The following is a 54,962-nucleotide window of genomic DNA, read 5'->3' as shown; positions in this document are numbered from 1 at the left end:
CAAAGGAACAAATTCGGTTTCGTCGCCGGGCACCAGGCCGAAACGGCCCTGCCGCCAGTCTTCTTTCGCCTGTTCGATCCGTTCTTTCGAGGACGAAACGAAATTCCACCAGATATGGCGCGGTTTTTCGAGCGCCGCTCCACCAAAAAGCATGAGACGGCATCCATGTTCCCCCGCGCCCGAAATTGTGATCGTGTCATGCGGGGCAAGAACCAGCAATTGCTCGGCCTTGAAGACATCCCCGGCAATCTCGATTTCGCCTTCGAGCACGTAGATCGCGCGTTCTTCATGTTCGGCGGGAAAGGAAAACCGGGCGCCGGGCCTCAAGGCGAGATCGACGAACAGCGTATCGGTAAATGTATGCACATCGGCCTTCAGGCCGGAAAAATCGCCCAGTACAACGCGGCCGCTGACGCCGTTTTCCGAAATGGTGGGCAGGGCGTTCTTTTCGGTGTGGCCGAAGGTCGGGTCGATCTCTTCGTCGTTTTCGGGCAGGGCAAGCCAGGTCTGGACGCCGGAAAGGGCGTGCGGGCGCAGCCTCAGGTCTTCCGGCGTGCGCTCCGAATGGACGATGCCGCGCCCCGCAGTCATCAGATTGACATCGCCGGGGCGGATGACGGTGTGGTTGCCGAGCGTGTCGCGATGACCGATCTCGCCGGAGGTCAGATAGGTGACCGTCGACAGCCCGATATGCGGATGCGGCTTGACGTCGAGAGCCTCGCCATTGCCGCCGAAACGGGCAGGCCCCATGCGATCAAAGAAGATAAACGGCCCCACGAGCCGTCGCTTGATGGTCGGCAGTGCGCGGCGGACTTCGAACCCGCCGATATCGCTGGTGCGCGGAAGAATGAGCTGCGACACGGCCTTGCAGGATTGCGCATCACCGAATTCAGGATCAGGTCCCGGAAAGAACGACATTGCTGCACACCCCCTGCGCTTTCCGCGCTGTCATGAGTTCGTCAGGCCTGGTCGAGCGGTTCTGTCGCCGCGGGCTGGCCATCCCGGTCGAGACGGATCTTTTCAACACGCGCCTCGGCGGCATTCAGCAGTTTTTCGCAGTGTTTTTTCAATTCTTCGCCGCGGGCGTAAATGGCAATCGATTCATCGAGCGCCACATCGCCGCGCTCAAGACGCGCAACGATCCGCTCGAGTTCTTCCACGGCCCGTTCGAACGTCAGCTCGGAGACGGCGGTGGGCTTTGCTGGATCGGTCATAGTCTTGCCTCTTGAAATTTCGATAGTCGCCCGCACTTATCGTGGCGATGCCGTTCAGGCAAGGTAATGCAAGGCGTGGCGAATGCAAGGCGCTGTCGTGTCGACAATCGGGCGGCCGGCAGGCGAGGCGGCCATTGCCCCAAGCTTTCAAACAGCCCGTCATGGCATTTGATGTGGAAAGGTTCTATAGAACGCAGACGTGGACCGCATTGTCGCAGATATGCGCAATGCCGGTTTGCCGGGTTTTGCGTAAAGGGTTGCGTGACCGCAAGCGGTGAACGTGGCCGGGAAGGTGTGGCCGATGGATGACAGGCATCCGGAGCGAATTGAACTGCGTGTTCCCTACCGGGATATCGATATGCATGGGCGCATGCACACCGCCGCCTATATCGAGCATGCGGAAGAGGCGCTGGCGCGTTTCTGGCGCTATCGCCCGGCGGTGGACGGCGAGCCGGCCTATGTCGTGCGCAAGGTCGGCTGCACCTATTACCGGGGCCTGAGAAATGGCGAACTGGCGCAGTTGACCGTGCGCGCGGCAAAGATCGGCGGCAAGTCGATCGGGTTCAACGTCGCCGTACAGGCGGGAAACGAGATTGCCGCAGAGGTCGAACTCTTGTGGACTGCCGTGCATCAGGAAAGCGGCGAGCCCGCGCCCCTGCCGGAGGCGACGCGGGACTGGCTTTATTCGTTTCTGGACTGAGGCGTTCAGAGCGACCTTTTCGGCAGCAATGGATATCCCAGCATCACCGCTCGACCGGCAAGGGCTGCAAGCCCGGCCTTGATCAGGTCGCCGGGCACAAAAGCCAGCGTTCCGGCCACCGCTTTCGAGACACCGGTGCCTGCGCCGTAGGCCAGCCAGGCAATCCCGAGGAAATAGACCACCACAATGCCGCCCATGGCAGCCGCGATGAAAAAGCCGAAGGTCTGTTTCACCGGGCTTTGCGTATCGGCGTAGATTTCGGCTAGCGCGCCTGCGATATAGGCGCCCGGCAGCCAGCCGACCAGGAAGCCGGCCGTGGGGCCGACAAACACGCCAAGGCCGCCGCGTCCACCGGAAAGCACCGGCAGGCCGATGACGATCAGCACGAACAGCAGCAACACAGCCGCTGCGCCGCGTTTGCGGCCGAGGATGATGCCGGCCAGCATGACGCCGAGTGTCTGTGCCGTGACCGGCACGGGAATGAAGGCGATCGGGATCGGCGGGAGAATGCCGAGCGCCGCGATGATGGCCGCAAAGAGCGATACCAGAACCAGGTCGCGTGAGGTCATTTCGTCTTCCTTTTCTGTGGCCGTCCGCGAATGCCGCGGGCGTCGATTGCATCGGCGATACTGTCCGCATCCCGCAGGGTCAAGATGATCAGCGGAACGATTGCGCCCAATGGCCTGAAGGCAATGCCGCGCGCCCGGTGCGCATCGCGAATGGCGCTGTAGCGCGAAAGGATATCCGGAACGAAGCGGATCACAAGTCCGATTGCAAGGCCGATGTCTGCAGCTCTGATGAGCCCGGCGCGTTCAAGCGGCATGGCCCAGCGCGTGATGGTGTCGATGAAGGCGGGAACCGGCGTTGCCGCCGTGATGGCTGCGGCCAGAAACATCAGTGCCGAAAGCCTGAGAACGGAGGTGGCGGCGACCTGCCAGGGATTGAAGATCAGATTGAAGCCTCCAACCAGGAGAATTGCCGCGCCGATCGGCACAAGACGCGCCAGCGCCTGACGCGGCTGCATCGGCAACATGAAATAAAGGCCTGCGGCAAGGGCCATCATGAGGCCAAGGACAGTCAGACTGCCGATCAGGAAGATGGCGATGCTGAATGCAATCAGGCCGGCGAGCTTTATCCCCGGCGCCATGCGGTGGAGGAATGAGTTGCCTTCGACGTAAAGCGACTGCATCAGCGGTTCATCGCCTCATATTGCTCGATAACGGTCCCGGCGGGGCCATCGCCGATGAGACGGCCTTCGTGAAACAACAATACCCGTTCGAAGGACGAAAGTGTCGCCAGATCGTGCGAGATCGCGATGACGTCCTCTTGCAATGCGTCGATGGTTTCGGCAACGCGGCGGCGGTTCCTGAGATCGAGCTGGTTGGTCGGCTCATCGAGAATGACCAGCGAGGGGCGGGGGGCTAGCACGGCGGCAAGGGCGGCGAGCTGCAGTTCCCCGCCCGAAAGCTCATGGGCGCGCCGTCTGGCGAGGTGAGCGATGCCGAGCCGCGCAAGGGTGCTTTCGGCACGTGCGGCAATGTCTGCCTTTGCCACGCCGCGCGCCTTCAGGCCTAGTTCGATATCATCCTGCAGGATCGGCAGAATGATCTGGTTTTGCGGTGATTGGAATACATAGCCGGCATCGGCATTGACGGCAGCCAGCTCTTTCACCGTGTCGCGACCGTTGACGGTGACGGTTCCGGTGCCTGGTTTCGTCAGCCCGTTGATCAGCCGCGCAAAGGTGGTCTTGCCGGAACCGTTGAGCCCGATAATGCCGATCCGGTGTCCGGTCAGTGTCAATGTCAGCGGATGAAGCGCCGTGCGGCCCTCAAAGGCCACGCCGGCTTCACGGAATTCGATCTTCAAAATGCGCTCCCGATCAAGACCGCATCCTTATAGTCATCGAAATCACATTTCGATAGGGGGAGTTAGGAGCTCCCGAAAGGCAAGGTCCTCGCCATGCTGCGCTGGCCGGCGCATTTTGCTGTGTCCTGTCGTTCCATTACGGGGCACGGCTAGCCGTTGTGGCCTGTTTCTGTTCGTATCCGTGGTCTACTGACTGAAAACTTACGGCACAACGACCATGGGGCTGTTGGGTGAGGACGCGCCTGGGCCGCCGTTCGATAAAATCGCAAACGCCCGCGCGTAGATATGATCACCTGCTGTGGCAAAGGATGTCGAGATCTGCCAACTGCCATCGCTGTTTACTGTGGTCAGCATCGGGTTCAACGTGTTGTTGCCCGTAGACTGATCGAAGACTTTTATTCCGACCGTTTCTCCGTCGGGAAGATTGCTGGTATCCTCCGTACCCTTGATGCAAAATCCGTTCGTTCCGAAAAACGTGACGGGTGTAATGCTCACGATGACGGGTGGGTTCGGGATAATCATATTTGTCATTGTCATGTCTCCTGTTTGGCTTGTCACCGTCGTCCGTACTTTCAGCAATCATTGGTTGTTTTGGTCGGGTGGAGTTATGGAAATGCTCTCGCTGATCGATACGACACTGGTGGCGGCGTGTGGGTTTGTGACGGCCTTGTTTTTCAATTCCGCTGCGGCACAACGACGGTGAGGCTGGGGTGCGAGGTGGCCCCTGGGCTGCCGTCTGGTCTGACCGTCAATGCCATGGCGTAGATCAGGTCGCCTGAATCGGCTGCAATAAGGATCTGCCAGCTACCGTCGCTGTTTGTCGTCGTCGGCCCTCCAACCACTGCACCGCCCGTACTCTGGTCGAAGATGTCGATTTTGACCGAATATCCGCTCGGAATATTGCTGATATCTTCTGTTCCCTTGACGAGAAAACCGGGAGTTCCGACGAAGGTCGTCGGTGTAATGCTCGTGATGACAGGTGAATTCGGAATAACGACTTGGCTTGTCATTGCTGTATCTCCTGTTTGGTTTGATGCAGTCTTTTGTATCAATTGCAATTTAAGGTTGCAATATATCTTGTTACGCTTTATTTGCGCGTCTTGTGCAAATTGACTGCCGTTGAGAACCGGCTTTCAGGGCGCATGATCTGTGTGGGCGGAAGCGCGGTTGAAATCGAACTGGACCCTGGCTGGTACTTAAATGCGTACTTGTTCTTATTTTGTCCGAATCGGACTACAGTCCGTCCATGACAAGATTCATCGAAAACGGGCAGGCGCGCCGTATCTTTCTTGCCCGGCAGGGGCTTGCGGGCTCACCGGCGCAGGCGATGGACAAGGCTGGCCTTCTGGCCCTGATCGAGAAGATCGGCTTTGTTCAGGTCGATTCGATCCGCACCGTCGAGCGGGCGCACGATCTCATTCTGTTTTCCCGCAACCAGACCTTTCGCCGCCATCACCTGACGGCACTTCTGGAAACGGACCGCGGCCTGTTCGAGCACTGGACCCATGACGCCTCGCTCATTCCCACGCGCTTCTATCCCTACTGGAAGCACCGCTTTGCCCGCGAGCGGGAACGCCTCGTCGAACGCTGGCGCAAATGGCAGGGGGAGGGCTTCGAAGCGGTTTTCGAAGAGACCTATGCCGCGGTCAGGGACAATGGCCCGCTTTTCTCCCGTGATCTCAAGGACGATGATCACGTCTCCGGCGGCTGGTGGAACTGGCATCCGGCCAAGACTGCGCTTGAATATCACTGGCGCACCGGTCGCATCGCCATCTGCCATCGGGTCAACTTCCAGAAGGCCTATGATCTTTCCGAGCGGGTGATCCCGGACGAACACCGCCTTGGCGAAGTCGATCATGACGCTTTCGTCGATTGGGCCTGCCGGGCCGCCCTCAAGCGGCTGGGCTTTGCGACCTCGGGCGAGATTGCCGCCTTCTTCGATATCGTCACGCCGCAGGAGGCAAGGACCTGGGTGGAGAATAACCGTGACCTGCTGGCGGAGGTTGCCCTCGAGACCGTGGATGCGGGAAAACCGCGCCAGGCCTTCGCGCTTGCCGAAGAGGTCGACACGCTCGCCGATGTGCCGGAGCCGCCATCACGCCTGCGGGTGTTGAGCCCGTTCGATCCGCTGTTGCGCGACCGGGCGCGGGCCGAACGGCTGTTCGGCTTTTCCTACCGGATCGAGGTGTTCGTGCCTGAGCCGAAACGGCAATATGGCTATTATGTCTTCCCGCTTCTGGAGGGCGCACGACTGATCGGCCGCATCGACATGAAAGCGGATCGCAAGCGTGGCACGCTTGATGTGCGCAAACTGTGGCTTGAGCCCGGCATGCGGCCGTCGAACGGGCGGCTGGAAAAGCTCGATGCCGAGTTGTCGCGGCTTGCCCGCTTCACCGGCGTGGAGCGGGTGGAATACCTGTCGGGGTGGCGCGACGTCTGACGCTTTGCGGTGCTGCCGGATGCTCCGGCAAATCTCAGTCCAGCCGGCCCGTCTGTCCGCGGTCGCGCAGATAGTGGTCGGCAATCGTGCAGGCCATCATGGCTTCGCCGATCGGCACGGCGCGGATACCGACGCAGGGGTCGTGACGGCCCTTGGTTCTCAATTCCACTTCCTGTCCGTCCTGGTCGATTGTCTGGCGCCGGGTGAGGATCGATGACGTCGGCTTGATGGCAAAGCGGGCGACAATCGGCTCGCCGGTCGAAATCCCGCCGAGAATGCCGCCGGCATGGTTTGACAGAAAGCGCGGGGTGCCGTCCTTGCCGATGCGCATTTCGTCGGCGTTTTCCTCACCGGTCAGTTCGGCAGCGCCGAAACCTTCGCCGATTTCTACGCCCTTGACCGCGTTGATCGACATCAGCCCGGAGGCGATATCCTGATCGAGTTTGGCATAGATCGGAGCGCCGAGACCGGCAGGCACGCCTTCGGCAATCACTTCCACCACCGCACCGACGGAGGAGCCGGCCTTGCGGATGTCGTCGAGGTAACGCTCCCAGATCGGCACCATTTCGGCATCGGGGCAGAACAACGGGTTGTTGTCGATTTCCGACCAGTCCCAGTTCTCCCGGTTGATCCTGTGCTTGCCGACCTGCACCAGCGCACCGCGGAAGGTGACATTCGGCAACAGCTTGCGGGCAATCGCGCCGGCGGCCACACGGGTTGCCGTTTCGCGCGCGGACGAGCGGCCGCCGCCGCGATAGTCGCGCAGACCGTATTTGACGTCATAGGTATAATCGGCATGGCCCGGGCGGTATTGCCGCGCGATCTCGCCGTAATCCTTGGAGCGCTGATCGGTATTCTCGATCATCAGCGAAATCGGCGTGCCGGTGGTGATGTAGCTGTCGCGCTCGCTTTGCGGCAGAACGCCGGAGAGCACCTTCACGGCATCCGCCTCGCGGCGCTGGGTGACGAAACGCGACTGGCCGGGCTTGCGGCGGTCGAGATATTTCTGGATCTCGGAGAGTTCGAATTCAATGCCGGGAGGGCAACCGTCAATCACGCAGCCGATGGCGGGCCCGTGGCTCTCGCCCCAGGTGGTGACGCGGAAAAGATGTCCGAATGTATTATGCGACATGAAATACCTCTGCCGTCGTTTCGCGGCTTCGCTCTATCGCAATTGAGGGCAGAGGGAAAGCCTACTCCATCCAGCCGATGGTTTTCGCCTCCGCATCGATGCGCAAAACGGCATCCTGCGGGATCGGAAGCTCGGCGGCTTCTTCGGTAGAAACACCGCCGACAAGGCGGAAAAGAGACCGGATCACGCCGCCATGGCAGACGCAGACGGTCGGGCCGACCACATCCTTCAGCCAGGCGCCGACGCGCCAGGATAGGATTTCATAGCTTTCCGCATCGTTGCCGGGCGGTACGAAAGCCCACTTGTCGTTTTCACGCTCATGCAGAAGTTCCGGGCTGAACCCGCCGACCTCTTTCAGCGTGCGTCCTTCCCAGTCGCCGAAGGAAAGCTCCTTAAGCCGGTCATCGGTGCGGTAGAGTTCGGGTGTCAGTCCCATGGCGGCGCGTGCCCGCTCCATGGTCTCGCGCGTGCGTGACAGCGGGCTTGCGACGAAATCGTAGTGGCGGGCTTCATTGCCGAGGATTTCGCCGAGTTTCGTGCCGTTCTTCTTCGCCTGGCCGCGTCCGGTCTCGTTGAGTGGAATGTCCTTCTGGCCCTGCAGCCGGTATTCGGCGTTCCAGTCGGTTTGCCCGTGGCGAATGGCGTAAATCAGCAATGTCTTTTACCGTTCAATTTTCGTTAAAGGATGATGCGAAAATTCAAAGCGTTAGAATGGTTTTGCACATGTTTTGAAATTTCTGCGCCCGCAAAAGCGGTGAGGACAGGGGAGAATCTATCGGCGGCGGGCGGAAAGCGCAAAGCAAAACGGCGCGGGATGAGGTCCGCGCCGTCTGGAAGATCAGTCTTTCACGACCGAAATATCGGGGGCATCGACGGCCTTCATGCCAACGACATGATAGCCGGAATCGGCATGCAGAACCTCGCCGGTCACCGAGGTCGAAAGGTCGGAAAGCAGGAACAGCGCGGTGTTGCCGACCTCGTCGATGGTGACATTGCGCTTGAGCGGCGAATTGTATTCGTTCCACTTCAGGATGTAGCGGAAATCGCCGATGGCGGACCCGGCAAGCGTCTTGATCGGGCCGGCCGAAACGGCGTTGACGCGGATGCCGCGATTGCCGAGATCGACGGCCATGTAGCGGACGCTGGCTTCCAGCGCGGCCTTGGCAACACCCATGACATTATAATGCGGCATCACCTTTTCCGCACCGTAATAGGTCAGCGTGATCATCGATCCGCCTTCATTCATGATCTGTTCGGCGCGCCGGGCAATGGCGGTGAAGGAATAGACCGAAATATCCATGGATTTCGTGAAATTCTCGCGCGACGTGTCGAGATAGCGGCCGGTCAGTTCGTCCTTGTCGGAAAAGGCAATCGCATGCACGACAAAGTCGATCTTGCCCCATTCCCGCTCGAGGGTTTTGAACACGTCTTCGACGCTGTCCGGGTCGGTCACATCGCAATGGCCGGCCATCAGCGCGTTCAGTTCCTGAGCCAGCGGTTCGACCCGTTTTTTCAGGTTGTCGCCCTGCCAGGTCAGCGCGATCTCGGCGCCTGCTTCATGACACGCTTTGGCAATGCCCCATGCGATCGATCGGTTGTTGGCAACACCGAGAATAATGCCGCGTTTGCCTTTCATGAGGCCGTTTGCTTCAGCCATGTGTCGATGCTCCTTGCAACTCTCTTCGTTTCTGCCTATGGCATAGGCAGCAATGCGGTTCAAGCAATCAGAACCGTGTCGAACCCGCTTTAGCTTCCGAAAAGGTTATTGCCAAGCCCTTGCAAAATTCGCCGCCACCCGCTGGCGGGTGCCCGGAATGCCTTTTGAGGCAGCAGGACGGCAAATGACATGGTTTCGGTCTCGGGCGGGCATGCGCAATGAAATGCACCGGCCCGGTGCAATGCGGGAGACCAGATCATGTCCCAGTCAGACGAAACCTCCAACGACTTTACAGCGGAAAACGATCCCTTCGCGCTCTTCGGCAAGTGGCTGAAGGATGCCGATGCGAGCGAGCCGAATGACCCCAACGCGGCCTCGATTGCCACCGTTGACGAGGATGGCCTGCCGAATGTGCGCATGCTGCTGGTAAAGGAAGTCGATGTGAACGGCTTCGTGTTCTATACCAATTTCGAAAGCCAGAAGGGCAGGGAGCTTATCGCCCAGCCAAAGGCGGCGATGTGCTTTCACTGGAAATCGCTGCGCCGCCAGGTGCGTGTGCGCGGCCCGGTCGAGGTGGTTTCCGATGCCGAAGCCGATGCCTATTTTCAGTCGCGCCCGCGCGGCAGCCGCATCGGCGCCTGGGCCTCGAAGCAGTCCCGCCCACTGGAAAGCCGGTTCGCGCTGGAAAAGGCCGTTGCTCAGAAGACCGCCAAATATGGCGTCGGCGAAGTGCCGCGGCCGCCCTACTGGTCCGGTTTCCGGCTGAAGCCGCTTTCAATTGAGTTCTGGCACGACGGCAAATTCAGACTGCACGACCGTATCGAATTCCGTCGGTCGAAGCCCGAGGGTGGCTGGCACAAGGTCAGGATGTACCCCTGAAGCCGGCCTGTCGTTGAGCGCGGGCCTGCTTTTCAAGCCATAGGCGATTTCGAGGGCTTTGGGGCGGAAAATAGGACTTGCGCTGATCCTCGGACGCCTGAAGTCGAACGGCGCAGGCGGATGCCTGCGCTCATGCCCCCAGCGGCTTCAACTCCACCAGATTCTGTCCACGCTGCATGGCGATGTTGATGCGCATGGCGTTGGCGATTTTCTGGGCTCTTTCGGTGAAGCGGAGCGCGGTTTCGGGCGTGCAGTGCTGCTGCGCCGTCTCGCTGAAGAGTTTCAGCCAGCGCAGGAAGTGCTCATCGGAAAGTTCCGGGATCGCCAGATGTTTGGGCATCGGCTTGCCATGATAGCGCTGGGTCTTCAGGAATACCGAACTCCAGAAATCGGTAATCGTGTCGATATGCGCGGCCCATTTTTCATCCGGCACGACACGTTTGAAGATCGGGCCGAGAAGCTCGTCCTCGCGTGCCTTGGCATAAAACTCGGTCACGACGACGCGGATCAGGTCTTCGGTGACGACATCGTCTTTCGGGGTGTTTTCGGGAGTTTCTGACATCGCTTCTGTTCCATTTTCCTGATGCGCCTGCTTCAGTCGGTGTCCTGCCGGACCGAAGCTGCGCATCCGATGTGTTCAACGCGTTAATCATGGCCAGCGTCCGGCAAGGCGCGGGTTGTCGCCTCGACGTCCGCTCAAGACTGAGGGGGAGGCCGACTGGCCGGGGCGTGAACGCATTCATCTCGCTTCGCGCCACGCGAGCCTGACACACTGCTCTCAGCGCTCCGTCAGTCGTCTGTCCTGTGATCGCCGATTAATTTTCCAAGTCTTTTCTTGACATATTCAGCCGCATGATTTTCAAAGGCATTGCTTGTTAATTAAACCGGCGCGCTCCGGCGCGCAACCACGGGAGAAACAAAATGGCTTTTGAACTGCCCGCCCTGCCTTATGCCCATTCCGCCCTTGCCGAACGCGGCATGGGACAGGAAACGCTGGAACTGCATCACGGCAAGCACCACCAGACCTATGTGACGACGCTGAACGGCTTCGTTGAGAAGAATGCCGACCTTCAGGGCAAGTCGCTTGAAGAAATCATCGCCTTTTCCAAGGACAAGGCCGATCTTGCGCCGGTCTTCAACAATGCCGGCCAGCACTGGAACCACCTGCATTTCTGGAATGCGCTTTCGCCGAATGGCGGCGGTATTCCCGGCCGTCTGGAAGCCAAGATCGTCGAGGATTTCGGTTCCGTCGACGCGTTCAAGGACGCCTTCAAGGCCGCTGCCGTCGGCCAGTTCGGCTCCGGCTGGGCCTGGCTGGTTCTCGGCGAAGACGGCAAGCTGAAGACCGCGAAGACTCCGAACGGTTCCAACCCGCTGGCCACCGGCGAGGGCAAGGTGCTGCTCGGTCTCGATGTGTGGGAGCATTCCTACTATCTCGACTTCCGCAATCGTCGTCCCGACTATGTCGGCAATTTCCTCGACAAGCTCGCCAACTACGAATTCGCCGAAGCCAACCTCGGCTGATGAAAAGGACGGATGCCTTGCGTCTCAAAGGCGCAGGGCGCCCGCCAGCAGTGATCTCATGACCTATGTCGTTACCGAAGACTGTATCGCCTGCAAGCATATGGACTGTGTGGAAGTCTGTCCCGTGGACTGTTTCTACGAGGGCGAGAACTTTCTCGTCATCCATCCCGATGAATGTATCGATTGCGGCGTGTGCGAACCCGAATGTCCGGTGGAAGCGATCATTCCCGATGTCGATGGACCCGACCTCGATTTCTGGATCGAACTGAACCGGAAATATGCCGAAGTCTGGCCGAATATCATCGTCAAGGGCACGCCGCCGGACAATGCCAAGGAAATGGAAGGCGTGCCGAACAAATACCGGGACCTGTTTTCCGAAAAGCCGGGAGACGGATCATGACGGTCGATGCCTTTGCCGCAAACGGCGCTTCCCGGCCGATGCCGCTTGCCGAGCCGGCCCGTCCGTCAATCGATCCACGCGACTTCCGCGATGCGATGGCCTCGCTTGCCGCAACCGTCTGCATCGTGGGGGCAGCCTCTGAGGGGGAGCGGGCCGGTCGTACCGCGACCGCCGTTTTCTCCCTCAGCGGTTCGCCGCCCTCCATTCTGGTGTCGATCGACACCAGTGCGCATCTGACCACGCTGATCGGACGCGAGGGCAGGTTTTCGCTCGCCATGCTCGCCGGTACGCAATGGACCGTGGCGGATGCCTTTGCCGGACGCATTGCGCCCGCTCATCGGTTCAAATGCGGCACCTGGTCAGCCTGGTCTTCCGGCAACCCCAAGCTTGAAGGGGCCATGGTGGCGCTTGATTGCGAGGTGATCGGCCGGATTGATACCGGCACGCACACGCTCTTTGCCGGCGGCATTGTCGATATCGCGCGCGAGGAGAGGGCGTCGCCGCTGATCTGGCATGATCGTGGCTACAAGGCGGTCTCCGGCTAGGGCGCTTCTGTTCGAAACGCTCTAGGACTTCGCCTTTGAAAGCTTGCGGTGCAGAACCTGCATCTGACGTGCTGCCTGAAGGTCACCCTTGCGGGTGGCGACTTCCGCACCCTTTTCGAATGTATCGACAGCCTTTCCGGTCTCGCCCTTGCGCTGATAGGCGCGGCCGAGGGCAGCATAGGCAGCGGAATAATCCGGGTCGAGTTCGATTGCGCGCAGAAGATGGGCGATGGCATCGTCAAACCGGTCTTCGGCGAAGACGATGCGACCAAGGGTCAGCCGACAGAGCGCATTGTCTCTGCCTGCGGCGACCTGCTTTTCAAGTGCCTGACGTATTCCGGGCGGCATGCAGCTCTCCCTCATTCTGGTCATTGCGTTTCGCTCAGCACATAGGTGCAGCGCCTGCCGCCATTGACGATATGTTCATCCCGCCGGATCTCGACGGAGGGGCCGAGAAGCATGCGGAAAATCGCCATTTCCGAGCGACAGAAGCCCTGACAGGCCGTTGCCGCCGCGCAGATCGGACAATGATGTTCGACAAACCGCACCGTTCCGTCCTCCTGTTCCGACCAATCGGCCATATAGCCTTCCGCCGAGCGCAATTCGCTCAGGACCTCGACCTTTTCGTTGAGGCTCCGGCAACCGGCCATTGCGGCGGCGTAGACGTTTCCGGTGCGCCGTTCGCGTGCGGCAATCACCGTGTTCAGCGCCTGTTCTCCAAGCTCGGAGCGGATGCTGTCGAGTAATTCGACGGTCAGTGTTGCATGAGTGTCGGGAAAGCGTGTCTGGCCGGCCTCGGTCAGGCTCCATTCCTGGCGCGGGCGGCCGACGCCGGAACGCTGGCTGGTTGCGACAACGAGGCCGCTTTCGCCAAGCCGCATCAATTGCTGCCGCGCAGCTTCGCCGGTTGTGCCCAGGCGTTTTCCAAGGTCGGCTGCCGTCAGCGGACCATGCATCTTCAGCTGCATCAAGATGCGGTCGCTGGTTCGGTGGAACCCACGCTCGGCGCGCTCAGCATTACTGTCGCTGCTGTGGAGTATTTCGGTGTCGCGTGCCATGCTCTGCCGGTGTTTTGTCCTGCCTTGCAACATATAACGATCACGTCTTTTCAAAGCAATAGCTTTGTAAATGGCGTGGGTCGTTATGCCACTGTTGTTCGGGGCGAACCGATGCGGCCGGACACGGAAAGCCCGTTTTCAGCACCGTTGTCAATGTCCGTCGTGAAGCAGTGCACGGCTGGCGGCAGATCCTCAGGCTACTCACCGTGCACGAGGTGGCCGCAAGGATATTGGCCCGTCTCCGGGCGACCGTCAGAGATGTCCCCTATAGGCCGGATGAACAACGGACATTCAGCGTGCGGACGGAAAATGCGGTGTTCGCCGGCTCCCGATCAGGAAATCACTGCCACAACAATCGCTACGAGTGCGATCACAAGAGCTACGACCAGGAGAAGCCACAATTGAAGACGGTTGTATATCGGTGTCGGTTGATGGCAACTCGAACAAATTGAGCGCCTGAACCGCAAATTATGTCCACAATAGGTGCAATGAAAAAGCCGCATTGTAATATCTCTATATTTTTACCGAATTTCTAATCTGAAAATATGTCTCGAAATAATCAAATTGCGCTTACATAAGAGGATTCGTATCCATAAAAATTTGTTTTCAAATTTCTTGTATCGGATTTCTTACGTATGCGTAATTTCTTAATCCATAGCCCAGCACAGTTGTCAATTTTTCTTACATCCTGGCGCTGGAATTTTCAGAATTTCAAAGTTCGTTGTTGCCTACACGGGTGTCGTACTCGTCGTTTTTTTTGTAAGTTTTTACTTTCCTATTGTGATCGCGCTAACAAAATCAAGTTATGTTTGATAATTATCAGCTGCTAGGTGAGACTTTTTTTGGTATTATCAACTAATGGTTGATACCTTAATGAAGGTCTTTCACTGGAAGCGCCATTTGTGAGTCTTCTTCCCGACGGGAGAAGTCGGCTTTTACGCCGGCTTTTCCAGCGGCAGAGTGACCGTCACCCTCAATCCATTTCCAGCGGGGCGGTTTTCCAGTGCAATGCTTCCGCCATGGGCCAGTATGATGGTGCGGGCAATCGAGAGGCCAAGTCCGACACCGCCGGTTTCGCGTGATCGGGAGGTTTCAAGCCGTACGAAGGGTTCGAAGACCCGGTGCATCTCGTCTTCGGGAATGCCCGGTCCCTCATCCTCGATCAGGATGGTTGCCGATCCCGCCTGTGTCGAGGCTGAGATATTGGCGCGGTGTCCGTATCGCACGGCGTTTTCAATGAGGTTGCGGATGGCGCGCCGCATCGAGACGGACCGTAGCCTGAGGTTCGCATCTTCGATGCGGTTGACGGTGATATCATTGCCGGCATCGTGCAGCTCTTCGACGAGATCGTTGAGAAAGGTCTGCAGATCTATGGTTTCGACCGGCTCGCTCAAGGCCATGCCGCGCGAGAATGACAGTGTGGCTTCGACCATTTCCTGCATCTCGACGATCGTCGCAATCATGCGGTCGCGGGTTTCGTCGTCATCGACCATCTCCGCGCGCACCCGAAGCGCCGTCAGCGGCGAGCGCAGGTCATGGCCAAGCGCACCCAGCAATTGCGTGCGTTCGCGCACAAAGCGGTCGAGCCGCGCCTGCATTTCGTTGAAGGAGGTGGCCAGTTGCCGCATCTCTTCCGGTCCTTTGGGGGCAATCGGTTCGATATCCTCACCCCGGCCCAGCCGGTCGGCAGCGGTGCCGAGGGTGCGCAGCGGGCCGATCAGCCTCGAAAGCGCGACCCAGAGAACGGCGGCCAGCAACCCAGCCGTAATGGCAAAGGGAAGCGCTTCCGACCAGACCCACTGGTAAGGCGGATCGCGGAAACGGGAGGTGACATTGAGCCAGCTTCCGTCATCAAGCGCAATCGAGAGATCGAGTTTGACGGCGCTGACCGGCGGCTGTTGCGGCGACTGCGGCCGCATCTGGCCCATATGGTGCATACCGCCCGGGCCGAAACCGGGGGCTGGTCCCGGTGGTGGACGCGGTCCATTCTGGTCGGTGCGCAGATCAACACGGATGGTTCGCGGATCGTCACTCGATAACACCGTGCGGATCCGGCGCTCGATCCAGCTTGGCGCCCGGCCGGTGGTGCTGGTAACGGATGGCGTTTCGCTCACGGTGAACTGAACGAGAGACGAACTGGCAGCCTGCAGGATTTCTGGTCTGAGGGCCGCCGGCGCGTCTTCGAGAAGACGGGCGGTGCTGCCGGCGCGGTCGGCCGCTTCGATTGCGAGTGCGGAGCGGACGGCAAGCGCGCGCTGATCGACGAAAAGCCACAGCGTCAGGGCCTGGGCGAGAGCGAGAGCCAGAACAATGAGCGCGATGATCTGGCCGCGCAGGGTGCGGGGAAGCAGGCGTCTCATAATACATGCTCCACATCGCAGGCCAGGCTGTAGCCGCCGCCGCGCACCGTCACGATGATCTCCGGTGTTGCGGGGTCGCGTTCGATCTTGCGGCGCAGACGGCTGATCTGGTTGTCGATGGTGCGATCGAAGACATGGGCGCTGCGCCCGGATGTCGCCTCCAGCAGCTGTTCGCGGCTCAGCACGAAGCGCGGACGGGACAAAAGCACGGTCAGAAGCCGGAAGTCGGCCGTTGTCAGTATTTCTTCCTTGCCGTCATCGGATGTCAGGCGCCGTGTGTCGGTGTCGAGCGTCCAGCCCGCAAAACGGAGCCTGTCGCCTGCCGGTGCGCCGACAAGGTGGGGCTGGCGCTCCGAACGGCGCAGGATTGCACGGATACGTGCCAGAAGCTCACGCGGGTTGAAGGGTTTCGGCAGGTAATCGTCGGCGCCGACTTCAAGGCCGATGATCCGGTCTGTCTCCTCGCCCAGCGCCGTCAGCATCAGGATCGGCACCTGGCCCTGCGCACTCAGGCGGCGGCAGACGGAAATGCCGTCCTCGCCCGGCATCATCACGTCCAGAACGATCAGGTCGAAGCTTCCGCCGCGCAGCTTTTCGTCCATCTCCGCAGCATCACGCACGGCGGTTGCCCGGTAGCCGTTCCGCTCCAGATAGCTACGCACCGCATCGCGGATTTCCCGGTGATCGTCGACGATCAGGATGTGGGGTTCCTTGGTCATGGCCTCATATTATCTCAGTCGAAGGCATGGATGCGCAAAACTGTGTCACGTTTTGTATCAGGCAGAGGGGGCTGCGACCAATGGATACAATTGAACGCGATACCGGCATCGTGCTGCGACAGTGATGCATCAGATTGGGGACATCGACGAACCGAAAAGGAGCGATGTCATGAAACGCAGAACGATATTTGCAGCAGGACTGGTTGCAGCACTCATGGGTGCCGCCGCTACACCGGCATTCTCGGCCGGGCCGGATGGCGCATGGGGCGGTCGCGGCCAGGGTGCCCGACAGATGATCGGCGACTGCAACGGTCCCCACGGTGCCGCAATGGGCCAGCGGGGCTGGAATAACATGCGCGGTCATCACGGCGGCGCTTATGGCGGTGGCTACGGCCCGGGCATGATGAATGACCGGCAGGGCGGACCACAGGGCAATTTCGGCCCCGGCTTTATGCGCGGCCCCGGCAATGATCAGCGCGGTTATGGTCCCGGAATGATGGGAGATCTGGGCGCCTATGACAGCAATGACGACGGCTTTCTCTCGCTTGACGAGTTCGAGGCCTTTCACGCCGAGGCCGGACGCCCGATGATGGAGCGCCAATTCCGCTATTTCGACAGCGATGGCGACGGCCGGGTTGCGATTTCCGAACTCCCGGCTCCCGGCAGCCGCAGCCCGAACAACTGATCCGTTTTTCTAACGAAATGAGCGGGTGGCGGAGCAATCCGGCACCCGCACTCCTGCTGTTGCCATCATCGTGTCTTCCGCGCCGTTACAGCGCCGTCTTTTCATCATCCTCAGGCCGTTCAAGCCGGTCATGCTCGAACAGGCCCGGATAGGTAACGCCCACCTTGGCCTTGAGCCCGCACCACCAGTAACGGTTTGCCGGACAGTTGATCGGATGTTCCAGATCGGGCATGCCGTTGACCCGTTTCTTGCCGGGGTTTTGACGTGCGAATGTCATCAGCGGCCCGAGAAAGAAGGAGCGCCGTGTCAGGAACGGGCGGTTTGACCAACTGATACAGTCGGACCGTGTAAGATAGAGTTCATCTTCGAGCTTGCGGATAAAGCGATTGCCGTTTGCAGTCGTGTCCGGCAGCGCTAAAGAGCCATGCACGCGCATTCGCGCGGCGCGCGGCCACACGTGACCGCGCAGGTTTTTCCGGAGCGGGTCGTCGGATCGCCAATAGCGCAGAAAGCGGTCTGACAGGTGGGTGGGGCGCATGGAAAGCTGAAACGCCGTCATCTCATGCTGATCGAACAGGATCAGCGCGCGTTTCAGAAGGTCGCGCGCATTGTCCTGTTCGACAAACATGTTGTCGCTTTCAACAATCAGGATACGCTCACTCTCAAGACATTCCGCGCAATGGGCAAGCCCTTCCTGAATGCCGAGATTGGTCTTTGTCGGGACGGGATCGAACCCGAATTTCCGGGCGATGTCCATTTCCTCCGGATCGCCTTCCTGACAGACGACCTTGCGTTCTGCAAACAAGTCGCTGACAGGGGCAAGGGAACGCAGTGTGCGTTCCAGCGTCTTTGGCGATTTCCATGTCAGAATGGAAAGACCGACATCGGGAAGGCGGTCTTCCTGCATGTCCGAAGAAAACGGCATTGGTTCGGCGTCCCGGTGCACTGCGTTCAGGTCGGATTGGCGGGGCAATCTGTCAGGGAGAAAGGTGCATAACGGATTGTCCGCGCACCTTGATCCCCTTTTGTTGCCCGCCTGACAGTTTTATCGCCAGATCACTTCGAGGACTTCATATGCACGGGCGCCGCCCGGTGCATTGACCTCGATGCTGTCGCCGACTTCCTTGCCGATCAGTGCGCGGGAGATTGGTGAGGAGACCGAAATCTTGCCGGCTTTCACATCGGCTTCCAGGTCGCCGACGATCTGGTAGACCTTCTCCTCTTCCGTTTCCTCGTCCACCAGCTTCACGGTCGCGCCGAAGCGAACCTTGTCGCCCGTCATCTTGGCCGGATCGACGACTTCGGCGCGCGTGGTCACGTCCTCAAGCTCGCTGATGCGGCCCTCATTGTAGCTCTGGGCTTCCTTGGCGGCGTGATATTCGGCATTTTCGGAAAGGTCGCCATGGGCGCGCGCTTCGGAAATCGCCTGAATGATGCGCGGACGTTCCTCCTGCTGGCGCCAGCGAAGCTCTTCCTTCAGCTTGTCGGAACCGGCCTTGGTCATCGGTACTTTTTCGACCATATTCTTGTCCTTTGGTCATTTGCGAAGCGGCGGCCGGGGCCGCCCGCCTGGGGCCGCTTTGCGCCGCCGCTTCTCGTGTTCCTGTAATTTATGCGTGAAACAAGCAGCCTCCCACTTAGGTAGTCCCCAGCTGCGTTGCCACATAAAAAGAAACAGGTTCCGAAGCATTAACTCCGGAACCAGTTTCAAACCTGACGCGCTTTATAGCAGAAGCCGCCACGTCATTTCCAGATAAATCGGCAAGGCGGCGGGGCTACAAAACGCCGTGGCCGTGAAAGGGGCAGCTCCGTCAGGGCATCGAAGCCGCCTGTCGCTCACGTGTTAAGCACAACGGGGCAGGGACCGGGTTTCCACCCGCCGCCTTATTTCAAAGCGGCTTCAAGCCGGTCGAAATACTGTTCGTTCGCAGCCCGGAAAAGATGCCAGATCGCCTCGGTTTCCTCCGTCTTGTCGTAGAGCGTGCACCAGGTAAGGCGCGCGCCGTCGGCATCATCGGCAAAGGTCATTTCCAGCGTGAAGACGTGGACCGGCTCGTGATGAACGGCGCGGATGAAGCGACCGTCGACGATCTCGTCAAAGCGCCAGCGGTTGTGAAAGTCGGTCCCGTTCGAGGCCGTCATGGTGACAAGCCAATGGCCGCCGGGCGCAAGATCGAAGGCTGTAATACGGTTGGTGAAGCCATGCGGTCCCCACCAGCGTTCCAGCATGGCCGGATCGGCAAAGGCGGCATAGAGCGTCTGCCGGTCGACGGCGAAGACGCGTTCATTGGTGATTTCGATCTTGTCGGTCATCTGTTTCCTGCTTGGCCGGGGATCGTAAAAGAAAAGGCGGGTATGGCCCGCCTTCTCGTTGTTTTCTCGCTCAGGCGTCTACGCCTCAGGCATAGCTTTGCAGTGGCCGCACTTCGAGCTGGCCCTGACGCAGCGCCTTGATCGCCTGGGCGGCGGCCAGAGCGCCGGCCATGGTGGTGTAATAGGGCACTTTCTGGGTCAACGCGGCACGGCGCAGCGATTTGGAGTCCGAAATCGTCTTGTCGTTGCTGGTGGTGTTGAACACCAGCTGGACCTGACGGTTGCGGATCGCATCCTCGATATGCGGGCGGCCTTCACGCACCTTGTTGATCTTGGTCGCGGCAATGCCGTTTTCCTCGAGGAAATCGCGGGTGCCGCCGGTCGCCATGACGGTAAAGCCCTGTTCGACCAGAAGCTTGACGGCCGGAAGCACGCGCTCCTTGTCTTCCTCCTTGACCGAGACGAAGACGCAGCCCTCGCGCGGCAGATCGACGCTGGCGCCGAGCTGCGATTTGGCGAAGGCGATGGCGAAGTCGGTATCGAGACCGATGACCTCGCCGGTGGAGCGCATTTCCGGGCCGAGCAGCGTATCGACACCGGGGAAGCGGGCGAACGGGAAGACGGCTTCCTTGACCGCGATATGCTTCAGATTGCGCGGGTTGGGCCTGTCGCCGTAAGAGGCGATGACGTCATTCAACTTCTCGCCGGCCATGACGCGGGCGGCGATCTTGGCAATCGGCGCGCCGATGGTCTTGGCGACGAACGGCACGGTGCGCGATGCGCGCGGATTGACCTCGAGAATGTAGACAACGCCGTCCTTGATGGCGAACTGCACGTTCATCAGCCCCTTGACGTTGAGGGCCAGCGCCATTGCGCGGGTCTGTTCCTCAAGCTCATCGAGAATGGCCGGGGACAGCGAGTGCGGCGGCAGCGCGCAGGCACTGTCGCCCGAGTGAATGCCGGCTTCCTCGATGTGCTCCATGATCCCTGCGATGAAGACATTCTCGCCATCGGAAAGGCAATCGACGTCGACTTCGGTTGCATTGGTCAGATAGCTGTCGAACAGAAGCGGATTCTTGCCGAGCATGGTGTTGATCTGCCCGGTCTTGTCGTTCGGATAGCGCTGCTTGATATCCTCGGTGACGAGCTCCGGCACGACTTCCAGCAGATAATGCGAAAGGCCGGCTTCGTTGTGGACGATTTCCATGGCGCGGCCGCCGAGAACGTAGGACGGGCGCACGACCAGCGGGTATCCGATCTCGCCGGCCACCAGACGGGCCTGTTCGACCGAATAGGCAATGCCGTTGTTCGGCTGGTTGAGGTCGAGCTTGATCAGCAGTTTCTGGAACCGGTCGCGGTCTTCGGCCAGGTCGATCATGTCGGGCGCGGTGCCAAGGATCGGGATACCGTTCTTTTCCAGCGCTTCGGCAAGCTTCAGCGGCGTCTGGCCGCCGAACTGGACGATCACGCCGGCAAGCGTGCCCTTTTCCTGTTCGGCGCGCATGATCTCGATCACGTCTTCGGCCGTCAGCGGCTCGAAATAGAGCCGGTCGGAGGTGTCATAGTCGGTCGAAACCGTTTCCGGGTTGCAGTTGACCATGATCGATTCGTATCCCGCATCCTTCAGCGCGAAGGCGGCGTGGCAGCAGCAATAGTCGAACTCGATGCCCTGGCCGATACGGTTCGGGCCGCCGCCGAGAATAACGACCTTCCTGGCGTCGGAAATACCGGCTTCGGAACGGGTGACGCCGTCAAACGGCATCTCGTAGGTCGAATACATGTAGGCGGTCGGCGAGGCGAACTCTGCCGCGCAGGTGTCGATGCGCTTGTAGACCGGGCGCACGCCGAGCTTGTTGCGAAGCTGGGCGACTTCCTTCGGGCGGCCATGGGTGAGGCTTGCCAGCCGCTGATCGGAAAAGCCCATCGCCTTCAGCATCCGCAGATTGTCGGCATCTTCCGGCAGGCCGTGCTCGCGCACGCGCTCTTCCATATCAACGATTGCCTTCAACTGCTCAAGGAACCATGGATCGATCTTGGAGTGCTCGTGAACCTCTTCCAGCGAAACGCCAAGACGCATTGCCTGTGCAACCATGCGCAGCCGGTCCGGCGTGCCGGTGCCGATCGCGGCGCGGATGGCATTGCTCGGTTCGCCGTTTTCGATGCCCGGAATTTCGATTTCATCGAGGCCGGTGAGGCCGCGCTCAAGACCGCGCAAGGCCTTTTGCAGCGATTCGGGGAAGGTGCGGCCAATGGCCATCACTTCGCCGACGGATTTCATCGCCGTTGTCAGCGTGTTTTCCGCACCCGGGAATTTTTCAAAGGCAAAGCGCGGGATCTTGGTGACGACGTAGTCGATCGACGGTTCGAACGAGGCAGGGGTCGCACCGCCGGTAATGTCGTTTTCCAGCTCATCGAGCGTGTAGCCGATGGCGAGCTTGGCTGCGACCTTGGCAATCGGGAAGCCGGTGGCCTTCGAAGCCAGAGCGGAGGAGCGCGATACGCGCGGGTTCATCTCGATCACGACGAGGCGGCCGTCTGCCGGATTGACGGCGAACTGGACGTTCGATCCGCCGGTTTCAACGCCGATTTCGCGCAGCACCGCCAGCGAGGCGTTGCGCATCATCTGGTATTCCTTGTCGGTCAGCGTCAGCGCCGGGGCAACGGTGATCGAATCGCCGGTATGCACGCCCATCGGATCGATATTTTCGATCGAGCAGATGATGATGCAGTTGTCCGCCTTGTCGCGGACCACTTCCATCTCGTATTCCTTCCAGCCGAGCACCGATTCCTCGATCAGCACTTCGGTGGTCGGCGAGGCATCGAGGCCGCGCTCGACGATGTCGAAGAATTCCGAACGGTTGAAGGCAATGCCGCCGCCGGTGCCGCCAAGGGTAAAGGACGGACGGATGATCGCGGGCAGGCCGACATGGTCGAGCGCCTGCACGGCAATCGCCATGGCATGCGACATGTAGCGCTGCTTGCGGTCGGTATTGCCGAGGTTCCACTGGTTTTCGAGATCGTCCAGCGCCTTGTCGAGCGCATCGCCGGTGAGTGTCTTCTTCAGTTCGGCGCGCTTGGCTTCGTGTTCCTGGCGGTGCTGGTCCTTGATTTCGGTAGCGTTCGCCAGCATGGAGCGCGGCGTTTCCAGCCCGATCTTGGCCATCGCCTCGCGGAACAGCGCGCGATCTTCCGCCTTGTCGATGGCTTCCGGCTTGGCGCCGATCATCTCGACATTATAGCGTTCCAGCACGCCCATGCGGCGCAGGGACAGCGCGGTGTTGAGCGCGGTCTGGCCGCCCATGGTCGGCAGCAGCGCATCCGGGCGCTCCTTGGCGATGATCTTTGCGACCACTTCCGGCGTGATCGGCTCGACATAGGTGGCGTCGGCAAGCTCCGGGTCGGTCATGATGGTGGCCGGGTTGGAGTTGACCAGAATGACCCGGTAGCCTTCCTCTTTCAGCGCCTTGCAGGCTTGCGCGCCGGAATAGTCGAATTCGCAGGCCTGGCCGATGACAATCGGCCCCGCGCCGATGATGAGGATGGACTTGAGGTCTTGGCGCTTTGGCATGGTCGTGATCCGTCGGTTCTTGCTGTTACCTGCGTCAAAAACCGGCACGGAAAACCGGGCCGGGCGCTGGCTATGCTCATTTGGGCTAGGTGGGCCTTATAGGCAAAATGTAGTGCGAACGGAACCCCGAAAATGCTCCGCAAGGATGCAGCGTGACATCAGGCGGCCGCGCCGCCGGAAAAAAGGCTGCTTTCGCGGATTTTGAGTTCAAAACCGAGGTCACAGCATGCGCTTTCCACAGGCTGGCCGCGTACGAGGCGGAGCAGGGTGACGGCTCCGTGCCGTCCGATTTCGTCAAGCGGCGTTTTCACCGATGTCAGCCGCGGCGCCATATGGGCGCTGAGCGGAAGGTCGTTGAAGCCGACGATGGAGAAGCGTTCCGGGATGTCGATCTGGAGGCGGCTGGCTTCCATGAGTGCCCCCCAGGCCAGGTCGTCATTGCAGAAGAACAGGCCATCGCGGTCCGGGTATTCGCCGAGAATGCTGCGGAACTGATCGGCTCCAAGGCCGGGTGAAGACGGGATCGGGGCCCTCAACTCGATGGCAGGCTCCAGACCATGCCGTGCAATTTCCCTTTGAAACCCCTGGCCTCGATATTTGGCGCGCGGGTCGAGCTGGGCAGCGATATAGGCGAGTTTCCGGCGGCCGGTTGCAATCAGGTGGCGGGCGACCGCTGCGCCTGCCTCTTCCTGAGAAAAGCCGATGCTGATGGTGCCCGGAGTTTCCAGCAGATCCATCATGTAGACACAGGGCAGGCCGCTGTCCTTGAGCATTTTCGTGGCTGCCGCGCTTTGCTCGTTGCCGGTCAGCAGCACGCCGCTCGGGCGATAGACAAGATAATCGCGAATGAGCTTTTCTTCCTGGCGGGCATCGTAATGATAGTTGCCGAGGAAGATCTCATAGTCTTCCGCGCGCAGGGCTTTCTGTATCTCCTCATACATGCCGATGAAGAGCTGATTGGAAAGCGCCGGTATCAGAACCAGAATGGACCGGCTTCTCTTCGACGCAAGTGCACGTGCTGCAGGGTCGGGTATGTAGCCGACGGCCTTTGCCGCCTGTTTGACGGCTTCGGCAAGTTCCGGTCCCACGGTTTTGACGCCGCGCATCGCGCGCGATGCGGTGATTTCGGAAACACCGGCGCGTTTGGCGACATCGGCCAGCGTCGGTCTTCCCGATGCGCGATTTTTTTTTGGTTTCATCTCCGATTACGCCTCTTGCAACCGAAAGCGGAAAACTTTATGAGTAACGTCCATCAGGCCGTCTTCAGGCCTGAATAGACGAAGCGCGGGAATATGTCCAATAAGCTTCGTTTTTTTTAATATAAATGAGACAGCGCTGTCTGTCTCTATGGCGCGGGAGGTTAGATTGGGAAAGATTCCAGCCATAGTCGTCATGGGAGTTTCAGGATGTGGCAAGTCCAGTGTCGGGCAGGCCATTGCTGATGAAATCCATGGGGAACTGATTGAGGGAGATGCCTATCATCCCCCCGAAAATATCCGCAAGATGAGTGAAGGGCACCCGCTTGACGATTCCGATCGTCAGGGATGGCTTGAGCGCCTGGCGGATCTGCTTGCCGAAGGTGTCGCCGGCGAAAAAGTGCCTGTTCTGGCCTGTAGCGCGCTGAAGAAATCCTATCGAGACATACTGCGGTCCAAGGTGTCCGGCGTTGCCTTCGTGTTTCTGGATTTGCCGCATGATGTCGCCAAGGATCGGGTTGCCAACAGGCCTGGTCATTTCATGCCTGCCAGTCTCATCGACAGCCAGTTCGATACGCTCGAGCGTCCCGACGCAGAAACGGGTGTCTTCGTGGCCGACGCAACACTGCCGATCAGCACCATCGCGGAGAATGCCGTTTCATGGTGGATGACCAGTGGTTCCGATAACGAAAAAGATGGAGAAGGCCGGTGAATTTCCGGCCTGATCTTCTGTCGCTGTTCGGTGATTTTTTTGTATTGGAACGGGGTAGCGCTGTCTCAAGTTACAGTGCGCAGGGCAGTGGAAACTCGGTTGCACACACAGGCAACCCGTTCCTCCGGGACTTTTCGAGGAGTGTAAAATGTTCGGACTTTCAACGCAGACCTATCTGCTGATTGATGCCGCGGTCGCTATTGTCGGCCTTGTCATCCTGATTACCAACTTCAAGTTTCATCCTTTCGTCGCTCTCATCATCGCTTCGCTGTTTCTCGGTCTCACCTCCGGCATGGCCGTCGGCGAGGTTGTCGGGGACTTCGAAACAGGTTTTGGTGGCGTTCTCGGTTTCGTCGGCATCGTGCTCGGGCTCGGGACCATGCTCGGCAAGCTGATGGCCGAATCAGGCGGGGCGGACCAGATCGCCCAGACCCTGATCAGGGCGTTCGGCCGCGAAAGAGTGCACTGGGCCATGGTGGTTGCCGCTTTTCTTGTCGGCATCCCGCTGTTCTTCGAGATCGGTTTCGTGTTGCTGATCCCGCTCGTCTACATCGTGGCGCGGCGTTCGGGCGTTTCGATCGTCAAGGTCGGCATTCCGCTTCTGGCCGGTCTGTCCACCGTGCACGGGCTTGTCCCCCCGCATCCGGGACCGCTGGCGGCCATCGGCATTTTTGATGCTGATATCGGCAAGACCATCTTCTACGGTCTGATTGTCGGTATTCCGACCGCAATCATTGCCGGTCCGCTCTTCGGCTCGTTCATCTCTCGCTACGTGCCGGGTGAGGCATCGCCTGATCTGGAGGCGCAGTTTGTTCGTGATATCGACCCCGAAAACCTGCCGAGTTTTTCAGTCACGCTCGTGACCGTGCTTCTGCCGGTCGTGCTGATGCTGATGAAGGCGCTGGCCGATGTCGCCTTGCCGGAAACAAGCGTGCTCTATGTCTGGATGGACTTCATCGGTAACCCGGTCACTGCGCTGCTTCTGGCCCTGTTGCTCGGCACCTACACATTTGGCTACGCCCGTGGGTTCGACCATCAGAAGGTTCTGGACCTGCTGGCGGACAGCCTTCTGCCTGTTGCCTCCATCCTGCTCATCGTTGGTGCCGGTGGCGGCTTCAAGCAGATGCTGATTTCGAGCGGCGTCGGTGATGTCATCGGTAATCTTGCGGTTCAGGCTCAGATCAATCCGATCCTGCTGGCCTGGCTGGTTGCCGCCGTTGTGCGTGTTGCCACCGGTTCGGCAACCGTTGCGACGATCACGGGTGCGGGCATTGTTGCTCCTGTCGTCACCCTTATCCCCGGCGTCAATCGTGAACTGCTGGTGCTTGCCGTCGGTGCGGGCTCGGTCGTTCTGTCGCACGTCAATGATGCGGGCTTCTGGCTGGTCAAGCAGTATTTCAACATGAGTGTCGGCGAAACCTTCAAGACATGGACGGCAATGGAAACCATCCTGTCGGTTACGGCACTTGTCTTTGTCATGCTGTTGTCGCTCGCCGTCTAGGGCACTAACGCATACGCTGTCAGATGACGCCCGGGTTCGCGCCCGGGCGTTTTCGTTTCATGGACACGCCAGGATCTCTGGAGCGAGTTGTTTTGAGAAATCGCAGAAAAAAGTGAACTATTCGGCGCTTCGGTGCGTTATCAGGGCAAACAGAGGAGTTAACAATGTATGAATTCCTGCCTCTCATTGCTTTTCAGAGTGTTTTCGTGGCTGCCGGCCTGACTATTCTTTACCGCATCATCGGCGGCCGGATTTCGCCTGTGCCGGATCAGGTCCGTGAGCGTTCGCATCGGGGCTGATTGAACTCTCCGGCCTTGGCATATGCGTCGTCAGTCGAAAGTGTGCGGTTCGTCGCGTGTGGCTGTCAGCCGTGTCGCCTCGCCATCGCCGAGAATGGCGCGGCTATAGGAAAACGTTCCTGCGTTCATCACCTCGTCGGCTGCGGCTTTCAGGCCGGCAAGAGCCGCCCGCGCGAAGGAGCCGCCGACGCTGATGCGTTTGACGCCCGCATGCGACAGATCTGCGACGGAAAACAATGGGCCCTGGAGGCCCATGACCACGTTGACCGGTCGCGAAACGGAACTGCAGACAGTCCTGATCGCCTGAAGGTTGGGTAGTCCCGGCGCGTAAAGCACATCTGCGCCGGCTTCTTCGAAAGCCTGCAGCCTCCTGATTGTGTCGGCAAGATCGGGGCGGCCCCACAGAAAATTTTCACAACGCGCTGTCAGAAGAAAGGGAGCCTTGCCCGCAGCTTCCGCTGCCGCTCTGACGCGGTCGACCGCAGCGTCAAAGGCATAGATCGGGTCCTCGGCATCGCCTGATGCGTCTTCGATCGAACCTCCGACAAGCCCTGTTTCAGCAGCCCGCCTTACCGTCTCCGCACAGTCCTCCGGCGAGGCGCCGAAGCCGTTTTCCAGATCGGCCGATATCGGCAGATCGGTGGCCGCGACAATGGCGCTGGCGTTGGCTAGAACCTCGCCCCGTGTCAGTGCGGCGGCGGAATTGCGTTTGCCGATGGAAAAGGCAAGGCCGGCGCTGGTGGTCGCCAGTGCCTTGAAGCCCAGATTGGCCAGCAGTCTTGCGCTTCCTGCGTCCCATGGGTTCGGTATCACGAATGCGCCGTCTGCTTCATGCAAGGCTTTGAATGCCGCATATTTCACCTGTTGGCTGACCATGCACGTTACCTTTTTATAAGAACATAAAGAGAACAAATATTAAATATTCCGCGGACCGGGAAGTCCGTCGGGGTGTTCTCCACAGGAATGAACAAAGACGCGGCTGACGCGTTGCCTGAACAACACGGAGAACAGAATGGATTTCGAAAACCTGTCGCTCGTCTGGCTGATGGCGATCTTTGCCGGTGCCGGTCTGGTGATCCTCGCATGTGGTGTCAGGATTACCGATGTTGCCGACCGCATCGCCGATCGCACGGGGCTTGGCGAGGCGCTGATCGGTGGCCTGCTACTTGGCGCTGCAACCTCGCTGTCCGGCACGGTGGTTTCGATTACCACCGCGTTCGAAGGGCGCGCTTCGCTCAGCTTTTCCAATGCCGTCGGCGGTATTGCCGCGCAGACGGCATTTCTGGCGCTGGCCGATATCATCTATCGCCGCGTCAATCTGGAGCATGCGGCGGCCGATCTCTCCAATCTGTTTCAGGGCGCGCTTCTGGTGCTGCTGCTTTCAATCCCGCTGATCGCCTATGTCGCGCCGGATGTTTCGGTTCTGGCGGTCAGCCCGTTTTCCATCATTCTGTTTGCAATCTATATTGCCGGCGTCGTGGCATCCAAACGGGTGCGCGATGACCCGATGTGGCGGCCGGTCGGCACCCGTGAGACCCGGACCGACACGCCGGATGAAGATCAGCAGACGGCCCGTGGCAATGTCACGATCTTTGCGGTGTTTGCCACGCTGATGCTGCTGATGGGGCTTGCGGGCTACGCCATTTCGGGCGTGGCTGGCGTGATGACCGACCGCTACGGGCTTTCCGCCTCGCTGGTTGGTGCGCTGATGACGGCGGTGGTGACATCGTTGCCGGAGCTTGTGACCACGCTGGCCGCTGTCCGGCGCGGGGCGCTGCAGCTTGCCGTCGGCGGTATTATCGGCGGCAACACATTCGATACCCTGTTCCTGACGCTCTCCGATATCGCCTATCGTGACGGCTCGCTCTATCATGCGATCACCAGGGATGACCTGATCTGGCTTTCGGTTGGTCTGTCGGCCACCGCCATCCTGCTGCTCGGTCTGATCGTGCGCCAGAAGGCCGGTCCGGGACGGATCGGTTTTGAAAGTGCGGGCATTCTGCTGCTCTATGCCGGCGCTGTTGCCATAACGGCTTCTTGAAAACGAACGGGCTTGTCTGCCGCGTCAAACCGGTTATCGTTCAAAACGAACCGAATGGTTCGATCTAAAGCGGGGTTATCCATGTTGCTGGTCCATTATCTTGAAGATTCGCGTGCCCATCGCATTGTCTGGCTGCTGGAAGAGCTGGGCGTTGAATATGAAGTCAAATCCTACAAGCGGGCCGCCGACATGAGTGCGCCAGAAAGCCTCAAGGAACTGCATCCGCTTGGCAAATCACCGGTGATCGAGGATGACGGCGTCATCATTGCCGAAAGCGCGGCCATCGTTGAATATCTGATCGACAAATATGGTGTCGACAGCGGTTTGCGGCCTGCGCCGGGAACCGATGCGGCGCTGCGCTATCGCTACTGGCTGCATTATTCGGAAGGTTCGGCCATGCCGATCCTGGTGATGAAGCTCGTCTTCCAGAAAATCCCGGAACAGGGGCCGAAGCTTTTGCGTCCGCTGCTGAACGCGATCTCCAAAGGCGTGATGGGCAGGCTCACCGATCCGCAGTTGAAGACCCATGGCGCCTTCTGGGAGGAAGAACTGCAGCGCGACGGCTGGTTTGCAGGCCCGGATTTTACCGCCGCCGACATCATGATGAGCTTTCCCGTGGAAGTGGGCATGGAACGTATCCCCTTCGACCAGCGCCCGCAGGCATTGCTTGACTATCTGATCGCGATCCATGCCCGCCCGGCCTATCGTCAGGCATTGCAGCGCGGCGGGGCTTATCGCTACGGCGGCAATCCGATTTCGTGACCCTGAAGCCCGCAAGGGCGCCCTATTTGTACATCCCGTCGCGCAGATTGATGCCATGCTCGATGTAGACGCGGAGCGCACAGAGCATTTGTTCCCAGCCCGCGCAATTGATGTAGGACGCTTTCAGCCCGCCTTCGGTTTCGCGCCAGCCTTCCTCCGTGATGGTCACCAGCGTGCGGGCATTGTCGTCGATCGGCGAAAAGGTCATCGTCACCGTGGTGTCATAGCCCGCGTCCTTGCCGTTTTCGCTCGCTTCCCAGTTCAGCACGATCTTCCGGTTTTCCTCGACCTCGCGCACGCGGACCGGACATGCGCCGGGAAAGTCATGGAAGCTCCAGATCACGGTCGCGCCCGGCGCAATCCGCTCCGACGCGCCGCCGGTGGTGAAATAGCCTGACAGTTTTTTCGGATCGACGACGGCATCGAAGACCTCCTCGACCGGCTTTGAGACATGGGTCGATACCCTGAATTTGAGTTCCATGGCATTTCCTCCTTGCTGTGCGATCAATCATGTTATAAAAATACAACATGTCAAGCAGAAGCAAAGATGATCTTGTTTTCAAAGCGCTTTCCGCTCCGTTGCGGCGTGAGATCCTGGACCTTTTGAAAGATGATCCGAAAACGACGGGAGCCGTGTGTGCGGCCTTTCCCGCTTTTGACCGCTGCACGGTGATGCAGCATCTGGGCGTGCTGACGGATGCCGATCTGGTGATCGTCCAACGCGAGGGCAGGGAACGCTGGAACCATCTTAATCCCCTGCCGATCAAGGCGATCCATGATCGCTGGATCGGTGATTACGCCGCCCTGGCGGTCGAGAAGCTGGCGCGGCTGAAGCATGATCTGGAAATGCCGGGCGATGAGCCAGCCCCGGATGCCGGCCAGGACAAGGGTGGTCACGGACGTTAAAAGCGGCTAATGAGGCTTGCCGCCCGGGCCCCGCCATTGTCTGGCCCCGGCGTGTCAGCCTCTGGTGAAATCATGTCTGTCACAATGCCTCCTGCAGCCGCAGCCGGTCATTCGTGGTTGTCCCATTTCCGGGAAACCTTCGCTCTTGGAATTCCGCTCATCGGTGCCCAGCTTGCCCAGCAGGGCATCAATGCCACCGATATCTTCATTCTCGGTCAGTTGAGCGCGGTCGATCTGGCCGCCACGGTTCTGGCGACGCAGTATTTTTTTACGATCTTCATCTTCGGCGCCGGCCTTTCAATCGCCGTCATCCCGATGGTGGCGCAGGCCTATAGCCGCGGCGACGAAGTGGCGGTCAGGCGCTCCATGCGCATGGGCATGTGGGCGTCGATCCTGTTTGCCGTGATCATGATGCCGCTGTTCCTGTGGTCGCGGCCGATCCTGCTGGCCATGGGGCAGGAGGCGGATGTCGCGCAGAAGGCCGCGCAGTATCTGCATATCGTCGGTTTTGCGCTGTTTCCGGCACTGCTGTTTTATGTGCTGCGCTCGTTGGTCAGCGCCACCGGGCGCGCCAGCATCGTGCTGTGGGTCACCGTGGCCATGCTGGTGCTCAATGCCGTGCTGGCCTATGCGCTGGTACTCGGCCATTTCGGTTTGCCGCAATTCGGCATTCGCGGCGCGGCGGTCGCTGCCTTTCTGGTTCAGCTTTTCGGATTTCTGTTTCTCGCCGTCTATATCGAGCGCGATCCGGAGCTGAGACGCTACGAATTGTTCGTGCGCTTCTGGAAACCGGACTGGCCGGCCTTTGGCGAGGTCGTGATGCTTGGCCTGCCGATCGGCATCGGCGTGCTGGCTGAAGTCTCGATGTTCACCGCTTCCTCTGTGCTGATGGGCCAGTTCGGCGCTGTGCCGCTGGCCGCCCATGGCATCGCCATTCAACTGTCCTCGATCACTTTCATGGTGCCGCTCGGCCTGTCGCAGGCCGGCACGGTACGCGTCGGTCTGTTTCACGGTGCCGGCGACCGGGCCAATGTCATCCGTGCCTCGGTGACGGTTTTGGTGGTGGCGATCGGCTTTGCCGCGGCCAGCGGGCTGGCCTTTGCGCTGGCGCCGCAGGCCCTGTCATCGCTGTTCATCGATGTCACGCTGCCGGAGGCCGGGGCGGTGATTGCCTATGCCGCGCCGCTGATCATCATTGCCGCCCTGTTCCAGCTGCTCGACAGCGCCCAGGCGATCATGAACGGGTTGCTGCGCGGGCTGAAGGATACGCGCATTCCCATGGTGCTGGTGCTGTTGGCCTATTGGGGGCTGGGCTTGCCTCTGGCCTGGCTGCTTGGCTTTGTCTTCTCTCTGGAAGGCATCGGCATCTGGATCGGCTTCCTCTGCGGTCTGGGGGCCGCTGCGATCATGCTCAGCATCCGCTACTGGAAAATGCTGCAAAAGAAGAAAGGCTGAAAAGCTTTAGCCTTTCGTTTCGGTCTGCGAGAGAGCATTCTGCCGGAGATGGGCCCATCGGGGCTGCGTCTTCAGGCAAGGGGAGGGGGTATGCGCAACGATATCATCTTCGGGGCGGTTCTGCCTTGGTTGACCTATCTTCTGGCCAGGCACTACGACTATTCCACGGTGCACGCGCTGGCGCTCGGCTCGGTGTTTCCGATCGGGGTGATCGTGGTCGCCTATGTCAGGAGCAACCGGCTGGCGGCGATCGGCGTCATCACGCTGGCGGCAACGCTTGCCGCGCTGGCGGGCAGTCTGTATTTCGACAGCCCCTATCTGGCGCTGTTGAAGACCTCGCTGATCACCGGGTTCATCGGTCTGGTGTTTGCCGCTTCGCTGCTGATGCCGCGCCCGCTGGTTTTTCACTTTGCGAGCGAAGGCGATGCGGAGGAGCGCAAACGCCTGAACCGGCTTTATGCGGCTTCTGGGGATTATCGCGCCCTGATGCGCCGGATGACACTGGCCTGGGCGGTGGTTCTGATTGCCGAGGCCGCCGTCAGGGCCGCGATCATTCCGCTGATGCCGGTCAGCGTGTTTCTTGTGGTTTCGGAAGTGATGTGGATTGCGGTCTTCGCGTTGATGATGACCTGGAGCTGGCGCTACGGCGCGGCCAAGGGCAATGCGATTGCAGAGGCTGAAGCAGCGCGCGAGCGGCACAGCTATTCTCGCCATCCACGCAAAAAGGGGCCGCATCGCGCAGCCCCTTGATGGCATTTTTCTATAAAACTGCGTTCAGGCGCGCTCTTCCAGCAGCGCCTCGCCCTTGTTCTCGCGCACCAGATTGATGAAGCGGCGGAACAGGTAGTGGCTGTCCTGCGGGCCGGGGGAGGCCTCGGGGTGATGCTGGACGGAAAATACCGGCTTGCCTGCAAGCGAAATGCCGCAATTGGAACCGTCGAACAGCGAAACATGGGTTTCGCTGACACCCTCCGGCAGTGAAGCCGAATCAACCGCAAAGCCGTGGTTCATCGAAACGATCTCGACCTTGCCGGTGGTAAAATCCTTCACCGGATGATTGGCGCCGTGATGGCCCTGATGCATCTTGACGGTCTTGCCGCCAAGCGCCAGCGCCAGCATCTGGTGACCGAGGCAGATGCCGAAGACCGGCAGGCCGCTGTCGATCAGCGCGCGAATCACCGGTACGGCATATTCGCCGGTCGCTGCCGGGTCACCCGGGCCGTTGGAGAGAAACACGCCGTCGGGCGACAGCGCCAGAATATCTTCCGCAGATGTCTTCGCCGGAACGACGGTGACCTTGCAGGAAAGGCCGGCAAACAGCCGCAGAATGTTGCGCTTCACGCCGTAATCGACGCAGACGATGTGGTATTTGGCATCCGCCTCGTCGAGCGCGCCATAACCTTCGTTCCAGACCCAGGGTGTCTCGTTCCATCTGGAAGACTGGCCGGAGGTGGCGACAACGGCAAGGTCGAGCCCTTCGAGGCCGCCCCAGGCCTTGGCCTCAGCCTTCAGCGCATCAAGGTCGAAATTGCCGTCGGGGTCGTGGGCAATCACCGCGTTGGGGGCGCCATGCTCGCGGATCCAGGCGGTCAGCGCGCGGGTGTCGATGCCGGAAAGGCCGATGATGCCGCGGGCTTTCAGCCATGCATCGAGATGGCCGGCCGAACGATAGTTCGACGGCTGGGTGATGTCGGCCCTGAAGATCGTGCCCACGGCGCCGCGGCGCGCGGCCGGCGTCAGGTCTTCGATATCCTCATCATTGGCGCCGATATTGCCGATATGCGGGAAAGTGAAGGTCACGATCTGTCCGAGATAGGACGGATCGGTGAGAATTTCCTGATAGCCGGTGAGCGCGGTGTTGAAGCAGACTTCGGCCTGCACATGGCCCGTGGCACCGATACCCTTGCCGAAAATCGTCGTGCCGTCGGCCAGCACCAGAACGGCCGTCGGCTTTTCCTTGATCCATGCGGAGGAGGTCGTCATCATAATCCTTATCGTGTTCCTCGACGGTGTGAAGCCGATTGAACAAGGCCTGCATTGCACTATATATTGCCCGCACGAACGGGTTCACTCTTTCGGACCGGTCTTTACCGGATGACAGAGACAAGGGCAGACCTTATTTTGATGCGGTCGCGGGAAAATAGTCAAACGCTGCTTGCGGGTCAATTGCTCTCGGTGCAGACTTGTGGCATCTGGTCAAATTATATGACGAACCCGTTTTTTAATTTGATTGCAGCCCACGATTTCGGTAAACGCCGCCGCTTGTCGGCATGTGTCGGCAGTGGTTTTTAAAACTGGCGTTGCCAGGAGTAGCTTCATGTTGCGCGATCAACTCGCCCTTGCACTCAAGGAAAGCTCGAAAGCGGATGAGCCTGTCCGCTTTTGCACGCTGCGGCTGGTTCATGCCGCCATCAAGGATCGTGATCTTGCCCACCGTGCGAGCGGGAAAGACCCCGTCAGTGACGATGATATCGGCCAGATCCTGTTGAAAATGCTCAAGCAGCGCAAGGAATCCTCCCGTCTCTACGAGGAGAAGGGCCGTCACGACCTTGCCGCCCAGGAGCGTCAGGAAATGGCGGTGATCCGGGAATTTCTGCCTGCCCAGCTGCCCGAGGAAAAGATTCGCGAGGTCTGCGCCTCCGTCGTTGAGGAGACCGGCGCGCAGGGTCTGCGCGATATGGGCAAGTGCATCGAGACGCTGAAGGACCGCTATTCCGGCCAGATGGATTTTTCCAAGGCCTCCGGCGTCGTCAAGGAAATGCTGAAATAACAACCCTGCGCCAAGGCTGTGGATAACTCCGTGGATATGGGGGATAATCTGTGCCGATGGCGCTGGATGATTGCGGGAGGCCGTAAGGTGAGCTTCCCGCCGGCCGGCTGCTTCGCCCGGCACAAACGAGGGCTTTATGCGCTTTCCGTCGTCATTTCTGGATGAAATTCGTGACCGTGTGCCGATTTCGGCTGTTATCGGCCAGCGGGTGACGTGGGACCGCAAGAAGACCAATGTGACGCGCGCCGACTACTGGGCCTGCTGCCCGTTCCACGGCGAAAAATCCCCGAGCTTTCACTGCGAGGACCGCAAGGGCCGCTATCATTGCTTCGGCTGCGGGGTGTCCGGCGATCATTTCCGCTTTCTCACCGATCTCGACGGCATGAGCTTTCCCGAGGCGGTGCAACGGATTGCAGACATGGCCGGTGTTCCGATGCCGGCAATGGACCCGCAGGCCGAAAAGCGCGAGGAAAAGCGCCGCACGCTGATCGATGTGATGGAACTGGCGGCAGGCTTCTTTCAGGACCGGTTGCAGACAAGCGAGGGGGCGAAGGCCAGAGCGTATTTGCGCGAAAGAGGTCTTTCCGCCCGCACCATCGATACGTTCAGGCTTGGCTACGCGCCGGAAAGCCGCAACGCGCTGAAGGAATTTCTGGCCTCCAAAGGCGTGGAGAAGCAGGAGATCGAGGCTTGCGGCCTCGTTGTCCATGGCCCCGATATCGCGGTCTCCTACGATCGTTTCCGCGACCGGATCATGTTTCCGATCCTGTCATCGCGCGAAAAGGTGATTGCGTTCGGCGGCCGCGCCATGCGCCCCGATGCGCTGGCCAAATATCTGAATTCCAACGAGACCGAGCTGTTTCACAAGGGCAATGTGCTGTTCAATTTCGCCCGTGCCCGCCGTGCGCTGTCGGGGGCGGATGGCGCCGGCACGGTGATTGCCGTTGAAGGCTATATGGACGTCATCGCGCTTAGCCAGGCCGGTGTCGAAAACGCAGTGGCTCCGCTCGGTACGGCGCTGACGGAAAACCAGCTTCAGCTTCTCTGGCGCATGACCAGCGAACCGGTGCTGTGTTTTGACGGCGACAGCGCGGGCCAGCGCGCCGCCGAACGCGCGGCCGGTGTTGCGCTGCCGCTTTTGAAGCCGGGGCATTCCCTGAAATTTGCCTATCTGCCGGAGGGCAAGGACCCTGACGACCTGGTGCGCGAGGGCGGGCGGCAAGCTTTTGACCAGATCCTGCGGCAGGCAAGGCCGCTTGCCGATACGGTGTTCGAGCGCGAGGTCGGCAATGACGACAACGCAACGCCCGAACGGCGGGCGGCGATCGAGGCCAGGATCAACACGCTGGTGCAGACCATCGGGGACGAGAATGTGCGCCGGCATTATCAGCAGGACTTCCGCAACCGCCTGTTTCAGCGTTTTCGTGGTGGTGGTTCGCGCGGCGGCGGCAATTTCAGGCCGAAACAGGGGCAGGGCAGAGGCTATGGCGCACAGCAGACCGGTGGCTTTTCCGCCTCCGAACGGCTTTCGCGCTCGCCGCTTGCAAGCTTCCGTCCGGTGGGCGCTTCGCTGTCGTTTCGCGAATGTCAGCTGGTGTTCTGCCTTCTGACCCACCCCGAACTTGCGCGGGAAGACTTTGACAGCATTGCCTCGCTTTCCTTCGACGCTGCGGAAATGCGGGCGCTGTGGCCGGTTTTTCTGGCCGAGGCATCGCGCCCTGACGCCGGCCGGGAGCGCATTCGCCAAAAGCTCGAGGATGCGGGCTTCGGGCCGCTGGTTCAGCAGTTGCAGAGCCATGTCAGCCGCAATGTCAGCTGGATTGCCGGGCCGGATACCGCCCTTGAGGATGTGCGCGAGGTCTATCGCCAGGCGCTTTCGCTCCACAACCGCGCCCGCTCGCTTGCCCGCCAGAAGGGCGATCTTGAGCGCGAGATTGGCGAGGCGACGGAGGAGGGCAATCTGGAGCTTCTCGAGGAACTGATGCCGGCGCTGGTTTCGGTGCAGAATGAAATCAACCGAATTGATAATCAGGAGGCCGAAATCGACGGTTTCGGGCTGATGTCGGGGCGTGCCGGGCGGTCCGGCGCTGCGGGATAAGGATATCCGGACGGTAAACCTTGCAGGATTCGGATTGATGTGGGGGACCGGTACTTGTATTTCTTTAACTTCGTTCTAAATGTACTCTCGCGGGTCGTCAGAAAGGCTGCATCGGTCCGGACATCGATAGAAGCGTCACACGGGTGGCTTTTGAAGCGATTTTAGGATATGAAATCGCGCGATCCTCGAATTGGCGCTTGACGGATGGCGAAAATCTGGGAATCACCAGTTTGAATGGCACAACGCAGCGCAATTTCATGATCTGGACAGTGTTCACCCGGGGTGACAGGCTCCGCGGCGGTGAATTCTGTCCTGTTCATGGTTGAAGTTTTTAAAGCCGGCTGGAGCGGTCCCCATAAAGGGTCCTTAATCATTTGCCGGTATTGCCGCTGTGGAATTACGGCATAAGCGTCAGGGAAACAAAATCTATGGCAACAAAAGTCAAGGAAAACGAAGAAGCCGAAACCGAACGCGAAGGCGGAACCGACGGCCCTCTTCTGGACCTTTCCGATGATGCCGTCAAGAAGATGATCAAGGCCGCCAAGAAGCGCGGTTTTGTGACCATGGACGAGCTGAATTCCGTTCTGCCTTCCTCCGAAGTGACCTCCGAGCAGATCGAGGACACGATGGCGATGCTGTCCGATATGGGCATCAACGTGATCGAGGACGAGGAGGAGATGGAGCAGGACAACGACAGCGGTAACAGCTCCGGCGACGGCAGCGCGGCTGAAAGCGAAAGCACGGAAGTGGCGACTGCCACGGGTACCGCAGTTGCCGCCACCAAGAAGAAAGAGCCGACCGACCGGACGGATGATCCCGTGCGCATGTATCTGCGCGAGATGGGCTCCGTCGAGCTTCTGTCGCGCGAAGGCGAAATCGCCATTGCGAAACGCATCGAATCCGGCCGCGAGACGATGATCGCAGGGCTTTGCGAAAGCCCGCTGACCTTCCAGGCGCTGATCATCTGGCGTGATGAGCTGAACGAGGGCACCACGCTTCTGCGCGAGATCATCGATCTGGAAACCACCTATTCCGGTCCCGAGGCCAAGGCTGCACCGCAGTTCCAGAGCCCGGAAAAGATTGAGGCCGACCGCAAGAAGGCCGAGGAAAAGGAACAGGCGCGCAAGAAACGCTCCGACGACGTCACCGATGTCGGCGGCGAGGGCGTGCAGCCCGAAGAAGATGACGAGGAGGATGACGAATCCAACCTGTCGCTTGCCGCCATGGAGGCCGAGCTTCGCCCGCAGGTGATGGACACGCTCGACCTGATCGCCGAAACCTATGTGAAGCTGCGCAAATTGCAGGACCAGCAGGTGGAGGCCCGTCTTGCCGCCACCGGAACGCTGACCAATGCCCAGGAGCGCCGCTACAGGGAACTGAAGGACGGGCTGATCACGGCTGTGAAGTCGCTGTCGCTCAACCAGAACCGTATCGATCTTCTGGTCGAGCAGCTTTACGACATCAACAAGCGTCTCGTTGAAAACGAGGGCAAGCTGCTGCGCAAGGCGACCCATCGTGGCGTTGCGCGGGATGACTTCCTGCAGCACTATCACGGCGCAGAACTTGATCCGAACTGGATGAAGTCGATCGGCAATCTCTCCGGCAAGGGCTGGAAGGAGTTCGCCAGCCGTGACGGCGATGATATCCGGGCGCTGAGGTCCGAGATCCAGAGCCTTGCCACCGAAACCGGTATTTCGATTGCCGAGTTTCGTCGCATCGTTCACATGGTTAAGAAGGGCGAACGCGAGGCGCGCATCGCCAAGAAGGAGATGGTCGAGGCCAATCTGCGACTGGTGATCTCGATTGCCAAGAAATACACCAATCGCGGTCTGCAGTTCCTCGATCTCATTCAGGAAGGCAATATCGGCCTGATGAAGGCGGTCGACAAGTTCGAATACCGCCGCGGCTACAAGTTCTCGACCTATGCGACATGGTGGATCCGGCAGGCGATCACCCGTTCGATTGCCGACCAGGCCCGCACGATCCGCATTCCGGTGCACATGATCGAAACGATCAACAAGATCGTGCGCACCTCGCGCCAGATGCTGCATGAGATCGGCCGCGAGCCGACGCCGGAAGAGCTTTCCGAAAAGCTCTCCATGCCGCTTGAGAAGGTCCGCAAGGTGCTGAAGATCGCCAAGGAGCCGATTTCGCTCGAAACCCCTGTGGGCGACGAGGAAGATTCGCATCTGGGCGATTTCATCGAGGACAAGAACGCGCTTCTGCCGATCGATGCCGCCATTCAGGCGAACCTGCGTGAGACCACGACCCGTGTTCTCGCCTCGCTGACCCCGCGTGAGGAACGCGTGCTGCGCATGCGCTTCGGTATCGGCATGAACACCGACCACACGCTGGAAGAAGTCGGTCAGCAGTTCTCGGTGACCCGCGAACGTATCCGCCAGATCGAGGCCAAGGCGCTTCGCAAGCTGAAGCACCCGAGCCGCAGCCGCAAGCTGCGCTCGTTCCTGGACAGCTGATCACGCGTGAAAATACGAAATTCTATGGAAACCCGGTCGAAAGGCCGGGTTTCAGTTTGTTGACACCTCCGCAAGCAAACACGGTTTTGCCTCCTTCCCCGCCGTCATTCCGGCCTTGAGCCGGAATCTAGTAAGGGCCAGGTCCTTGCGCGCAAAGACTCTTTCTGAAAGCGCATAACAAGCGGCCCTGGATACCGGCTCAAGGCCGGTATGACGAATAAACGCGGGACGCGTTTTGTCAGCAGTCTGAACCCGGTCGAAAGGCCGGTTTTTTTATGTTCGGACTTGGTGGTGGCCGTAAGAAGGATCGCCATAGCGAGGAGGCACGGCAGCGGGACAATGTGGACAGGAGCCTGCTCGAGAAGCGCTGTGACAATCAGGCTGCTGGCGTTGCCCGTTTGCTTTCTTGGGGGCGAAGCAGCGCAGTCAGAAACAAAGGCTGACTGCGGTGTACTCAAGGGGCAGCGCTTCCAATCCGGCCAAAAGTCAGGGGCGGCATGTAAAAGCCCGCCGGCCGCAAGAGCCCGCCAGGCACAGCACAAAGACATAACCATGCCGCTTGAGGTCGAGACAGCGGCACACTGAAAAAACAGAACAAACCCAGGCGCGGCCGAAAGACGCGCCTGTAGCTGTTCACTGCGACCAGAAGGCTGCCGCCTTCGGTCCTATCCGGCTTCAAGGAAGGCCGGAGGGAACAGGGACTATTCCGTGACCTGCAGGTTGACCGCTTTCGGGCCTTTGCCACGGCGGTCGGGCTCGGTATCGTAGCTGACTTTCTGATTTTCCGTCAGCCCGGTCAGGCCCGAGGACTGCACGGCGGAGATATGGACGAAAATGTCCGCGCCGCCATTGTCCGGCTTGATAAAGCCGTAGCCCTTGTCAGTGTTGAAGAATTTCACGGTGCCAGTTTCGGCCATGCTTCAAGGTCCTTTTCTCACCGCCCCGCTTGCACAAATGGGCGGATATTCCAATGCTCGTTTGCCCTTGTGGGCAGCGCAGGCGTTTCTCGAATTGTTAAGGAAAGGTACCTTTATTACCGCGGCCTTCTGTCGCCTGGACACGTTTACAGGCCAAATCCTACAAGGGCCGCCCGGAAAATTAGCGTTTCCGACGCGCATCAGATTATATGGTCTTCCCGTGCTCGCAAAATGCCCGAACGCGATCAGAATGCGGTTTTTACACGACTTTGGCAAGCGAAACTTTGAGGCTTTGTGAAAAGTCGTGTCGATGCAGGGGCATGTCCTGTATTCATGCTGACTAACGGATACTGTGGCAAGAACATCGATCATGGATATACTGGCGCCACTATCCACCTGTTTTAGGCCGCCGGGGACACGATAGCGGCAGGCATTGGTGCGTTGTTTTGCAGGGGATTGGGCCAGGCCTAGCTTTTTGACCCGAAGCTGGTGTAGGAGCGTGGTGCCGGCGAAGCCTCCGGGTGAGAGCGCGCGCCGGCGGTGCGCAATGACATATGATGAAATTCCGGGAGATGCCCATGCGTCGACACATATCATTGAGGATTGCTGCACCCGCCTTGCTCGCGTTCGCATTGTCCAGCCTGCCTGCCGGCGCTTTTGAGTATCGTCAGGTCGGGGGATGGGCCGTCAGCTGCAACAACGCCTATGTCTGCACGATCTCGCTCAATCCGCAGGCGGCGCAGGACGAGGATGCGGCGCTGGCAGCCATTCAGTGGCACAGAACGGCCAATCCCTCCGCACCGCTTACGCTTAGCCTGCCGTCACCGCCCGGCTTCTTCCAGAGAGGCGATGACGACGGGCAGTTCACGATCAGCGTTGACGGAGAGGAAGCCTTCGCGGTCGGTGTCGACGATCTGATCAGGGACGAGGCTGTCGGCACGTTCGGCGTCAACAATCCCGATGCGCTCCCGCAACTGTTTGCGAAGATGGCGCATGGTCAATCGGCAACGATTGCCTATAGCGGCGATCTGGGAGCGTTTTCGACGACGATTGCGCTGGATGGGCTTCTTGACAGTGCGCGCTTCGTCGATGACCTGCAGGGGCGCAAGGACCGGACGGACGCCCTGGCCGACAAGGGCGACATTGCGCCGCCCGAGGATATTCGGGTGTGGTCGATCAATAGCTACGCGCAATTGCCGGAATCGATCCTGCGCAATCTGTCTGACGCGGAAAGTGCCTGTTACACCGACGAGGCGCATCTCGATCAGGCCGATGCCTTTGCCTTTGCGACCGGGGCCAGCACGATTATGCTTCTGCCCTGCGGCCCGTCGGGGGCCTATAATCAGCCCTACCAGCTCTATGTCGGCAAGGATGAGGAATTTCGTCGCGCCGAATTCCCGAATGTCAGCGAGGCCGGCATCACGGTTCTCGATACGGTCTACAACGTCAATTTCGATCTGGAAAACCGCAAGCTTTCATCCGTCTATCTCGGACGCGGTCTTGGCGATTGCGGGCTGGCGCACTACTGGAGCCTTGACGCAAAGGCGACCGGCAACCCGCTGGTGCTGACCCATGAGCGCGCCAAGAGCGCGTGTGACGGCAATGATGTCGGTGCCGCCAAGTGGCCGGTGACATGGCGCTCGGATATCGGGGGCGACGCTGATGAAGCCGACACAACGGCGGACAAATAGGCTCAGTTCCTGAAGAACTCTAAGGCCGATATATTCGCAGCAAGCGTCCGTCGGGCTCGTCGGTGGTTACAAGAACGGCCCCGTCCGGCGCAATCTTGACGTCGCGCAGCCGGCCGAATTCGCCGGCAAAGAGGCGGTTTTCCGCCGTCGGCATGCCGTTTTCGTCCACCGCGATATGCGCGAGAAGCTGGTCCTTCAGCGCGGTGACGAGAAAGTCGCCGTCCCATTCGGGAAACATCTTGCCGCGATAGACGGCAATGGCGCCGGGTGCGATCGACGGGTCCCAGTAATAAAGCGGCTGCTCCAGCCCTTCGGCATGGGTGCCCTGACCGATCTTTGCGCCGGAATAGTGCACGCCATAGGAAATTTCGGGCCAGCCATAATTGGCGCCTGCTTCGGGCGTGTTGATTTCATCGCCGCCGCGCGCGCCGTGTTCGACGGTGTAGAGCGTGCCGGTTTCAGGGTCGGTGGTGATGCCTTGGGGATTGCGGTGGCCGATTGACCAGATTTCGGGCTGCGCCGCGCCTGAAGCTGCGAAGGGATTGCCCACCGGCACGCTGCCATCGGGGCGGATCCTGAGGATTGAGCCTGCATGGTCGCTGCTATCCTGAGCCCGGTCGCTTTCCCCTCTGTCGCCGATGCCGAAGAACAGGTTGCCTTCGCGATCGAATGCGATCCGGGAGCCGAAATGCCGGTTGGTTCCGGAAAGCCGGTTCATGACGAAAATCTGCTCGACAGCTTGAAGGCTGGCCTGACGGCGGTTCAGCTGCGCGCGGAAGACGGCGGTTCCCTGACCTCCGTTTCCGGAAACGGATGAGGTGAAGTAGATGGTGTCGTTGGTCTCAAAACCGGGATCAAGCGCCACATCCAGAAGGCCGCCCTGACCGGCGGCGTAAAAGTCGGGAAGGCCGGAAACGGTGCGTGTCGTGCCATCGGCGGTGACGATGTTCAGCCGGCCCGGCCTTTCGCTGACAAGATAGGCGCCGTCTTCCAGCGGTTCGACGGACCAGGGATGCGCCAGCCCGGAAGCAATCTCCTCCACGGCAAGCGGTGGCGTCTGTGCGCTGGCAGCGAAAGCAGGCAGCATCCCGCCCAGTGCAGCGACAATGGCGAACAGTCGGATTCCGATAAGCGAGGCTTTCACAGGCGTCCTCCCCGGGCAAAACGTGAGTGGTGTTGTCCTGTTTATAGAGCTAGGGCCTGCGCGCGCATCAGCAAGAGGTGGTTCTCACACAAGATCGTGAGCCGTTGTCGACGCAAGCGAAGACGGGAAGGAACGCGGCGGTTTTCGGGGCCGCAAACGGCGTGCCGTTTTTCTGCAAAACCCGAATATCCGGCACGCCGCGTGACGTTGTGAACGATGTCCACGCTATAGGCGCCTGCAAACAGGCTTCCGTCTGCAAATGGCCTACAGCGTCGTTGGGGATTTATTCCGGGTTCGGCAGCGATATATGGCCGACCGCGTAGATTTGCGCATTTGTTGTTTCCGGTACTGTCGGCCAGAGGCAGAACTGCAATTGCCGCCATGCGCCTGGATCAAAGGCCGTGATGACGGCGAGCGCGCCTTTATCAAGGGCGGCCTGGGCCTCTCCGCAGGCGGCCTTACGCATCTCGGCAAGGTTGGAATAAGGCGCAATCGGCTGGATCTGCCGCGTTGCAAAGCGAGAAGCGGCAAGGTCCGGGCCGAGATCGGCTTGCCAGATCAGCCATGTTGCGACCGATGGCCAGCCGAAATCCCGTGTCAGCGTGGCAAAGCCGGGGCTGGACAGAAAACTGTCTATCCCTTCCGGCTCGTCCCAGAGATAGAAGGGGGCGTAAAGGTTTTCACTGCTTGAAAAGCCGGCGTCCTTCTTTCTTGCTGACAGATATGCCTTGAAGCGCAAGCGCGGGAAACCATCGAGCAACGGACCTTTGTCGCGGATACGCCGATCGATGATCGTCATGTTGTAATCGGCCGGCAAGGTGAAACTGTATTGCATCGCGATCATTGCTGAAAACCTTTCTGATTGACGGGGCCGAACCATGCGACCGCCGTTCCGTTCTTCACGGGTTGAACACTGAGATAGCTGAAGGGGCATGCCGGCGATTCACCGTGCCAATGGGTCACGACGCCCGGCGGCTCGAAGGCACGCATCGCCGTCATTTCGGCCTCCGTGCGGCTCGACAGCAGCATCTGCACCAGAAACGAGCCGCTTGCGATGTCATCGGGTGCCGCGACAATTCCGGTGCCGGCGCGATGGATGTGCATCATGGACGGGGAGCGTTCCTGCATGTCGAAAGCTGTGCTCATCGGCGCGCTTCCTCAGGCAGGGCCGTGGCGGAAACGCCGGATGCGAAAGACCAGTCCTCCATGGTCGAATTGACGATGGAGACCATCACGTCTTCCGGCCGGACGCCCGGAGAGGCTGCAAGGTTTTCGACCAGTCGGCGGTAGAAGCGCGCCCTGGTTTCCGGCGAGCGCGTCTTGCCGGTGGTGATCTGGAAAAAGATATAATCGTCCGAACGCGGCCCGCCATTATAGTTTCGATCGAAAATGAGTTCGCCGGGCTGGTGCTGGTGGATGGCGGCGAAACGGTCCTTCTCGGGAACCTCGAAACAATCGACAAGCGCACGGTCGAGGCTGTCGGACACGGCGGCGAGATAATCCGCAGACTTGCCAGCCAGAAGGGAAATACGGGTGAACGGCATAAGTGGGCTCCATCAAATGTGATTGACAGGCACAGTATGACGCGGCACGATCATCCTGATAATCAGATTATTTAGGATTAAGTATCCTGTTTTTCAGGAATGAAAATGCGGTTTACCAATCTCGACATGGATGCGCTGCGCAGTTTTGTCGCCGGCATTGAGGCCGGCTCCTTCGCGCAGGCCGCCGATAGGCTCGGCCGCTCGACATCGGCGGTGAGTGCGCAACTGAAGAAGCTGGAGGAGCAGACGGGCACCGAACTCGTGCGGCGTTCGGGGCGCGGGCTGGTCCCGACGGACGGCGGCGAGGTGCTTCTTTCCTACGCCCGACGGCTTCTCAATCTGAATGACGAGGCGGTCGGTGCGGTTCGAAGCCCGGAACTGGAGGGCTGGGTTCGTCTCGGCATTCAGGAGGATTTCGGCGAGACCGTCTTGCCGGAGGTGCTCGGTCGCTTTGCCCGGGCGCATCCCAAGGTCCGGATCGAGGGCCGCATAGGCAGAAACAGCGAATTACGGGAAAAGATTGCCTCAGGCCATCTCGACCTGGCGCTTGCCTGGGATGACGGGGCTTCGTCGGATGCTGAAAGGATCGCCGCACTGCCGCTGTGCTGGCTCGGTTCGGCACAGGAGGAACCGCTTTGGCAAGCAGCCCAAAACGAACCGCTGCCACTTGTCACGCTGGAAGCGCCGTGCCTGCTTCGCACGCTCGCCTGCAATCGCCTCGACAGCGAAGGTCTTGCCTGGCGCATTGCCTTCGTCAGCCCAAGCCTGAGCGGGCTTTGGGCGGCAACGGCGGCAGGTCTCGGGGTCGCACTGCGCACGCCCTTCGTCCGGTCTGCGGATGTGCGCGTGCTGGATGCGCTCCAGCATGGCCTGCCCGAACTGCCGTCACTGGGCCTGAGCCTCCTGCGCCCCGGACGGCCCGAAAGCTCAGCGAGCAGCCATCTCGCAACGATTATCCGCCAGGCGCTTCACGACACACTGCCGGAAGCATGGATGTCACAGCCGTGACCTACGGCTCACCAGGCGCATCGAAACGCAACTCCGGGATTTGTGTGATGAAGAATGGAGAGTCGCGCCGGGCAATGATGAGAACCATGTCTACGTCATAGCCCTCCTTTGAGTTAGCCTCAGCTCGAACGGCACGTTGCGATGACAGTGTCGCGCAGCCAACGATGGGCAAGGTCGGCCTCCATGCGGGGATGCCAGAGTGCGGTGATGCCGATTTCTGGCGTTTTCACCGGCAGCGGAAAACTGATCAGGCCATCAGCGAACCGTGGGGCCGAAAGGCATGACTGCGTCACTTGCGCAACCAGGTCGGACTGGCGTGCAATGCGCAAGGCATCCGGAAACCCCGGCACCACGGCGACGACTGTGCGTTGCAGTCCAAGCGCTTTCAAGGCGTCGTCGACCGGCCCTCTAACGTGGCCCATACGGGATGCGACAACATGGCGGGCCGCGGCATAGTGCTCCGGTGAGACCGTGGTCGTGGAGAGCAGAGGATGACCGTTTCGTACGACCCCGACGAACCGGTCGCGAAAAAGCAGCCGTGTTCGCACTTCCGGCGCGAAATCACCGAGCACTCCGATCTCCAGATCGATCGTTCCATCACGGAGTGGCCCTGCCTCCTTCGTGGGTTTCTGAATGAAGCGCAGGCGCACACGCGGTGCGACGTCGGTCACGGTCATAAGCAGAGGAGCAGCAAACAAGCTGATGAAGCCTTCATTTGCCCGGATCGTGAAGGTTCGCTCTAGCTCAGCGAGATTTAAGCTATCGCTTTGTGGACTGAGAACGTCGCGCGCTTCTCGTGTCACCGCGTGAACACGCTCGCGCAGTGATATGGCCCGCGGGGTCGGCACGAGGCCACGCCCCGCCCTCACCAGCAGAGGATCGCCGGTGACGGCGCGCAATCTGGCGAGCGTTCGGCTCATGGCCGACGCGCTGAGGCCCAGGCGGCGCGCCGCCGCCGTGACACTGCGCTCCGACAGAAGCGCATCCAGCGCTGTCAGAAGGTTGAGATCGATCTTGTCCATCGTTTGGATGCTACCAGATCCGTTGGCACATATATAGCATCAAACGCAATGATAGTTTGTATCCTGTGCGTCTGGCGCATTTCAGGCGAGGCAAGGATAATGATTGCCGAAACCAAAACCGAAGGGCAATCCCATGATTTCCAACGATCAAGATGCAACCACTGACACTGTCCTCATTATCGGGGCATCACGCGGCCTTGGTTATGCCATGGCGACTGAATTCCTCAAACGCGGCTGGCGTGTGATAGCAACGGTGCGTGGTCCCGAACGAACCTTGTTGCACGACCTTGCCGACGTTCATCCGGATCATATCGGGATCGAACAGCTCGATATCACTGAACCAGACCAGGTTGCTGCGCTTCGCGAACGAGTTTCGCGGCAGTGCATCGACATCCTGTTCGTCAATGCCGGAACGGCCAACGCCAATCAGGACGAAACCATTGCAGCGGTTTCGACGGAGGAGTTTATCCGCGTGATGGTCACGAACGCGCTGAGTCCGATGCGCGTGGTCGAGGGGTTGCAGGATTGTGTCGCGCCCATGGGCCTGATCGGGGTCATGTCATCGGGGCAAGGCAGTGTCGGCAATAACACCAAGGGTGGTCATGAGGTCTATCGTGGCTCCAAGGCGGCTTTGAATCAGTATATGCGTAGCTACGCGGCACGGCACGCCAGCGACAGTCGCCCGCTCGTGCTGATGGCGCCCGGCTGGATCCGCACCGGTCTTGGCGGACCCGATGCGCCCTACAGCATGGAAGAAACCGTGCCGCAGATCGTCAGCACGCTTCTCGCTCAGCGGGGAAAGCCCGGCCTTCAATATCTCGATCGTGAAGGGCAAATCGTTCCATGGTAAGCATTGATGGGCAGTTTGGCTTTGTCTGGGCTGGAAACTTTTCGAACGCGCTATCGTCAAGCGCCGCCGATTTTACGCCTTCATGCATGCGCTCGACCGCTGCCACATGAATGATCGGAGGTTGGACGGCTATCTTGTACGATGGACGGCAATCGGTGGAAAATGGCGCGCCCGACAGGATTCGAACCTGTGACCTTTGGAATCGGAATCCAACACTCTATCCAGCTGAGCTACGGGCGCCCTTGCAGGCCGGCTTTTGCCGTCTGCTTCGCGGGGTTGTTTAGCGCAGCTTGCCGCGTGCATCAATCTTAAAAACAGTCGAGTCTTTGAAAAAGCGCGGACGACGGCGGCAAACGACTTCTATGTGCGATCGGTGGATACCGGAGGTACTAAACTAAAGTTTAAGTAAGAGAACACGAACTTAAGCGCATGGCCGGGAAAAGCTCATATCTGCCAAAATCTTACCGTCCTGTCATTTCGACATATAGCAGAATTGGTATATCTGCTTCGGTGTTCTCAATTTGACAGCTCATGTCTCTTCTACCAACCTCCACCCGCGATCTGCCCCTTGCAAATTGCTTCGTATCAGCCCGCCGGGAGGGCGGAGGCCGCCTGAGGGGTTTCCGGCGCAAGGGCAGACGAAACGCACGTTTCGTGAATTGGGAGAGAGAAATGAAACTGGTAGTATCTGCACTGGCCGTTGCGGCAATGGCCGTGACAAGTTTTGCCGTGCCGGCCTTTGCACAGGACAAGGGCACGATCGGTATCGCGATGCCGACGAAATCATCGGCTCGCTGGATTTCCGATGGTGAATCCATGGTCCGGCAGTTCGAGGAGGCGGGGTATGATACCGACCTTCAGTATGCCGAGGATAATATTCCCAACCAGCTGTCGCAGATCGAAAACATGATCACCAAGGGTGTTGATGCGCTGGTTGTCGCCTCGATTGATGGCACCACGCTTTCCAACGCGCTTGCCAACGCGGCCGCCGCCGGTATTCCGGTTGTCGCCTATGACCGCCTGATCCGCGAAAGCGGCGATGTCGACTATTATGCGACCTTCGACAATTTCCAGGTCGGCGTTCAGCAGGGATCCAGCCTCGTCAAGGGGCTCGAGGAGCGCTTCCCCGAAGAAGAAACCTGGAATGTCGAGCTGTTCGGCGGTTCGCCGGACGACAACAACGCCTATTATTTCTACGACGGCGCCATGTCGGTGCTGCAGCCGCTGATCGATGAAGGCAAGATCGATATCGTTTCCGGTCAGATGGGCATGAACCAGGTCGGCACGCTGCGCTGGGACGGCGCCGTTGCCCAGGCCCGCATGGATAACCTGCTTTCGGCCAACTACACCAATGAAACCATCCACGGTGTGCTTTCACCCTATGATGGTCTTTCCATCGGTATCCTGTCGTCGCTGAAGGGCGTCGGTTATGGCTCGGACGATCAGAAAATGCCGATCGTGACCGGTCAGGATGCCGAGCTTCCCTCGATCAAGTCGATCAATATGGGTGAGCAGTATTCCACGGTATTCAAGGATACCCGTGAACTGGCCCGTGTGACCGTCGGCATGGTTCAGGCGCTGCTTGAAGGTGGTGAGCCGGAAATCAACGACACCGAAACCTATGACAACGGCGTCAAGGTCGTGCCGTCCTACCTGCTTTCGCCGGTCGCCATCGACAGCTCCAACTGGGAAGAGATCCTGGTCGATCAGGCCGGCTATTACACGCTCGAAGAAATTCAGAATTGAGATTGAACTGAGCGATATGAAAGGCGGGGTTTTCATTCCGCCTTTCAGTATTTTTCGATCTTTGAGAAAGCGTAAAGTTACAAAAGAAGCGGACTGATGAATTTGAATTCGATATTGTTTCGGGTTCAAATTCATTCGTATGTATAATTTTGTTTTATGATGATTTTTTCATTTTTATACAGTGTGTTTGTATGCATTGTGAATAACGATTCAATCGAATAAATTTATTTGACTTACGTTACTCAAGTTGTATCGTCATCATATCCGCTGTGACCGGAACGGCAATTGCCGGGTGTCTTGCGGAAAGAGCCGGAAAAGGTGCGTCGGCATTGTGTCCGGCGGATTTTTACGTTTCTGAGGACAGGCCGGAACAAGAGGTTACGGCCGCCAAATGGGAGAGAGACATGAAAAGCGTTATCTCTATGCTTGCTGCCGCAGGCGTGGTCGCTGCGGCACTTGCAGCGCCTGCGATCGCGGCAGACAAGGGCTATGTCGGTATTGCCATGCCGACCAAGGGGCTCGACCGCTGGAACAAGGACGGTGCGTCCATGGTGCAGCAGTTCGAGGAGGCCGGTTACAAGACCGACCTTCAATATGCGGAAAACGAAATCCCCGCACAGCTTTCGCAGGTTGAAAACATGATCACCAAGGGCGTCGACGTCCTCGTGATCGCCGCGATCGACGGTGGCTCGATGACAGCGCCGCTGGCCAATGCCGCCGCTGCCGGTATTCCGGTCATTGCCTATGACCGGCTGATCCTGAACACCCCGAATGTCGATTATTATGCCACCTTCGATAATTTTCAGGTGGGCGTCATCCAGGGCAACAGCCTTGTGGAAGGCCTGAAAAGCCGTTTCCCCGACGTTCATCCCTGGAATGTCGAACTGTTCGGTGGTTCGCCCGACGACAATAACGCCTACTTCTTCTACAACGGCGCGATGTCGGTGATCCAGCCGCTGATCGATTCCGGCGATATCGTGGTGCCGTCCGGCCAGATGGGGATGGACAAGATCGGTACGCTGAACTGGTCCAACGCTGCTGCGCAGGCCCGTATGGATAACCTGCTGTCGGCCTACTATACGCAGGAGCCGCTGCACGGCGTCTATGCCTCCAATGACGACCTGGCCATGGGCGCAATCTCCTCGCTGAGAAGCCTCGGCTACGGTTCGGGCGATATGCCGATGCCGATCATTACCGGTCAGGATTCGAACCTGCCCAACGTGAAGGCGATCATCGAAGGCCTGCAGTATTCCTCGATCTTCAAGGATACCCGCAAGCTGGCCGAAGTCACCGTCGACATGGTCGAGGCGATTTCCGAAGGCAAGGAACCGGAAATCAACGACACCTCGACCTATGACAATGGTGAGAAGGTCGTGCCGTCCTATCTGCTGGAACCGGTCGCCGTGACCCAGGACAACTGGAAGCAGATCCTGGTCGACGACAGCGGCTACTACACCATGCAGCAGATCGAAGAATAACCCCGAGAGTTTGCGCAAGGGCTGCCGCCGGCTGCAACGGTCGGCGGCGGTGCCGGGCGCCAGCCGGGTGAGGGTGTCATGACAACATTGCTCGAAATGAAAAAAATCACAAAGACCTTTCCGGGCGTGAAAGCGTTGAGTGATGTCGATCTCGCTGTCGAAGAAGGTGAAATTCACGCGCTTGTGGGCGAAAACGGTGCCGGGAAATCGACACTGATGAAGGTGCTCTCAGGCGTCTATCCCCATGGCAGTTACGAGGGCGAAATCCACTATGACGGCGAACTGGCGTCGTTCGCCAATATCGCCGACAGCGAAAAGAAGGGCATTATCATTATCCATCAGGAACTGGCCCTGGTTCCGCAATTGTCAATCGCCGAAAATATCTTTCTCGGCAACGAGGTCGCCAGGTCCGGCGTGATCAGCTGGCCGGATACCTATCAGCGCACGGAAGGCCTTTTGAAGAAGGTCGGGCTGAGTGATCCGCCTGCCACGCTCGTGGAAAAGATCGGCGTCGGCAAGCAGCAGCTGGTCGAAATCGCCAAGGCGCTTTCCAAGGATGTGCGGCTTCTGATCCTCGACGAGCCGACTGCAGCACTTTCCGAAAGCGACAGCGCCAAGCTTTTGAGCCTGCTGCTGGAACTCAAGCAGCAGGGCATTACCTCGATCCTGATTTCCCACAAGCTGAACGAGGTCGAACAGATCGCGGACACGATCACGGTGCTGCGCGACGGGGCGTCGGTTGCCAATATCGACTGCCGCAAGGAAGAGGTCAGCGAGGCCAGTATCATTCAGGCCATGGTCGGCCGTGCGATGGAAAACCGCTACCCCGAAAGGGAACGCAAGATCGGTGAGGAACTGCTGTCGGTGAAGAACTGGACCGTCTGGCATCCCGAGCAGGCCGATCGCAAGGTGATCAAGGGTGTCGATTTCAACGTCCACGCCGGCGAGATTGTCGGCATTGCCGGGCTGATGGGTTCCGGGCGCACCGAGCTTGCCATGAGCGTTTTCGGCCACAGCTATGGCCGCAACATCTCGGGCGAAGTCACGCTTGGCGGGCAGAAAGTCGATGTCTCGACGGTGCCGAAGGCGATCTTTGCAGGTCTGGCCTATGTGACCGAAGACCGCAAGGCGCTGGGGCTGGTGCTCGATGAGCCGATCACCAAGAATGTCACGCTCGCCAATCTTCCGGGTGTGTCCAAATATGGCGTTTTGAACACGGCAGAGGAAACCAAGACGTCGGAATATTATCGCAAGGCGATGAATATCCGCACGCCGACGGTGGCCCAGAGGGTGGTAAACCTTTCCGGCGGCAACCAGCAGAAGGTTGTCCTGTCCAAATGGCTGTTCACCCAGCCCGACGTGCTCATCATGGATGAGCCGACGCGCGGTATCGATGTTGGCGCGAAATTCGAGATCTACAGTCTGATGAACCAGCTTGCAGCCGAAGGCCGCGGAGTGGTGATGATCTCGTCGGAAATGCCGGAATTGCTCGGCATGTGCGACCGCATCTACGTTATGAACGAGGGGGCATTGGTGGGAGAGCTGGACGCCGAAGAGGCGAGCCAGGAACGCATCATGTCCTTCATTGTCAGAAAATAGAAAGAGATGACGATGAGTACTCCTGAGGAAAATGCAGGCCAGAGCAAACCCTCGATCCGCTCTTACCTGACCCTTCGAATGCGCGACTACGGCATCCTGCTTGCCCTGATCGTCATTATCGCGTTCTTCCAGATCGTGACCGACGGCGTGTTGATGCGTCCGGTCAATATCACCAACCTGTTCCTCCAGAACAGCTATGTCATCATCATGGCGCTTGGCATGCTGATGATCATCGTGGCGGGGCATATCGACCTGTCCGTCGGCTCCATCGTCGGTTTCATCGGTGCGCTTGCGGCGGTGATGATCGTGCAGTGGCACCTGCCGGTTCTGGTGGCCATTCCTGCCTGTATCCTGGCGGGCATGCTGATCGGCGCCTGGCAGGGATACTGGGTGGCCTATTGGAAAATCCCGTCCTTCATCGTGACGCTGGCGGGCATGCTGATCTTCCGCGGGCTGTCTCTGTGGCTGTTGAACGGTCAGTCCGTCGGGCCTTTCCCGTCCGGCTTCCAGTTGCTGTCCACGGGTTTCGTTCCGGATATCTTCGGGGTCGGACGCCCGAACATGACGGCGCTTGCCGCCGGCATCATCGCCGCTGCCGCCATCGTCTATCTTGCCTGGCGTGCCCGTTCGCGCAATGTCGCCTACGGCATCGAGGATGAACCCTATTCCTTCTTCCTCGGCCGCAACATCATCGTGGCTGCGGTTCTGGTGTTCGTCTCGTGGAAGCTTGCATCCTTCCGCGGTCTGCCGAATGTTCTGGTCTCCATGGCCATCCTGACGGTGATCTACACCTTCATCACCGAAAGCACGACATTCGGTCGCCGCGTTTATGCCATCGGCGGCAATGAGAAGGCGGCGGCGCTTTCCGGTATCAATACCAGACGGCTGAACTTCATCGTCTTCGTCAATATGGGCATGCTCGCAGCCCTTGCCGGTCTCGTCTTCGCAGCCCGCCTCAACATCGCGACGCCGAAGGCCGGTAACGGCTTCGAGCTGGACGTGATCGCGGCCGTCTTCATCGGCGGTGCGTCGATGTCCGGCGGTGTCGGCAAGATCGTCGGCGCGGTTGTCGGTGCCTTCATCATGGGCATCATGAACAACGGCATGTCGATCATGGGTATCGGCATCGACTACCAGCAGGTCATCAAGGGCCTCGTCCTGCTCGCAGCCGTCGTCTTCGACGTCTACAACAAGAACAAGGCCTGACGGCAAAAGCCATGGTCTGACAATCCAAAGGGGCAGGGCGGTTTTCGCTCTGCCCTTTTTTGTTTTGAAATGCATGTCAGACTGATACGTCTGTTCAGACGAGCTTTCGCAATTCGGTTCTGCCCGCGTTGAGGAAGCAGGCTTTGGAAAACGTTCCTTCTGCGACCGGGTTTGGCAGGCGAATATCGCTCTGGTCCGGCACGGCAGAGCGCGACGGATCAAATGCGCGATAGATCTGCGAAATGAAGCCCAGTATGACGCCGGTATCGCGAGCAAACTGTACGGAACCTCCATTGCGAGCCGAAAACGCAATCCCTCCTTATGCGCATGCCCGAATGGTTGATTCGGTGATCGTTTTACCCCGTATGTGCAATACTTCCCGAAACGGAGGGCGGAGGCGCGGGCCGAGCCTGTCGATAGAATATATCGCCGCGCGGGAAACCCGGCAAGGGCGGCGAAGGGGCTCAGTTTCCGCTGACCGACCGGCAGGACGAGCGCACGATCAGCCGGACCGGTAGTCGCCGGTGGCTCGGTGGCCCGGTGCGAATGGCGGTGTCTTCGGTCTCCAGCCGCTCGACCAGCATGTCGGCTGCGGCTTCGGCGATTGCCGGAATATCCTGATCAAGTGAGGTGATCTCCGGATCAAAGCCCGCCGAATGGTGCAGCCCGTCAAAGGAAATCAGCGAGACGTCATCCGGCGCCTTCAGCCCCATGGAGCGCAGCCCCAGCAATATGCCGCGGGTTTGCGCCGTATCGACGGTGACGATTGCTGTCGGCCGCTTTTGTCGCGACATCAGGTCTTGAGCGGCGCGGAAGGCCTGATCCTCGCGCTCATGGTTGGCATAGATGCAATCGTCGGAGACCGGATATCCGGCCTCCGCCATCGCCGTGCGGATCCCCGCCAGCCGCTCATCGGAAACCGAAATGCCGGTGCGCCCGGCAATGACGGCGATATTGCGATGACCAAGCTGCAGCAGATGGTGGGCGATCAGCCGGGCGCCGAGCGCGTTGTCGTCGACGACACAGTCGAACGGCGCGCCCGCAACGACGCGGTCGACGGTCACCGTCGGGCACTTGATCGCCGATAGGATGTTTCTGGCGTAGTTCGCGCCACGGCAGGTGGGCAACAGCACCAGACCTGCCACCTGATGATCGTTCATGCGGGCGATGTCGGCAAGCTCGCGCACCGGATCGTCGCCATTTGAGGCGAAGAACATTGAATAGCCCTTGTCGGAAAACACTTGCTGCACGCTGCGGGCGATGCCGGCGGCATAAGGGGCGGCGATATCGGGCACCAGCAGACCGATCTGGCGCGAGCGGCCACTTCGCAAATTGCGGGCAACCGGGTTGGGGACATAACCGACCGCCGCGATGGCGGCATTGACGCGTGCGCGCAAAGTTGTGCTGACCGGCGCGCTGTCATTGATCGTGGCCGACACGGTCGTCACCGAAACACCGGCGGCCTTTGCTACATCCTTGA

At 59.5% G+C, this 54,962-nt stretch carries 54 protein-coding genes and 1 tRNA gene (2 of these 55 running past the window's edge); 24 read left to right on the top strand and 31 right to left on the bottom strand.

The window, feature by feature from the left end:
- Together ACHZCU_RS02070 and ACHZCU_RS02065 are read right to left on the bottom strand one after the other, a co-directional pair.
- Window positions 1-918 carry the 5' portion of a pirin family protein gene (locus ACHZCU_RS02070; protein WP_319517443.1) on the bottom strand. Its footprint begins 12 nt before the window's first position, so 918 of the gene's 930 nt are visible here — the first part of the coding sequence; it begins with the start codon at window positions 916-918; the stop codon falls past the left edge of the window.
- Between the two features lie 41 nt (window positions 919-959).
- Window positions 960-1,214, bottom strand: coding sequence for an exodeoxyribonuclease VII small subunit (locus ACHZCU_RS02065; RefSeq protein ID WP_106309984.1), 255 nt, complete (start codon window positions 1,212-1,214; stop codon window positions 960-962).
- Between the two features lie 301 nt (window positions 1,215-1,515).
- Between ACHZCU_RS02065 and ACHZCU_RS02060 the strand changes: the two genes are divergently transcribed.
- Window positions 1,516-1,914 carry a thioesterase family protein gene (locus ACHZCU_RS02060; protein WP_106309988.1) on the top strand — a complete coding sequence of 133 codons (399 nt, stop codon included), beginning with the start codon at window positions 1,516-1,518 and terminating at the stop codon, window positions 1,912-1,914.
- A 5-nt stretch (window positions 1,915-1,919) separates the two neighbouring features.
- Here ACHZCU_RS02060 and ACHZCU_RS02055 read toward each other — a convergent pair whose 3' ends face one another.
- From ACHZCU_RS02055 to ACHZCU_RS02035, 5 genes are all read right to left on the bottom strand, one after another.
- Window positions 1,920-2,483: a biotin transporter BioY gene (locus ACHZCU_RS02055; protein ID WP_319517442.1), complete on the bottom strand. Its 564-nt coding sequence runs from the start codon at window positions 2,481-2,483 to the stop codon at window positions 1,920-1,922.
- A complete protein-coding gene (locus tag ACHZCU_RS02050) occupies window positions 2,480-3,103 on the bottom strand; it encodes an energy-coupling factor transporter transmembrane protein EcfT (RefSeq protein ID WP_319517441.1) in 624 nt (207 codons plus the stop codon). The genes ACHZCU_RS02055 and ACHZCU_RS02050 overlap by 4 nt, the downstream gene beginning before the upstream one ends.
- Window positions 3,103-3,780, bottom strand: coding sequence for an ABC transporter ATP-binding protein (locus ACHZCU_RS02045; protein ID WP_319517440.1), 678 nt, complete (start codon window positions 3,778-3,780; stop codon window positions 3,103-3,105). The genes ACHZCU_RS02050 and ACHZCU_RS02045 overlap by 1 nt, the downstream gene beginning before the upstream one ends.
- 201 nt (window positions 3,781-3,981) lie before the next feature.
- Window positions 3,982-4,311 carry a hypothetical protein gene (locus ACHZCU_RS02040; RefSeq protein WP_319517439.1) on the bottom strand — a complete coding sequence of 110 codons (330 nt, stop codon included), beginning with the start codon at window positions 4,309-4,311 and terminating at the stop codon, window positions 3,982-3,984.
- Window positions 4,312-4,454: 143 nt separating this feature from the next.
- Complete coding sequence (locus ACHZCU_RS02035; protein WP_319517438.1) at window positions 4,455-4,790, bottom strand: hypothetical protein; 336 nt, start codon at window positions 4,788-4,790, stop codon at window positions 4,455-4,457.
- A 236-nt stretch (window positions 4,791-5,026) separates the two neighbouring features.
- Here ACHZCU_RS02035 and ACHZCU_RS02030 point away from each other — a divergent pair, with 236 nt between their 5' ends.
- Entirely contained in the window at window positions 5,027-6,220 is a 1,194-nt protein-coding gene (locus ACHZCU_RS02030; RefSeq protein ID WP_319517437.1) for a winged helix-turn-helix domain-containing protein, read from the top strand.
- Window positions 6,221-6,254: 34 nt separating this feature from the next.
- Here the strand turns inward: ACHZCU_RS02030 and aroC are convergent, their stop codons facing one another.
- The 3 genes from aroC to fabI all read right to left on the bottom strand — a co-directional run bounded on the left by aroC (window position 6,255) and on the right by fabI (window position 9,009).
- A complete protein-coding gene (gene aroC, locus ACHZCU_RS02025) occupies window positions 6,255-7,352 on the bottom strand; it encodes a chorismate synthase (RefSeq protein WP_106310008.1) in 1,098 nt (365 codons plus the stop codon).
- 61 nt (window positions 7,353-7,413) lie between these two features.
- On the bottom strand, window positions 7,414-8,007 hold the full coding sequence (locus ACHZCU_RS02020) for a histidine phosphatase family protein (RefSeq protein ID WP_319517436.1): 594 nt from the start codon (window positions 8,005-8,007) through the stop codon (window positions 7,414-7,416).
- Between the two features lie 183 nt (window positions 8,008-8,190).
- Window positions 8,191-9,009 (bottom strand): enoyl-ACP reductase FabI, encoded by an 819-nt coding sequence (gene fabI, locus ACHZCU_RS02015; protein ID WP_319517435.1) that lies wholly within the window; start codon window positions 9,007-9,009, stop codon window positions 8,191-8,193.
- A gap of 258 nt (window positions 9,010-9,267) precedes the next feature.
- On the opposite strand from fabI, the gene pdxH reads away from it, so the two are divergent.
- Window positions 9,268-9,888 carry a pyridoxamine 5'-phosphate oxidase gene (gene pdxH, locus ACHZCU_RS02010; protein WP_319517434.1) on the top strand — a complete coding sequence of 207 codons (621 nt, stop codon included), beginning with the start codon at window positions 9,268-9,270 and terminating at the stop codon, window positions 9,886-9,888.
- A 130-nt stretch (window positions 9,889-10,018) separates the two neighbouring features.
- Here the strand turns inward: pdxH and ACHZCU_RS02005 are convergent, their stop codons facing one another.
- Entirely contained in the window at window positions 10,019-10,450 is a 432-nt protein-coding gene (locus tag ACHZCU_RS02005; RefSeq protein WP_319517433.1) for a group III truncated hemoglobin, read from the bottom strand.
- 359 nt (window positions 10,451-10,809) lie between these two features.
- Here ACHZCU_RS02005 and ACHZCU_RS02000 point away from each other — a divergent pair, with 359 nt between their 5' ends.
- Genes ACHZCU_RS02000 through ACHZCU_RS01990 form a run of 3 tightly spaced genes read left to right on the top strand, consistent with a single transcriptional unit; the run spans window position 10,810 to window position 12,357 of the window.
- Entirely contained in the window at window positions 10,810-11,412 is a 603-nt protein-coding gene (locus tag ACHZCU_RS02000; RefSeq protein ID WP_319517432.1) for a superoxide dismutase, read from the top strand.
- A 58-nt stretch (window positions 11,413-11,470) separates the two neighbouring features.
- Window positions 11,471-11,812: a ferredoxin FdxA gene (gene fdxA, locus ACHZCU_RS01995; RefSeq protein ID WP_106310024.1), complete on the top strand. Its 342-nt coding sequence runs from the start codon at window positions 11,471-11,473 to the stop codon at window positions 11,810-11,812.
- Entirely contained in the window at window positions 11,809-12,357 is a 549-nt protein-coding gene (locus ACHZCU_RS01990) for a flavin reductase family protein (RefSeq protein WP_319517431.1), read from the top strand. Before fdxA ends, ACHZCU_RS01990 begins: the two co-directional genes overlap by 4 nt.
- Before the next feature lie 21 nt (window positions 12,358-12,378).
- Here the strand turns inward: ACHZCU_RS01990 and ACHZCU_RS01985 are convergent, their stop codons facing one another.
- The 4 genes from ACHZCU_RS01985 to ACHZCU_RS01970 form a co-directional block, all read right to left on the bottom strand.
- Entirely contained in the window at window positions 12,379-12,705 is a 327-nt protein-coding gene (locus tag ACHZCU_RS01985; RefSeq protein WP_319517430.1) for a tetratricopeptide repeat protein, read from the bottom strand.
- A gap of 20 nt (window positions 12,706-12,725) precedes the next feature.
- Window positions 12,726-13,325: a metalloregulator ArsR/SmtB family transcription factor gene (locus tag ACHZCU_RS01980; protein WP_106310334.1), complete on the bottom strand. Its 600-nt coding sequence runs from the start codon at window positions 13,323-13,325 to the stop codon at window positions 12,726-12,728.
- Between the two features lie 1,025 nt (window positions 13,326-14,350).
- Window positions 14,351-15,775, bottom strand: coding sequence for an ATP-binding protein (locus ACHZCU_RS01975; RefSeq protein WP_319517429.1), 1,425 nt, complete (start codon window positions 15,773-15,775; stop codon window positions 14,351-14,353).
- Window positions 15,772-16,494 carry a response regulator gene (locus ACHZCU_RS01970; protein ID WP_319517428.1) on the bottom strand — a complete coding sequence of 241 codons (723 nt, stop codon included), beginning with the start codon at window positions 16,492-16,494 and terminating at the stop codon, window positions 15,772-15,774. The genes ACHZCU_RS01975 and ACHZCU_RS01970 overlap by 4 nt, the downstream gene beginning before the upstream one ends.
- Before the next feature lie 169 nt (window positions 16,495-16,663).
- On the opposite strand from ACHZCU_RS01970, the gene ACHZCU_RS01965 reads away from it, so the two are divergent.
- Window positions 16,664-17,179 carry an EF-hand domain-containing protein gene (locus ACHZCU_RS01965; RefSeq protein WP_181190831.1) on the top strand — a complete coding sequence of 172 codons (516 nt, stop codon included), beginning with the start codon at window positions 16,664-16,666 and terminating at the stop codon, window positions 17,177-17,179.
- Window positions 17,180-17,264: 85 nt separating this feature from the next.
- Here ACHZCU_RS01965 and ACHZCU_RS01960 read toward each other — a convergent pair whose 3' ends face one another.
- The 5 genes from ACHZCU_RS01960 to ACHZCU_RS01940 all read right to left on the bottom strand — a co-directional run bounded on the left by ACHZCU_RS01960 (window position 17,265) and on the right by ACHZCU_RS01940 (window position 24,259).
- Window positions 17,265-18,104, bottom strand: a complete 840-nt coding sequence (locus ACHZCU_RS01960; protein ID WP_319517427.1) for a hypothetical protein — start codon at window positions 18,102-18,104, stop codon at window positions 17,265-17,267.
- 120 nt (window positions 18,105-18,224) lie between these two features.
- On the bottom strand, window positions 18,225-18,701 hold the full coding sequence (gene greA / locus ACHZCU_RS01955) for a transcription elongation factor GreA (protein WP_106310042.1): 477 nt from the start codon (window positions 18,699-18,701) through the stop codon (window positions 18,225-18,227).
- Window positions 18,702-19,063: 362 nt separating this feature from the next.
- Window positions 19,064-19,492 carry an SRPBCC domain-containing protein gene (locus ACHZCU_RS01950; protein ID WP_319517426.1) on the bottom strand — a complete coding sequence of 143 codons (429 nt, stop codon included), beginning with the start codon at window positions 19,490-19,492 and terminating at the stop codon, window positions 19,064-19,066.
- A gap of 85 nt (window positions 19,493-19,577) precedes the next feature.
- Window positions 19,578-23,060, bottom strand: a complete 3,483-nt coding sequence (gene carB / locus ACHZCU_RS01945) for a carbamoyl-phosphate synthase large subunit (protein ID WP_319517425.1) — start codon at window positions 23,058-23,060, stop codon at window positions 19,578-19,580.
- 158 nt (window positions 23,061-23,218) lie between these two features.
- Window positions 23,219-24,259, bottom strand: a complete 1,041-nt coding sequence (locus tag ACHZCU_RS01940) for a LacI family DNA-binding transcriptional regulator (RefSeq protein ID WP_319517424.1) — start codon at window positions 24,257-24,259, stop codon at window positions 23,219-23,221.
- A 166-nt stretch (window positions 24,260-24,425) separates the two neighbouring features.
- Between ACHZCU_RS01940 and ACHZCU_RS01935 the strand changes: the two genes are divergently transcribed.
- Together ACHZCU_RS01935 and ACHZCU_RS01930 are read left to right on the top strand one after the other, a co-directional pair.
- Window positions 24,426-24,968 carry a gluconokinase gene (locus ACHZCU_RS01935; protein WP_319517423.1) on the top strand — a complete coding sequence of 181 codons (543 nt, stop codon included), beginning with the start codon at window positions 24,426-24,428 and terminating at the stop codon, window positions 24,966-24,968.
- A gap of 148 nt (window positions 24,969-25,116) precedes the next feature.
- Window positions 25,117-26,469, top strand: a complete 1,353-nt coding sequence (locus ACHZCU_RS01930; RefSeq protein WP_319517422.1) for a GntP family permease — start codon at window positions 25,117-25,119, stop codon at window positions 26,467-26,469.
- Window positions 26,470-26,798: 329 nt separating this feature from the next.
- Here ACHZCU_RS01930 and ACHZCU_RS01925 read toward each other — a convergent pair whose 3' ends face one another.
- A complete protein-coding gene (locus ACHZCU_RS01925) occupies window positions 26,799-27,644 on the bottom strand; it encodes an oxaloacetate decarboxylase (RefSeq protein WP_106310062.1) in 846 nt (281 codons plus the stop codon).
- Between the two features lie 136 nt (window positions 27,645-27,780).
- On the opposite strand from ACHZCU_RS01925, the gene ACHZCU_RS01920 reads away from it, so the two are divergent.
- Window positions 27,781-28,809 carry a sodium:calcium antiporter gene (locus tag ACHZCU_RS01920; RefSeq protein ID WP_319517421.1) on the top strand — a complete coding sequence of 343 codons (1,029 nt, stop codon included), beginning with the start codon at window positions 27,781-27,783 and terminating at the stop codon, window positions 28,807-28,809.
- 81 nt (window positions 28,810-28,890) lie between these two features.
- Complete coding sequence (locus ACHZCU_RS01915; protein WP_319517420.1) at window positions 28,891-29,571, top strand: glutathione S-transferase; 681 nt, start codon at window positions 28,891-28,893, stop codon at window positions 29,569-29,571.
- A 22-nt stretch (window positions 29,572-29,593) separates the two neighbouring features.
- Here the strand turns inward: ACHZCU_RS01915 and ACHZCU_RS01910 are convergent, their stop codons facing one another.
- A complete protein-coding gene (locus tag ACHZCU_RS01910; RefSeq protein WP_319517419.1) occupies window positions 29,594-30,052 on the bottom strand; it encodes an SRPBCC domain-containing protein in 459 nt (152 codons plus the stop codon).
- 47 nt (window positions 30,053-30,099) lie between these two features.
- Between ACHZCU_RS01910 and ACHZCU_RS01905 the strand changes: the two genes are divergently transcribed.
- The 3 genes from ACHZCU_RS01905 (at window position 30,100) to ACHZCU_RS01895 (ending at window position 32,682) form a co-directional block, all read left to right on the top strand.
- Window positions 30,100-30,477: a helix-turn-helix domain-containing protein gene (locus ACHZCU_RS01905; RefSeq protein WP_319517418.1), complete on the top strand. Its 378-nt coding sequence runs from the start codon at window positions 30,100-30,102 to the stop codon at window positions 30,475-30,477.
- A 72-nt stretch (window positions 30,478-30,549) separates the two neighbouring features.
- The gene (locus ACHZCU_RS01900) at window positions 30,550-31,932 is read left to right on the top strand and encodes an MATE family efflux transporter (protein WP_319517417.1); all 1,383 of its coding nucleotides are present in this window, start codon (window positions 30,550-30,552) and stop codon (window positions 31,930-31,932) included.
- Between the two features lie 90 nt (window positions 31,933-32,022).
- Window positions 32,023-32,682, top strand: a complete 660-nt coding sequence (locus ACHZCU_RS01895) for a VC0807 family protein (RefSeq protein ID WP_319517416.1) — start codon at window positions 32,023-32,025, stop codon at window positions 32,680-32,682.
- 24 nt (window positions 32,683-32,706) lie between these two features.
- On the opposite strand, the gene carA is transcribed toward ACHZCU_RS01895, so the two are convergent.
- Window positions 32,707-33,915, bottom strand: coding sequence for a glutamine-hydrolyzing carbamoyl-phosphate synthase small subunit (gene carA, locus ACHZCU_RS01890; RefSeq protein WP_319519727.1), 1,209 nt, complete (start codon window positions 33,913-33,915; stop codon window positions 32,707-32,709).
- Window positions 33,916-34,249: 334 nt separating this feature from the next.
- On the opposite strand from carA, the gene ACHZCU_RS01885 reads away from it, so the two are divergent.
- The 3 genes from ACHZCU_RS01885 (at window position 34,250) to rpoD (ending at window position 39,277) form a co-directional block, all read left to right on the top strand.
- Window positions 34,250-34,702 carry a GatB/YqeY domain-containing protein gene (locus ACHZCU_RS01885; RefSeq protein WP_106310083.1) on the top strand — a complete coding sequence of 151 codons (453 nt, stop codon included), beginning with the start codon at window positions 34,250-34,252 and terminating at the stop codon, window positions 34,700-34,702.
- Window positions 34,703-34,838: 136 nt separating this feature from the next.
- The gene (dnaG, locus tag ACHZCU_RS01880; protein WP_319517415.1) at window positions 34,839-36,800 is read left to right on the top strand and encodes a DNA primase; all 1,962 of its coding nucleotides are present in this window, start codon (window positions 34,839-34,841) and stop codon (window positions 36,798-36,800) included.
- A 428-nt stretch (window positions 36,801-37,228) separates the two neighbouring features.
- Complete coding sequence (gene rpoD / locus ACHZCU_RS01875) at window positions 37,229-39,277, top strand: RNA polymerase sigma factor RpoD (RefSeq protein ID WP_106310088.1); 2,049 nt, start codon at window positions 37,229-37,231, stop codon at window positions 39,275-39,277.
- A gap of 701 nt (window positions 39,278-39,978) precedes the next feature.
- Here the strand turns inward: rpoD and ACHZCU_RS01870 are convergent.
- Window positions 39,979-40,194: a cold-shock protein gene (locus tag ACHZCU_RS01870; protein ID WP_024708202.1), complete on the bottom strand. Its 216-nt coding sequence runs from the start codon at window positions 40,192-40,194 to the stop codon at window positions 39,979-39,981.
- 578 nt (window positions 40,195-40,772) lie between these two features.
- Between ACHZCU_RS01870 and ACHZCU_RS01865 the strand changes: the two genes are divergently transcribed.
- A complete protein-coding gene (locus ACHZCU_RS01865; RefSeq protein WP_319517414.1) occupies window positions 40,773-41,885 on the top strand; it encodes a DUF1176 domain-containing protein in 1,113 nt (370 codons plus the stop codon).
- A gap of 19 nt (window positions 41,886-41,904) precedes the next feature.
- On the opposite strand, the gene ACHZCU_RS01860 is transcribed toward ACHZCU_RS01865, so the two are convergent.
- The 4 genes from ACHZCU_RS01860 to ACHZCU_RS01845 form a co-directional block, all read right to left on the bottom strand.
- Window positions 41,905-42,972 (bottom strand): PQQ-dependent sugar dehydrogenase, encoded by a 1,068-nt coding sequence (locus ACHZCU_RS01860; protein WP_394706088.1) that lies wholly within the window; start codon window positions 42,970-42,972, stop codon window positions 41,905-41,907.
- A 340-nt stretch (window positions 42,973-43,312) separates the two neighbouring features.
- Window positions 43,313-43,873 (bottom strand): DUF4865 family protein, encoded by a 561-nt coding sequence (locus ACHZCU_RS01855; protein WP_319517412.1) that lies wholly within the window; start codon window positions 43,871-43,873, stop codon window positions 43,313-43,315.
- A complete protein-coding gene (locus tag ACHZCU_RS01850; RefSeq protein ID WP_319517411.1) occupies window positions 43,870-44,175 on the bottom strand; it encodes a hypothetical protein in 306 nt (101 codons plus the stop codon). Before ACHZCU_RS01850 ends, ACHZCU_RS01855 begins: the two co-directional genes overlap by 4 nt.
- Window positions 44,172-44,573, bottom strand: a complete 402-nt coding sequence (locus tag ACHZCU_RS01845) for a tautomerase family protein (protein ID WP_319517410.1) — start codon at window positions 44,571-44,573, stop codon at window positions 44,172-44,174. The genes ACHZCU_RS01850 and ACHZCU_RS01845 overlap by 4 nt, the downstream gene beginning before the upstream one ends.
- A 105-nt stretch (window positions 44,574-44,678) precedes the next feature.
- Here ACHZCU_RS01845 and ACHZCU_RS01840 point away from each other — a divergent pair, with 105 nt between their 5' ends.
- Window positions 44,679-45,581: a LysR substrate-binding domain-containing protein gene (locus tag ACHZCU_RS01840; protein WP_319517409.1), complete on the top strand. Its 903-nt coding sequence runs from the start codon at window positions 44,679-44,681 to the stop codon at window positions 45,579-45,581.
- Window positions 45,582-45,700: 119 nt separating this feature from the next.
- Here ACHZCU_RS01840 and ACHZCU_RS01835 read toward each other — a convergent pair whose 3' ends face one another.
- Window positions 45,701-46,603: a LysR family transcriptional regulator gene (locus ACHZCU_RS01835; RefSeq protein WP_319517408.1), complete on the bottom strand. Its 903-nt coding sequence runs from the start codon at window positions 46,601-46,603 to the stop codon at window positions 45,701-45,703.
- A 133-nt stretch (window positions 46,604-46,736) separates the two neighbouring features.
- Between ACHZCU_RS01835 and ACHZCU_RS01830 the strand changes: the two genes are divergently transcribed.
- The gene (locus tag ACHZCU_RS01830) at window positions 46,737-47,453 is read left to right on the top strand and encodes an SDR family NAD(P)-dependent oxidoreductase (RefSeq protein WP_319517407.1); all 717 of its coding nucleotides are present in this window, start codon (window positions 46,737-46,739) and stop codon (window positions 47,451-47,453) included.
- 163 nt (window positions 47,454-47,616) lie between these two features.
- Here ACHZCU_RS01830 and ACHZCU_RS01825 read toward each other — a convergent pair.
- Window positions 47,617-47,693, bottom strand: a tRNA-Arg gene (locus tag ACHZCU_RS01825).
- Window positions 47,694-48,125: 432 nt separating this feature from the next.
- Between ACHZCU_RS01825 and chvE (ACHZCU_RS01820) the strand changes: the two genes are divergently transcribed.
- From chvE (ACHZCU_RS01820) to mmsB, 4 genes are all read left to right on the top strand, one after another.
- Complete coding sequence (gene chvE / locus ACHZCU_RS01820; RefSeq protein WP_319517406.1) at window positions 48,126-49,199, top strand: multiple monosaccharide ABC transporter substrate-binding protein; 1,074 nt, start codon at window positions 48,126-48,128, stop codon at window positions 49,197-49,199.
- Window positions 49,200-49,603: 404 nt separating this feature from the next.
- Entirely contained in the window at window positions 49,604-50,677 is a 1,074-nt protein-coding gene (gene chvE, locus ACHZCU_RS01815) for a multiple monosaccharide ABC transporter substrate-binding protein (protein ID WP_106310122.1), read from the top strand.
- Window positions 50,678-50,755: 78 nt separating this feature from the next.
- A complete protein-coding gene (gene mmsA, locus ACHZCU_RS01810) occupies window positions 50,756-52,276 on the top strand; it encodes a multiple monosaccharide ABC transporter ATP-binding protein (protein WP_319517405.1) in 1,521 nt (506 codons plus the stop codon).
- Window positions 52,277-52,288: 12 nt separating this feature from the next.
- Window positions 52,289-53,482, top strand: a complete 1,194-nt coding sequence (mmsB, locus tag ACHZCU_RS01805) for a multiple monosaccharide ABC transporter permease (RefSeq protein WP_106310345.1) — start codon at window positions 52,289-52,291, stop codon at window positions 53,480-53,482.
- A 464-nt stretch (window positions 53,483-53,946) separates the two neighbouring features.
- On the opposite strand, the gene ACHZCU_RS01800 is transcribed toward mmsB, so the two are convergent.
- Window positions 53,947-54,962: the 3' portion of a LacI family DNA-binding transcriptional regulator gene (locus ACHZCU_RS01800; RefSeq protein ID WP_319517404.1), read on the bottom strand. Its footprint extends 10 nt past the window's final position; 1,016 of the gene's 1,026 nt are visible here — the last part of the coding sequence; its start codon lies off the right edge, out of view — the gene reads right to left on this strand; its stop codon occupies window positions 53,947-53,949.

The sequence above is a fragment of the uncultured Martelella sp. genome, from assembly GCF_963677965.2.
Taxonomy (GTDB): domain Bacteria; phylum Pseudomonadota; class Alphaproteobacteria; order Rhizobiales; family Rhizobiaceae; genus Martelella; species Martelella mangrovi.
The sequence above is the reverse complement of the archived record's forward strand: the minus strand, read 5'-3'. Positions and strand labels throughout refer to the sequence as shown.

Bases quoted from the DNA above. Each gene is read 5' to 3' on its own strand.
- ACHZCU_RS01850 (WP_319517411.1), bottom strand. From the start codon at position 44,175: ATGAGCACAGCTTTCGACATGCAGGAACGCTCCCCGTCCATGATGCAC.
- ACHZCU_RS01965 (WP_181190831.1), top strand. From the start codon at position 16,664: ATGAAACGCAGAACGATATTTGCAGCAGGACTGGTTGCAGCACTCATG.
- ACHZCU_RS01895 (WP_319517416.1), top strand. From the start codon at position 32,023: ATGCGCAACGATATCATCTTCGGGGCGGTTCTGCCTTGGTTGACCTAT.
- mmsB (WP_106310345.1), top strand. From the start codon at position 52,289: ATGAGTACTCCTGAGGAAAATGCAGGCCAGAGCAAACCCTCGATCCGC.
- ACHZCU_RS01970 (WP_319517428.1), bottom strand. From the start codon at position 16,494: ATGACCAAGGAACCCCACATCCTGATCGTCGACGATCACCGGGAAATC.
- ACHZCU_RS01865 (WP_319517414.1), top strand. From the start codon at position 40,773: ATGCGTCGACACATATCATTGAGGATTGCTGCACCCGCCTTGCTCGCG.
- fabI (WP_319517435.1), bottom strand. From the start codon at position 9,009: ATGGCTGAAGCAAACGGCCTCATGAAAGGCAAACGCGGCATTATTCTC.
- ACHZCU_RS01930 (WP_319517422.1), top strand. From the start codon at position 25,117: ATGTTCGGACTTTCAACGCAGACCTATCTGCTGATTGATGCCGCGGTC.
- ACHZCU_RS02030 (WP_319517437.1), top strand. From the start codon at position 5,027: ATGACAAGATTCATCGAAAACGGGCAGGCGCGCCGTATCTTTCTTGCC.
- fdxA (WP_106310024.1), top strand. From the start codon at position 11,471: ATGACCTATGTCGTTACCGAAGACTGTATCGCCTGCAAGCATATGGAC.
- mmsA (WP_319517405.1), top strand. From the start codon at position 50,756: ATGACAACATTGCTCGAAATGAAAAAAATCACAAAGACCTTTCCGGGC.
- greA (WP_106310042.1), bottom strand. From the start codon at position 18,701: ATGGTCGAAAAAGTACCGATGACCAAGGCCGGTTCCGACAAGCTGAAG.
- ACHZCU_RS01900 (WP_319517417.1), top strand. From the start codon at position 30,550: ATGTCTGTCACAATGCCTCCTGCAGCCGCAGCCGGTCATTCGTGGTTG.
- ACHZCU_RS01925 (WP_106310062.1), bottom strand. From the start codon at position 27,644: ATGGTCAGCCAACAGGTGAAATATGCGGCATTCAAAGCCTTGCATGAA.
- pdxH (WP_319517434.1), top strand. From the start codon at position 9,268: ATGTCCCAGTCAGACGAAACCTCCAACGACTTTACAGCGGAAAACGAT.
- rpoD (WP_106310088.1), top strand. From the start codon at position 37,229: ATGGCAACAAAAGTCAAGGAAAACGAAGAAGCCGAAACCGAACGCGAA.
- ACHZCU_RS01855 (WP_319517412.1), bottom strand. From the start codon at position 43,873: ATGATCGCGATGCAATACAGTTTCACCTTGCCGGCCGATTACAACATG.
- chvE (WP_106310122.1), top strand. From the start codon at position 49,604: ATGAAAAGCGTTATCTCTATGCTTGCTGCCGCAGGCGTGGTCGCTGCG.
- ACHZCU_RS01940 (WP_319517424.1), bottom strand. From the start codon at position 24,259: ATGAAACCAAAAAAAAATCGCGCATCGGGAAGACCGACGCTGGCCGAT.
- ACHZCU_RS01835 (WP_319517408.1), bottom strand. From the start codon at position 46,603: ATGGACAAGATCGATCTCAACCTTCTGACAGCGCTGGATGCGCTTCTG.
- ACHZCU_RS01905 (WP_319517418.1), top strand. From the start codon at position 30,100: ATGTCAAGCAGAAGCAAAGATGATCTTGTTTTCAAAGCGCTTTCCGCT.
- ACHZCU_RS02055 (WP_319517442.1), bottom strand. From the start codon at position 2,483: ATGACCTCACGCGACCTGGTTCTGGTATCGCTCTTTGCGGCCATCATC.
- ACHZCU_RS01840 (WP_319517409.1), top strand. From the start codon at position 44,679: ATGCGGTTTACCAATCTCGACATGGATGCGCTGCGCAGTTTTGTCGCC.
- ACHZCU_RS02060 (WP_106309988.1), top strand. From the start codon at position 1,516: ATGGATGACAGGCATCCGGAGCGAATTGAACTGCGTGTTCCCTACCGG.
- carB (WP_319517425.1), bottom strand. From the start codon at position 23,060: ATGCCAAAGCGCCAAGACCTCAAGTCCATCCTCATCATCGGCGCGGGG.
- ACHZCU_RS01830 (WP_319517407.1), top strand. From the start codon at position 46,737: ATGATTTCCAACGATCAAGATGCAACCACTGACACTGTCCTCATTATC.
- ACHZCU_RS02005 (WP_319517433.1), bottom strand. From the start codon at position 10,450: ATGTCAGAAACTCCCGAAAACACCCCGAAAGACGATGTCGTCACCGAA.
- ACHZCU_RS01985 (WP_319517430.1), bottom strand. From the start codon at position 12,705: ATGCCGCCCGGAATACGTCAGGCACTTGAAAAGCAGGTCGCCGCAGGC.
- ACHZCU_RS01950 (WP_319517426.1), bottom strand. From the start codon at position 19,492: ATGACCGACAAGATCGAAATCACCAATGAACGCGTCTTCGCCGTCGAC.
- ACHZCU_RS02065 (WP_106309984.1), bottom strand. From the start codon at position 1,214: ATGACCGATCCAGCAAAGCCCACCGCCGTCTCCGAGCTGACGTTCGAA.
- ACHZCU_RS01980 (WP_106310334.1), bottom strand. From the start codon at position 13,325: ATGCAGCTGAAGATGCATGGTCCGCTGACGGCAGCCGACCTTGGAAAA.
- ACHZCU_RS01845 (WP_319517410.1), bottom strand. From the start codon at position 44,573: ATGCCGTTCACCCGTATTTCCCTTCTGGCTGGCAAGTCTGCGGATTAT.
- dnaG (WP_319517415.1), top strand. From the start codon at position 34,839: ATGCGCTTTCCGTCGTCATTTCTGGATGAAATTCGTGACCGTGTGCCG.
- ACHZCU_RS01990 (WP_319517431.1), top strand. From the start codon at position 11,809: ATGACGGTCGATGCCTTTGCCGCAAACGGCGCTTCCCGGCCGATGCCG.
- ACHZCU_RS01960 (WP_319517427.1), bottom strand. From the start codon at position 18,104: ATGCCGTTTTCTTCGGACATGCAGGAAGACCGCCTTCCCGATGTCGGT.
- ACHZCU_RS02035 (WP_319517438.1), bottom strand. From the start codon at position 4,790: ATGACAAGCCAAGTCGTTATTCCGAATTCACCTGTCATCACGAGCATT.
- ACHZCU_RS01885 (WP_106310083.1), top strand. From the start codon at position 34,250: ATGTTGCGCGATCAACTCGCCCTTGCACTCAAGGAAAGCTCGAAAGCG.
- ACHZCU_RS01910 (WP_319517419.1), bottom strand. From the start codon at position 30,052: ATGGAACTCAAATTCAGGGTATCGACCCATGTCTCAAAGCCGGTCGAG.
- aroC (WP_106310008.1), bottom strand. From the start codon at position 7,352: ATGTCGCATAATACATTCGGACATCTTTTCCGCGTCACCACCTGGGGC.
- ACHZCU_RS01870 (WP_024708202.1), bottom strand. From the start codon at position 40,194: ATGGCCGAAACTGGCACCGTGAAATTCTTCAACACTGACAAGGGCTAC.
- ACHZCU_RS01915 (WP_319517420.1), top strand. From the start codon at position 28,891: ATGTTGCTGGTCCATTATCTTGAAGATTCGCGTGCCCATCGCATTGTC.
- ACHZCU_RS02000 (WP_319517432.1), top strand. From the start codon at position 10,810: ATGGCTTTTGAACTGCCCGCCCTGCCTTATGCCCATTCCGCCCTTGCC.
- ACHZCU_RS02040 (WP_319517439.1), bottom strand. From the start codon at position 4,311: ATGACAAATATGATTATCCCGAACCCACCCGTCATCGTGAGCATTACA.
- ACHZCU_RS01975 (WP_319517429.1), bottom strand. From the start codon at position 15,775: ATGAGACGCCTGCTTCCCCGCACCCTGCGCGGCCAGATCATCGCGCTC.
- carA (WP_319519727.1), bottom strand. From the start codon at position 33,915: ATGACGACCTCCTCCGCATGGATCAAGGAAAAGCCGACGGCCGTTCTG.
- chvE (WP_319517406.1), top strand. From the start codon at position 48,126: ATGAAACTGGTAGTATCTGCACTGGCCGTTGCGGCAATGGCCGTGACA.
- ACHZCU_RS02050 (WP_319517441.1), bottom strand. From the start codon at position 3,103: ATGCAGTCGCTTTACGTCGAAGGCAACTCATTCCTCCACCGCATGGCG.
- ACHZCU_RS01920 (WP_319517421.1), top strand. From the start codon at position 27,781: ATGGATTTCGAAAACCTGTCGCTCGTCTGGCTGATGGCGATCTTTGCC.
- ACHZCU_RS01860 (WP_394706088.1), bottom strand. From the start codon at position 42,972: ATGCTGCCTGCTTTCGCTGCCAGCGCACAGACGCCACCGCTTGCCGTG.